The 57671-nt window shown below is 58.4% G+C and carries 52 protein-coding genes and 1 tRNA gene (1 of these 53 running past the window's edge); 14 read left to right on the top strand and 39 right to left on the bottom strand.

From position 1 onward, the window contains the following. Positions 1-48: 48 nt before the first annotated feature. From K5R88_RS26520 to treP, 3 genes are all read right to left on the bottom strand, one after another. Entirely contained in the window at positions 49-1272 is a 1224-nt protein-coding gene (locus tag K5R88_RS26520; protein ID WP_008025558.1) for a maltoporin, read from the bottom strand. Positions 1273-1376: 104 nt separating this feature from the next. Continuing rightward, positions 1377-3026, bottom strand: coding sequence for an alpha,alpha-phosphotrehalase (treC, locus tag K5R88_RS26515; RefSeq protein WP_226298668.1), 1650 nt, complete (start codon positions 3024-3026; stop codon positions 1377-1379). A 35-nt stretch (positions 3027-3061) separates the two neighbouring features. After that, positions 3062-4504 (bottom strand): PTS system trehalose-specific EIIBC component, encoded by a 1443-nt coding sequence (gene treP / locus K5R88_RS26510; RefSeq protein ID WP_008025554.1) that lies wholly within the window; start codon positions 4502-4504, stop codon positions 3062-3064. Positions 4505-4742: 238 nt separating this feature from the next. Here treP and treR point away from each other — a divergent pair, with 238 nt between their 5' ends. Continuing rightward, positions 4743-5447: a trehalose operon repressor gene (treR, locus tag K5R88_RS26505; protein WP_192420129.1), complete on the top strand. Its 705-nt coding sequence runs from the start codon at positions 4743-4745 to the stop codon at positions 5445-5447. A gap of 99 nt (positions 5448-5546) precedes the next feature. Beyond that, a complete protein-coding gene (locus tag K5R88_RS26500) occupies positions 5547-8600 on the top strand; it encodes a membrane-targeted effector domain-containing toxin (protein WP_226298667.1) in 3054 nt (1017 codons plus the stop codon). A gap of 70 nt (positions 8601-8670) precedes the next feature. Here K5R88_RS26500 and guaA read toward each other — a convergent pair whose 3' ends face one another. The 4 genes from guaA to K5R88_RS26480 form a co-directional block, all read right to left on the bottom strand. Next, positions 8671-10248 (bottom strand): glutamine-hydrolyzing GMP synthase, encoded by a 1578-nt coding sequence (gene guaA, locus K5R88_RS26495; RefSeq protein WP_008025547.1) that lies wholly within the window; start codon positions 10246-10248, stop codon positions 8671-8673. 84 nt (positions 10249-10332) lie between these two features. Then, a complete protein-coding gene (guaB, locus tag K5R88_RS26490; RefSeq protein ID WP_008042411.1) occupies positions 10333-11802 on the bottom strand; it encodes an IMP dehydrogenase in 1470 nt (489 codons plus the stop codon). 209 nt (positions 11803-12011) lie between these two features. After that, entirely contained in the window at positions 12012-12560 is a 549-nt protein-coding gene (locus K5R88_RS26485; RefSeq protein WP_207285688.1) for a sugar ABC transporter ATPase, read from the bottom strand. A 162-nt stretch (positions 12561-12722) separates the two neighbouring features. Continuing rightward, positions 12723-13490: a sulfite exporter TauE/SafE family protein gene (locus K5R88_RS26480; RefSeq protein WP_226298666.1), complete on the bottom strand. Its 768-nt coding sequence runs from the start codon at positions 13488-13490 to the stop codon at positions 12723-12725. Positions 13491-13590: 100 nt separating this feature from the next. On the opposite strand from K5R88_RS26480, the gene K5R88_RS26475 reads away from it, so the two are divergent. The 3 genes from K5R88_RS26475 (at position 13591) to K5R88_RS26465 (ending at position 16820) form a co-directional block, all read left to right on the top strand. Beyond that, a complete protein-coding gene (locus K5R88_RS26475; protein ID WP_226298665.1) occupies positions 13591-14538 on the top strand; it encodes a LysR family transcriptional regulator in 948 nt (315 codons plus the stop codon). 77 nt (positions 14539-14615) lie between these two features. Continuing rightward, positions 14616-15995 (top strand): exodeoxyribonuclease VII large subunit, encoded by a 1380-nt coding sequence (gene xseA, locus K5R88_RS26470; protein ID WP_226300285.1) that lies wholly within the window; start codon positions 14616-14618, stop codon positions 15993-15995. 3 nt (positions 15996-15998) lie between these two features. After that, on the top strand, positions 15999-16820 hold the full coding sequence (locus K5R88_RS26465) for a M23 family metallopeptidase (RefSeq protein WP_226298664.1): 822 nt from the start codon (positions 15999-16001) through the stop codon (positions 16818-16820). A 110-nt stretch (positions 16821-16930) separates the two neighbouring features. Here the strand turns inward: K5R88_RS26465 and K5R88_RS26460 are convergent, their stop codons facing one another. Further along, entirely contained in the window at positions 16931-17287 is a 357-nt protein-coding gene (locus tag K5R88_RS26460) for a hypothetical protein (protein WP_008025532.1), read from the bottom strand. Positions 17288-17675: 388 nt separating this feature from the next. On the opposite strand from K5R88_RS26460, the gene leuA reads away from it, so the two are divergent. Further along, positions 17676-19355 carry a 2-isopropylmalate synthase gene (leuA, locus tag K5R88_RS26455; protein ID WP_008025530.1) on the top strand — a complete coding sequence of 560 codons (1680 nt, stop codon included), beginning with the start codon at positions 17676-17678 and terminating at the stop codon, positions 19353-19355. A gap of 194 nt (positions 19356-19549) precedes the next feature. On the opposite strand, the gene K5R88_RS26450 is transcribed toward leuA, so the two are convergent. From K5R88_RS26450 to trmJ, 21 genes are all read right to left on the bottom strand, one after another. Continuing rightward, positions 19550-20341: an amidohydrolase gene (locus K5R88_RS26450; protein ID WP_008042420.1), complete on the bottom strand. Its 792-nt coding sequence runs from the start codon at positions 20339-20341 to the stop codon at positions 19550-19552. After that, positions 20329-21477 (bottom strand): pyridoxal phosphate-dependent aminotransferase, encoded by a 1149-nt coding sequence (locus tag K5R88_RS26445; protein WP_226298663.1) that lies wholly within the window; start codon positions 21475-21477, stop codon positions 20329-20331. The genes K5R88_RS26450 and K5R88_RS26445 overlap by 13 nt, the downstream gene beginning before the upstream one ends. Positions 21478-21717: 240 nt before the next feature. Next, a complete protein-coding gene (der, locus tag K5R88_RS26440) occupies positions 21718-23187 on the bottom strand; it encodes a ribosome biogenesis GTPase Der (RefSeq protein WP_008025521.1) in 1470 nt (489 codons plus the stop codon). Positions 23188-23326: 139 nt separating this feature from the next. Then, a complete protein-coding gene (gene bamB, locus K5R88_RS26435) occupies positions 23327-24478 on the bottom strand; it encodes an outer membrane protein assembly factor BamB (RefSeq protein WP_032828591.1) in 1152 nt (383 codons plus the stop codon). Continuing rightward, complete coding sequence (locus K5R88_RS26430) at positions 24471-25112, bottom strand: tetratricopeptide repeat protein (RefSeq protein ID WP_192228439.1); 642 nt, start codon at positions 25110-25112, stop codon at positions 24471-24473. Before K5R88_RS26430 ends, bamB begins: the two co-directional genes overlap by 8 nt. 42 nt (positions 25113-25154) lie before the next feature. After that, a complete protein-coding gene (gene hisS / locus K5R88_RS26425; protein ID WP_008042422.1) occupies positions 25155-26444 on the bottom strand; it encodes a histidine--tRNA ligase in 1290 nt (429 codons plus the stop codon). 23 nt (positions 26445-26467) lie between these two features. Further along, entirely contained in the window at positions 26468-27577 is a 1110-nt protein-coding gene (gene ispG, locus K5R88_RS26420; protein ID WP_007903603.1) for a flavodoxin-dependent (E)-4-hydroxy-3-methylbut-2-enyl-diphosphate synthase, read from the bottom strand. Positions 27578-27580: 3 nt separating this feature from the next. After that, complete coding sequence (locus K5R88_RS26415; protein ID WP_226298662.1) at positions 27581-28633, bottom strand: RodZ domain-containing protein; 1053 nt, start codon at positions 28631-28633, stop codon at positions 27581-27583. Then, positions 28633-29391, bottom strand: a complete 759-nt coding sequence (gene pilW / locus K5R88_RS26410) for a type IV pilus biogenesis/stability protein PilW (RefSeq protein WP_226298661.1) — start codon at positions 29389-29391, stop codon at positions 28633-28635. The genes K5R88_RS26415 and pilW overlap by 1 nt, the downstream gene beginning before the upstream one ends. 17 nt (positions 29392-29408) lie before the next feature. Continuing rightward, complete coding sequence (gene rlmN, locus K5R88_RS26405) at positions 29409-30551, bottom strand: 23S rRNA (adenine(2503)-C(2))-methyltransferase RlmN (protein WP_008025507.1); 1143 nt, start codon at positions 30549-30551, stop codon at positions 29409-29411. Between the two features lie 28 nt (positions 30552-30579). Further along, entirely contained in the window at positions 30580-31005 is a 426-nt protein-coding gene (gene ndk, locus K5R88_RS26400; RefSeq protein ID WP_007916882.1) for a nucleoside-diphosphate kinase, read from the bottom strand. A gap of 88 nt (positions 31006-31093) precedes the next feature. Continuing rightward, positions 31094-31294: a Fe-S cluster assembly protein IscX gene (gene iscX, locus K5R88_RS26395; RefSeq protein ID WP_008025505.1), complete on the bottom strand. Its 201-nt coding sequence runs from the start codon at positions 31292-31294 to the stop codon at positions 31094-31096. Positions 31295-31308: 14 nt separating this feature from the next. After that, entirely contained in the window at positions 31309-31650 is a 342-nt protein-coding gene (gene fdx / locus K5R88_RS26390; RefSeq protein WP_008025503.1) for an ISC system 2Fe-2S type ferredoxin, read from the bottom strand. Beyond that, positions 31650-33515, bottom strand: a complete 1866-nt coding sequence (gene hscA, locus K5R88_RS26385) for a Fe-S protein assembly chaperone HscA (protein WP_226298660.1) — start codon at positions 33513-33515, stop codon at positions 31650-31652. The genes fdx and hscA overlap by 1 nt, the downstream gene beginning before the upstream one ends. 51 nt (positions 33516-33566) lie before the next feature. Next, on the bottom strand, positions 33567-34088 hold the full coding sequence (hscB, locus tag K5R88_RS26380; RefSeq protein ID WP_008025499.1) for a co-chaperone HscB: 522 nt from the start codon (positions 34086-34088) through the stop codon (positions 33567-33569). Between the two features lie 8 nt (positions 34089-34096). Beyond that, complete coding sequence (gene iscA / locus K5R88_RS26375) at positions 34097-34420, bottom strand: iron-sulfur cluster assembly protein IscA (protein WP_003227904.1); 324 nt, start codon at positions 34418-34420, stop codon at positions 34097-34099. A gap of 34 nt (positions 34421-34454) precedes the next feature. Then, positions 34455-34841: a Fe-S cluster assembly scaffold IscU gene (iscU, locus tag K5R88_RS26370; RefSeq protein WP_003443374.1), complete on the bottom strand. Its 387-nt coding sequence runs from the start codon at positions 34839-34841 to the stop codon at positions 34455-34457. A gap of 86 nt (positions 34842-34927) precedes the next feature. After that, a complete protein-coding gene (locus K5R88_RS26365; RefSeq protein WP_008025496.1) occupies positions 34928-36142 on the bottom strand; it encodes an IscS subfamily cysteine desulfurase in 1215 nt (404 codons plus the stop codon). Positions 36143-36192: 50 nt separating this feature from the next. After that, positions 36193-36684: a Fe-S cluster assembly transcriptional regulator IscR gene (gene iscR / locus K5R88_RS26360; protein WP_008042436.1), complete on the bottom strand. Its 492-nt coding sequence runs from the start codon at positions 36682-36684 to the stop codon at positions 36193-36195. Positions 36685-36937: 253 nt separating this feature from the next. After that, positions 36938-37714 (bottom strand): serine O-acetyltransferase, encoded by a 777-nt coding sequence (gene cysE / locus K5R88_RS26355; protein ID WP_008025494.1) that lies wholly within the window; start codon positions 37712-37714, stop codon positions 36938-36940. A 2-nt stretch (positions 37715-37716) separates the two neighbouring features. Then, positions 37717-38487, bottom strand: a complete 771-nt coding sequence (gene trmJ / locus K5R88_RS26350) for a tRNA (cytosine(32)/uridine(32)-2'-O)-methyltransferase TrmJ (RefSeq protein ID WP_008045111.1) — start codon at positions 38485-38487, stop codon at positions 37717-37719. 306 nt (positions 38488-38793) lie between these two features. On the opposite strand from trmJ, the gene suhB reads away from it, so the two are divergent. Continuing rightward, the gene (gene suhB, locus K5R88_RS26345) at positions 38794-39612 is read left to right on the top strand and encodes a type III secretion system regulator SuhB (RefSeq protein WP_008014726.1); all 819 of its coding nucleotides are present in this window, start codon (positions 38794-38796) and stop codon (positions 39610-39612) included. A gap of 242 nt (positions 39613-39854) precedes the next feature. On the opposite strand, the gene K5R88_RS26340 is transcribed toward suhB, so the two are convergent. The 6 genes from K5R88_RS26340 to queA all read right to left on the bottom strand — a co-directional run bounded on the left by K5R88_RS26340 (position 39855) and on the right by queA (position 45956). Then, a complete protein-coding gene (locus tag K5R88_RS26340; protein ID WP_008025488.1) occupies positions 39855-40406 on the bottom strand; it encodes a glycine zipper 2TM domain-containing protein in 552 nt (183 codons plus the stop codon). A 132-nt stretch (positions 40407-40538) separates the two neighbouring features. Continuing rightward, complete coding sequence (gene secF, locus K5R88_RS26335; protein ID WP_008025485.1) at positions 40539-41453, bottom strand: protein translocase subunit SecF; 915 nt, start codon at positions 41451-41453, stop codon at positions 40539-40541. 9 nt (positions 41454-41462) lie between these two features. Next, on the bottom strand, positions 41463-43331 hold the full coding sequence (secD, locus tag K5R88_RS26330; protein WP_008025484.1) for a protein translocase subunit SecD: 1869 nt from the start codon (positions 43329-43331) through the stop codon (positions 41463-41465). Positions 43332-43394: 63 nt separating this feature from the next. Further along, on the bottom strand, positions 43395-43733 hold the full coding sequence (yajC, locus tag K5R88_RS26325; RefSeq protein WP_007916913.1) for a preprotein translocase subunit YajC: 339 nt from the start codon (positions 43731-43733) through the stop codon (positions 43395-43397). A gap of 43 nt (positions 43734-43776) precedes the next feature. After that, positions 43777-44892 carry a tRNA guanosine(34) transglycosylase Tgt gene (tgt, locus tag K5R88_RS26320; protein ID WP_162130724.1) on the bottom strand — a complete coding sequence of 372 codons (1116 nt, stop codon included), beginning with the start codon at positions 44890-44892 and terminating at the stop codon, positions 43777-43779. Between the two features lie 14 nt (positions 44893-44906). Further along, entirely contained in the window at positions 44907-45956 is a 1050-nt protein-coding gene (queA, locus tag K5R88_RS26315) for a tRNA preQ1(34) S-adenosylmethionine ribosyltransferase-isomerase QueA (RefSeq protein WP_192420785.1), read from the bottom strand. 107 nt (positions 45957-46063) lie between these two features. Between queA and K5R88_RS26310 the strand changes: the two genes are divergently transcribed. Both K5R88_RS26310 and K5R88_RS26305 read left to right on the top strand, forming a co-directional pair. Beyond that, a tRNA-Leu gene (locus tag K5R88_RS26310) sits at positions 46064-46148 on the top strand. 152 nt (positions 46149-46300) lie between these two features. Next, positions 46301-46630, top strand: coding sequence for a hypothetical protein (locus tag K5R88_RS26305; protein WP_226298659.1), 330 nt, complete (start codon positions 46301-46303; stop codon positions 46628-46630). A 188-nt stretch (positions 46631-46818) separates the two neighbouring features. Here the strand turns inward: K5R88_RS26305 and K5R88_RS26300 are convergent, their stop codons facing one another. Both K5R88_RS26300 and K5R88_RS26295 read right to left on the bottom strand, forming a co-directional pair. Beyond that, a complete protein-coding gene (locus K5R88_RS26300; protein WP_226298658.1) occupies positions 46819-47505 on the bottom strand; it encodes a hypothetical protein in 687 nt (228 codons plus the stop codon). Positions 47506-47995: 490 nt separating this feature from the next. Then, entirely contained in the window at positions 47996-49681 is a 1686-nt protein-coding gene (locus tag K5R88_RS26295) for a trypsin-like peptidase domain-containing protein (protein ID WP_226298657.1), read from the bottom strand. 638 nt (positions 49682-50319) lie between these two features. Between K5R88_RS26295 and K5R88_RS26290 the strand changes: the two genes are divergently transcribed. Together K5R88_RS26290 and K5R88_RS26285 are read left to right on the top strand one after the other, a co-directional pair. Then, on the top strand, positions 50320-50625 hold the full coding sequence (locus tag K5R88_RS26290; RefSeq protein WP_008036612.1) for a DUF3077 domain-containing protein: 306 nt from the start codon (positions 50320-50322) through the stop codon (positions 50623-50625). Positions 50626-50811: 186 nt separating this feature from the next. After that, complete coding sequence (locus K5R88_RS26285; RefSeq protein ID WP_223414554.1) at positions 50812-51180, top strand: hypothetical protein; 369 nt, start codon at positions 50812-50814, stop codon at positions 51178-51180. Between the two features lie 108 nt (positions 51181-51288). On the opposite strand, the gene K5R88_RS26280 is transcribed toward K5R88_RS26285, so the two are convergent. Beyond that, entirely contained in the window at positions 51289-51657 is a 369-nt protein-coding gene (locus K5R88_RS26280; RefSeq protein ID WP_008025469.1) for a PH domain-containing protein, read from the bottom strand. A 36-nt stretch (positions 51658-51693) separates the two neighbouring features. Beyond that, positions 51694-52443, bottom strand: a complete 750-nt coding sequence (locus K5R88_RS26275; protein WP_008036614.1) for a hypothetical protein — start codon at positions 52441-52443, stop codon at positions 51694-51696. Positions 52444-52867: 424 nt separating this feature from the next. Between K5R88_RS26275 and K5R88_RS26270 the strand changes: the two genes are divergently transcribed. The 3 genes in view from K5R88_RS26270 to fdhF are tightly spaced (each overlapping or abutting the next) and all read left to right on the top strand, a layout consistent with a single transcriptional unit that may run on beyond the window. Continuing rightward, entirely contained in the window at positions 52868-53344 is a 477-nt protein-coding gene (locus tag K5R88_RS26270) for a formate dehydrogenase subunit gamma (RefSeq protein ID WP_223414556.1), read from the top strand. Beyond that, positions 53344-54903, top strand: coding sequence for a formate dehydrogenase beta subunit (locus K5R88_RS26265; RefSeq protein ID WP_226298656.1), 1560 nt, complete (start codon positions 53344-53346; stop codon positions 54901-54903). The genes K5R88_RS26270 and K5R88_RS26265 overlap by 1 nt, the downstream gene beginning before the upstream one ends. Next, positions 54900-57671: the 5' portion of a formate dehydrogenase subunit alpha gene (fdhF, locus tag K5R88_RS26260; RefSeq protein ID WP_008036617.1), read on the top strand. The gene runs 105 nt beyond the window's last position; only the first 2772 of its 2877 coding nucleotides appear in the window; the start codon lies at positions 54900-54902; its stop codon lies off the right edge, out of view. Before K5R88_RS26265 ends, fdhF begins: the two co-directional genes overlap by 4 nt.

Raw genomic sequence — 57671 nt, 5'->3', positions numbered from 1 at the left:
TTCTGTTCTTTGAAATGCCGATGGAGCGCGACGCTCCGACAGCATCGCTTATTTCCACCAGTACTCGACCTGCAATCCGACGTTCGCACCGTGTCGCGCCGTGCCGAAGGCTCCGGTGTCGGACAACGCTGAACCCGCTGCCAGTTCATTGGCCGCACGCTTGGCCGCCTCGTTCCAGCTGGCATAGGTGTAATACAAGCGCACTTCGGGCCGCGCCCAGAATTCAGGCCCCTTGGGCGACCAGGTTGGGGCAAAGGTGAACTTGCTCAGCTTGCGCGTGCCACCTGTGGCTTCGACCTGATCGTGACCCAGTTCGGTCACCAGTTTGAACTGCTCGGTAATCGCGTAGGCCGGCCGAACGCCCAGGGAAATCCAGTTCTGGTCTGATCCGTCGGGGCGAATATCCTTCTGGTAAACCGCTTCGACCTGCCCGCCAAACCGGGGCGTCACCTGCCAGTCGAAGAACTCCACCACCCGGTAGCTTTTATTGCTGTCATCCAGTTTCACGTTACCGGTATAGCCCAACCCGGTGCCCGGCCCTTCACCGTACTGAAACGCGAGTTTGTTCTTGCCACCCAGAAATCCTTTTTGCACATGCTGGGTGGTAATCGCCCAGCCACGATGAGCGTCGCGGCTGTCGGGTTTGTCGATGTAGCTCAGGCCAAACTCCAGCTCACCGCCGGGGTTAGTGTTGAAACCGGCAACGTTGAAATCGTGACGATTGATGTAATCCTTCTGGTACAGGTTGTCCTTGCGCGAAAAGGCGTAGCTGTACTTCAGATCTCCGATCAGCACGTCCTCGATGCCGCCGCCGGTGGCGCTCTGGTTCCAGTAGTAGAAGTCGGAAATGTGGATGTCGTTCCGTTTGTAATAGCGGCGACCGGCCCACAGCGAACCGCCGTTGAGGCCAGGCATGTTCGACCATTGCGCGTACAGCTGCGGCAAGCGCACCGAGCCGTTGTCGCCATTGAACGTCAGGTCCTTGTCGTACTGGTTATACAGCGAGGCCATGCCATCGACACTTAGCACCGAACCGTCATCCAGCGTGTACAAGTCCTGACGAAGTTCCAGTTCCCCATATTGCTCGCACTCGTTACCGAGGCGGTATTTGGTCTGTGCTCCGGGCAGTTGGAAACACTGTTGTTTACCACTGTTGACCGACGTACCGACGCCGCTGCGCAGGTAACCGCCGAACTCCAGCGCATGGGCCGTCAGTGGCAACGCCAGGCAAATGCCAGCGGCTGCAAGGCCGCGATTTATTGTTGTTTTCAAGAAACACTCCATTATTTTTATTGTGTGCAGCAGCAAAATCGGCGCGCAAAACTCCCCCGCGCAGCGTTCTGCGTGTTTTTGAAACGGTGTTTTTTTGTGAGGGGTCAGTGGTCAGTCAAGTGCAAGACAAACGACTCATACGGTCGTAAAAACACCTGTCGATTTCGCGGCGGACAGTCCGCATAGTTGCTGATGACCAAGCGTTGAGTCATGAATTCAGCGATCACTGCATCCGGCAATTCAACTTCGCAAGGCGTCCCGTAAAAGTTGTTCAATACCAGCAACCGTTCGCCGCTTCCTTCCCGTACATAAGCCCAAACTTGCGCGTGCTCAGGCAACAGCTGACGGTAAACACCGTCGGATATCAGCACTTCGGTACGCCGCAAATTGATCAACTGGCGGTAGTGATGCAGCACTGAATCCGGGTCGTCGAGTTGAGTGGCGACGTTGATCTGCGCCGAGTTGGCCGGTACGCCGATCCAGGGTTGCGCCGTGCTGAAACCAGCGTTCGGTCCGGTATTCCAATGCATCGGCGTACGGCCGTTGTCGCGGGACTTCTGCATGATCGCCGCCATGTTGTCGGCATCGCTCGCACCCGCCTCGCGCTTGAGCCGGAAGATGTTCAGGGTCTCGACGTCTCGATATTGATCGATGTGATCGAAACCCGGATTGGTCATACCCAGCTCTTCGCCCTGATACACAAATGGCGTGCCCTGGAGAAAATGCAGCGCGGTGCCGAGCATCTTCGCCGACACCACACGGTGCTCGCCGTCATGACCAAACCGCGAGACCACCCGAGGTTGGTCGTGATTACACCAGAACAGCGCGTTCCAACCTCCGCCGGCCTGCATGCCGGTTTGCCAGTCGGAGAGGATGCGCTTGAGCTCGAGGAAGTCGAAATCGGCGCGAATCCACTTTTGCAGGTTCGGGTAATCGACTTTCAGGTGATGGAAGTTGAAGGTCATCGACAGCTCTTTGGAGCCCGGCCGCGAATAACGAATACAGTGTTCGAGACTGGTAGACGACATCTCGCCGACATTGATCAGGTCATGGCCTTCGAACACTTCGCGGTGCATTTGCTGCAAGTATTCGTGAACATTCGGCCCGTCGGTATAGAAGCGTCGGCCGTCGGTATTGTCCTCGGGAAAGTCCGCCGGTTTCGAGATCAGGTTGATCACATCCAGCCGGAACCCGCCCACACCTTTATCCCGCCAGAATCTCATCATCTTGAAAACTTCGGCGCGCACCTTCGGGTTGTCCCAGTTCAGGTCGGCCTGAGTGTGATCGAACAGGTGCAGGAAATACTGGCCGGTCTGAGCCTCGTACTCCCATGCCGAACCACCAAACTTGGACTCCCAGTTATTGGGCTGATCGCGCCAGATGTAGAAGTCACGATACGGATTGTCGAGACTGCTGCGCGCCTGCTGGAACCAGGTGTGCTCGATCGAGGTGTGGTTGACCACGATATCGAGCATCAATTTGATCCCGCGCTTGCCGGCCTCGGCGATCAGCAATTCACAGTCGGCCATGGTGCCGTAGCTCGGATCGATGGCGTAGTAATCGCTGATGTCGTAACCGTTGTCACGCTGGGGCGAACGCAGGAATGGCGTGATCCACAGGCAATCGACGCCCAGCCAGTGCAGGTAGTCGAGCTTGGCCACGACGCCGAGCAAATCACCCGTGGGATTGCCTGCGTGGCTGTAAAAACTCTTCGGGTAGATCTGGTAGATCACCGAACGTTGCCAGTCTTGCATGGCTGTATTCCTTCTTGAACTGCGATAGCGATCTATCAGGCGACCCGATACCCAGGCCGAACAATCTTCATGCTCAACCCACAGGTCAAAACAAACGGCACGACCATGGCGATGATCATCCCGATCACAAACATCGGGATGAACTGCGGAATGATCGAGATAAATCCGGGCAAACCGCCGACACCGATGGCCGAGGCCTGGACCTTGTTCATCGACAGGAAGATGCCCCCCAGCGCCGAGCCAATCAGTGCCGCGTAAAACGGAAACTTGTAGCGCAGGTTGACCCCGAACATCGCCGGTTCGGTGATGCCGAAATAGGCCGAAATCGCTGAGGTCGACGCCATGGACTTGTCCCGCGCATTACGGGTCATGTAGAACACCGCGAGCGCCGCGCTGCCTTGGGCGAGGTTGGACATGACGATCATCGGCCAGATGAAAGTACCGCCTTGGGTCGAGATCAGCTGCAAGTCGACCGCGAGAAACATGTGGTGCATGCCGGTGATCACCAAGGGGGCGTAAAGCAGGCCGAAGATCGCGCCGCCGACCATCGGCGCCAGATCAAACAGGGTGACCACACCTTCGGTGATGAGAATCCCCAGATGCCGGGTCACCGGGCCAATGACCGCCAGCGCCAGCACGCCGGTAACCACGATGGTGGTGATCGGCACCACCAGCAATTGCACCGCATTAGGCACTCTCGCCCGCAGCCATTTTTCGATGACGCTCATCACGTATGCCGCCAGCAGGATCGGCAGGATCTGCCCCTGATAACCGACCTTTTCGATCTGGAACAGACCGAGGATGTCGAAATACGGCAGGCTCTGGCCGTCGAGACCTGCGACTGCCTTGCCATAGTTCCAGGCATTGAGCAGATCGGGATGAACCAGCATCAGACCGAGCACAATGCCGAGGATTTCGCTGCCGCCAAACCGCTTGGCTGCTGACCAGCCCACTAGCGCAGGCAGGAACACGAACGAAGTGTTGGCCATCAGGTTGATCAGGCTCCAGAGCCCGTCAAGCTTGGGGTAAGCGTCCAGCAGGGTCTGGCCCTCGATGAACATGCCCTTGGCGCCGATCAGGTTGTTGATGCCCATCAGCAGGCCCGCGATGATCAACGCCGGCAGGATCGGCATGAACACGTCGGAAAACACCCGCACCAGACGCTGCATGGCGTTTATCTTGTCGGCGCTTTTCTGTTTAACGTCGGCGATTGTTGACGCGGCAAGACCGGTTTGATGGCGCAGCTCTGCGTAAACCTTCTCCACCTCGCCAGGACCGATGACCACCTGGAACAGGCCGCCGGTAAAGAATGAGCCTTTGACCAGGTCAATCTGGTTCAGCGTGGCGCTGTTGACCCGGCTCGGGTCCTTGAGGGCAAGGCGCAGGCGTGTGACGCAATGCGCGGCTTGCTCAAGGTTGTCGCTGCCACCGAGGCTTTGCAGCAGCTCGCTGACGATGTTCGGATAGTCGTGGCTCATGCTTGTTTTTCCGCTGTGGTTTTTTGTTATTGGCAGCACGCCGAAGCGAAAAGTACTCGTCTGTACGAGTTAAATCAACAACTCGTACAGACGAGTTTGAAATTGTTTACTTGTCACCCGACCGGCGGCGATTTTTCCCACCCTCTCAGACGATGAAAACCCAAACCCGCATGGACAAACCCCTACCCTGCCCTTAAGGTTCGAAACCTTGAGCACATTGCGGCACAGAGCCATCCCCATGAGTAAATACAACCAGATCTACAGCGATCTGCTTGCCAGCATCACGACCGAACGTCTGGAGCGCGGCGCCCGGTTGCCCTCCGAAACCGAACTGATGGACAGCTACCAGGCCAGTCGCGGCACCGTGCGCAAGGCCATCGAGCAATTACAGGAGCGCGGGTTCGCCCAGAAAGTCCACGGGAAAGGCACCTTTGTGTTGTCGACCGACCCGATCGAATTTCAGTTGGGCGGCATCGTCAGCTTTCAGGAAACCTATCCGCGACTGGGCAACAACGTCAGCACCGAAGTGGTCGAGTTCAGCCAGATCCCTCTCGAAGGTGCGCTGCTGGAACATATCAAGGCTGAAGAAGGCAGCCTGATCACGAGGATCAAACGCGTACGGCGGATCGATGGAAAACGAGTGATCCTCGACATCAACCATTTCGTCAGCGACGTGATCCCCGGACTATCGCGGGACATCGCCGAGCACTCGATCTACGCCTTCATCGAACAGACCCTGCAACTGCAAATTGCCTACGCCCAGCGAACCATCGAAGCCGTGCCCCGCAGCAAGGACGACCAGCAACACCTCGACCTCGACGGCCAGAGCCATGTGATCGTGGTCAGCAACCATACGTTTCTGCAGGACGGCCGGCAGTTCGAGTACACGGAATCACGGCACACCCTCGACAAGTTCTACTTTTCGGATGTGGCACGGCGCTGACCCTACAGGTTCTTGAATCGCGTTTGGGCATAACTATGTAGTGCACCTCCTGCATGGAAACGGGCAATCATCGCTGCCCATTTCTCAAGGAGCGAGAGCATGTCCACCGAACAAAACACCCCCGTATCAAGCAATGCCGCCGACCAGGAAACACTCAGACTCATCGCGCCGGTCGTGGTGACAGCCTGCCCCGGTTTGCAGGAAGAAGCCCATGCGGTCGCCAGTGAAATCCTGCAAAAACACGGCATCACCCACCTGGACCCGGATCAGGTCTGGTGGCATCGCTTCAACAATGTCTCGGCCAGCAGCACCAAGGCTTTTCTGGGTTGGGAGCACGCGCCCAAACCCAGTGAATCTTTAACCCTGACGCAACTGGTCATCCATCGATACCGCGTGACCGACCAGGACGACGCCCTCGAACTGGACAGCAATGGCGGTTTTTACACGGCGGATGCGAACGCCAGTATTTACAACGAAACCAATGAAGTGCGGATGTACCCCAGGCAGGTGCTCGCGGACCTGTGGGAGAAGAACCTCAGTCAACGCTACCTGGATAAGCTGAATGCGTTCTGGGCCAGCCATTTTGATGACTACCGCGCCCTGGCCAAATGTAACTACCTCAGCAAAGCCGTGGAGGCGCGGCAAAGCGGGCAACTCGAAGAGGAGGATTTCCAGACAGTCATCAGGGCCGTCATCGGTGGCGCGTCCTGGCCGATCACCTTGGCTACCCTGAAAGCGCAAACCGCTACGCCTGCGGATCTTCGTGTTTGCGCGCTGGATGTCGCAGGGCATGTCGCCACCGATATTCTGCGCATTGTTGAGCCCAACGGTCGGCAAATCACCTACGTTCCCGGCGCCGCAGAACCCTTCCACGTGCACCCGACATTGACGGACATGCATTGGTGGATGCTGTTGCAGATGAACGAAGAACACCCCCGAACCGAATTCATGACCCATTTCCCGCTGTCGGTTCGCAAGGAGGTCCACGACAATATCACCCCGCTGATGAACCAACTGGTCGGCACCTGGGGCAAGTACGACCACCATTTGATCAATCAAAAAGACATCACCATCAGCGGTGACGTGTTCACCTGGCAGAGCCGGGCCGTCCAGCACACGATGCTGGAAGAGGCTGACCTGACGCTGGTGAGCAATGGACAGATGCGTAAGCAGCTATGGCTGGGTTATCTCACCGCCGCACTGCACGTTTTCGGCCCGTTGGCGGTGCTTGGCTGGCCGATCGCATTGCCGGTGATCGGGGCCAGCATCGCGGCCATGGGTTTGAACACCGACAAAGCGGTGAATGGCAAAACAGCGGCAGAACGCAAGGCAGGCATCATCGGCACGGTGCTCGATGGCATCAATGTGCTGTTCAATCTCCCGCTGCTCAAAGAGGTCAGTGTGTTGGACGAAACCGGGGCTGCGGCTGAGGCGGCAGAAGCGGCCGAGATGGCGGACTTGAACAAGACGCTCGATCCAGAAGAAACCGTCGGCACGCAAGAACCGCAGGCGCCCGGCGAATCGGAGGAAGTCACCCTGCAACCTGGAGAGTTGCCGGGCGTGCCCGATGAAACCGCGCAAGCGTTTGATGTACCGGAGCACTGGCAAAGCAATGAAATCCTCGAAAGCTACCCGATGGCCACCAGCGGAAAATTCCAGGGTGTCTACACACTCGATTCACAACCCTCCAACGCCATCCTGATCAACGAGCAGGCTTACTTCGTGCGCTTCGAAGCAGACGCCAATGGTGGCGGAACATGGGCCATCATTGATCCGCAGAACCCGAATGCCTTTACGGGGTCGATTCCCGTACGCCTGAATGCCCAAGGTGAATGGGAGCTGGCGCCGAAAAGCGGGTTGATGGGTGGCGGCAAAGGCCCCAGCAAACTTGTTCCCGGCCCCTCCCGGCCCGCTGCCCCATTGCCGCCCAAAGTGAATGATCACGCACACTTGACCCGATACGATGCCCCTAACGGTCGCTCGTTGAACTTCCTGGCGCTGGGAAAACAGGAAACCCATATAAAAGTCGTCAACATGCCTGGTGGGCAAATCAGAGGGGTCTCCCCCTACGAAGAGTATGTCGCCGGACGCCGCACGGCACTGGCCAGGGATGCAATCGCATTCCAGAAACCCAAGGACTTTTTCGCCTCGCTGCCTCCCCGACCGGTCCAGCCCGTGATCACTCCATCCACGACGGTCACCGAACTCATCGAGAAGGTATTCGATGCATCACCGGGGCTGGTGGTCGGTGAAAGTCAGGATCGCATTGCCAGCATGCGCTTCCTGATCGAAAACATGCCGACGCTGGCCAGGAAAGGCGTCAAGACGATCTACATGCATCGTCTGCTCAACGACTTCAATCAAGTCGACCTGAACAACTTCGCCGAAACCGGAAATATGCATGGCATGCTGGAGATGTACCTGAAAAAGTTGCCAGGCGATCCTGCGGGACAGTTCACGCCGTTGGAGGTCGTCAAAACGGCCCAACAGAACGGCATTCAAATCCAGGCCACTGACTGCCTGGCGAGTTATCGTTATGAAGACTCGACCATGACCCTCAGAGCACAGCAATCCTTCAAGACCTACCTTACCCACACCATCATGCAGGCGACTCAAGCCCGCAACGGCGGCGGAAAATGGCTGGTACTCACCGACCAGGAGAGTACCAACACGTTCAGGGGAATGGCCGGCATCAGCGAAACGGAGGGTGGTATCGGTTTGCGCATAGAAGAAGTGCAACCCGATCAGAGACTGCACCTGGACATCGACCATGGTATCGAAGTAGGCCATGAGATTGCCGGGGGAACTGGCCCGATGCACGGTAATACCGACACCCTGTATGCCGACATCAGCCTGCAGATGCCGACGCCGTTCATTCAACGAACGCCCGAGCAGATCAATCAGCTGCTGTTCCGCCAAGGCATGTTCACCATTGAAAGGTCGGAAGACACCTTCTCGCTGATTCATCGCAGCCGCACTGGCCAGATTGTGCGAACGACAATCGAGCGAACGATGGATAGCGGCTTTCGGATCAACCGTCCGGCCTGGGCGGGTGTGCATCGGATCACCTACGCGAATCTGATCAGCCTTGCCCACGCACTCAACCGCATGGGCCTGACGCTGCAAGGGCGCCTGCCGGCTGTAACTGCCTGATACGCAAAGGCCCCGTGAATTCACATTCACGGGGCCTTTGAGGTGTTACAGGCGATCAGTCAGACCGGGATCATTCCCACTCGATGGTCGCTGGCGGCTTGCTCGACACGTCGTAAGTGACGCGGGAGATGCCTTCGATTTCATTGATGATGCGGCCGCTGACGGTTTCCAGCAGTTCATAAGGCAGGTGAGCCCAACGCGCAGTCATGAAGTCGATGGTTTCCACGGCACGCAGGGCCACGACCCAGGCGTAACGACGGCCATCGCCTACAACGCCAACCGATTTCACCGGCTGGAACACCACGAATGCCTGGCTGACTTTGTGGTACCAGTCGGCCTTGCGCAGTTCTTCGATGAAGATGTGGTCGGCGCGACGCAGCAGGTCGGCGTATTCCTTCTTCACTTCACCGAGGATCCGCACACCCAGGCCCGGGCCCGGGAACGGGTGACGGTAGACCATGTCGTACGGCAGGCCGAGTTCCAGGCCCAGACGACGGACTTCGTCCTTGAACAGCTCGCGCAGCGGTTCAACCAGCTTGAGGTTCATTTCTTCCGGCAGGCCGCCCACGTTGTGGTGCGACTTGATCACGTGCGCCTTGCCGCTTTTCGCGCCAGCCGACTCGATCACGTCCGGGTAGATGGTGCCTTGGGCGAGGTACTTGATGTTGTCCAGTTTGTTGGACTGAGCATCAAAGACGTCGATGAAGGTACGACCGATGATCTTGCGCTTCTTCTCTGGATCGCTTTCGCCAGCCAGGTTGTTCAGGAACTGGTCTTCAGCGTTGGCGCGGATCACCTTGACGCCCATGTTCTCGGCGAACATGGCCATCACTTGCTCGCCTTCGTGCAGACGCAGCAGGCCGTTGTCGACGAAGACGCAGGTCAGCTGGTCGCCGATGGCCTTGTGCAGCAGCGCGGCAACCACCGAGGAGTCAACGCCGCCGGACAGGCCGAGCAAGACGTTGTCGGTGCCAACCTGGGCGCGAACCTGGGCGATGGCGTCTTCAGCGATCTTCGACGGCGTCCACAGTGCTTCGCAGCCGCAGATCTCGAGGATGAAGCGCGACAGGATGCGGCCGCCCTGCTTGGTGTGGGTCACTTCCGGGTGGAACTGCACGCCGTAGTAACGCAGGTCATCGTTGAACATGCCGGCAATCGGGCAGCTCGGGGTGCTGGCCAGGATGTGGAAGTCCTGCGGCATTTTGGTGACCTTGTCACCGTGGCTCATCCACACGTCGAGGCCGAACAGGCCGTCGGCGTCGATGTGGTCTTCGATGCCGTCCAGCAGCTGGCTCTTGCCGACCACGTCGACACGGGCATAACCGAATTCACGCAGTTCGGAACCTTCGACCTTGCCACCCAGCTGTTCAGCCATGGTCTGCATGCCGTAGCAGATGCCGAAGACCGGCACGCCCAGGTCAAACACCGCTTGCGGGCAGCGAGGGCTGTTGGCTTCGTGCACGGACTCGGGACCGCCGGCGAGAATGACGCCTTTTGGAGCGAATTCGCGAATCGCTTCGTCGTCCATGTCGAACGGATGCAGTTCGCAGTACACGCCGATTTCACGCACGCGGCGGGCGATCAGCTGGGTGTACTGGGAACCGAAGTCGAGGATCAGGATGCGGTGGGCGTGAATGTCGAGGGCCATGAAGTCAGTCTCGTCTATGTAATTCAGAAACAACTCGGGGCTGAATCGAACAGCCCCGGGTTACTTAACGTTTTGCTTGAAGGCTCAACCTACGCGGTAGTTTGGCGCTTCTTTGGTGATCTGTACGTCATGAACGTGGGACTCGGCCATACCAGCGCCGGTGATCCGCACGAACTCAGGCTTGGTGCGCATTTCTTCGATGTCGGCACTGCCGGTGTAACCCATCGAGGAACGCAGGCCGCCCATCAGTTGATGGATGATCGCGCTCAGGGTGCCCTTGTACGGAACACGCCCTTCGATGCCTTCCGGAACCAGTTTCTCGGCGCCTGCCGAGGAGTCCTGGAAGTAACGATCGGAGGAACCTTGAGCCTGGGACATGGCGCCCAGCGAACCCATGCCACGGTAAGCCTTGTACGAACGCCCCTGGAACAGTTCGATCTCGCCTGGCGCTTCTTCGGTACCGGCGAACATCGAGCCCATCATCACGCAGGAAGCACCGGCTACGATGGCCTTGGACAGGTCACCGGAGAAACGGATGCCGCCGTCGGCGATCAACGGAACACCGGTGCCTTCAAGGGCGGCGGCGACGTTGGCGATGGCACTGATTTGCGGGACGCCGACACCGGCGACGATACGGGTGGTGCAGATCGAGCCAGGGCCGATACCGACCTTGACCGCATCGGCGCCAGCTTCGGCCAGGGCCTTGGCGGCAGCGCCGGTGGCGATGTTGCCGCCGATGACCTGCACTTCAGGGAAATTCTGTTTGACCCAGCGAACGCGGTCGATCACACCTTTGGAGTGACCGTGAGCGGTGTCGACCACCACCACGTCAACGCCGGCATTGACCAGCGCGGCAACGCGATCACCGGTGTCTTTACCGGTGCCGACCGCAGCGCCTACGCGCAGACGACCTTGATCGTCCTTGCTGGCCAGCGGGTAAGCCTTGGCTTTTTCGATGTCTTTGACGGTCATCATGCCTTTGAGGGCAAACTTGTCATCGACGATCAGGACTTTTTCCAGGCGGTGCTTGTGCAGCAACTCGCGGACTTCGTTCTTGTTGGCGCCTTCACGGACGGTGACCAGACGCTCTTTAGGCGTCATCACTTCACGTACGGTGGCTTCCAGACGGGTTTCGAAGCGCACGTCACGGGAAGTGACAATGCCGACCAGGTCGCCATCGTGCAGTACCGGAACGCCGGAGATATTGTGCATGCGGGTCAGTTCGAACAGATCACGGACCGTGGCGTCAGCCTCGATGGTGATCGGATCCTTGACGACGCCGGCTTCGAACTTCTTGACCTTGCGAACTTCGGCAGCTTGCTGCTCGATGGTCATGTTCTTGTGGATAATGCCGATGCCACCTTCCTGAGCCATGGCGATTGCCAGACGGGCTTCAGTAACGGTGTCCATGGCGGCAGAAACCAGAGGAATGTTCAGCTCGATGCCACGGGTAAGGCGGGTCTTGAGACTGACTTCGTTAGGAAGCACCTCGGAATAACCGGGCACTAGGAGAATGTCGTCGAATGTCAGAGCTTCTTGGCTGATACGCAGCATCGCGGGGGCTCCCGAGCGGGAAAATGGAAGCGCGCCATTATAGTCAGACACCCCCTCGGGTTCAATGTAAAACTCTGTCTATTATCGATGCGGTGATCGACGGGGGGTTGGAACGCAAATCCTGTAGGAGCGAGGCTCGCCCGCGAAGGTGTCATCACTGGCGCCAAAAGCTTCGCGGGCAAGCCTCGCTCCTACGGTTACGGCTTCACTTACAGTTCGACTTTCACCCAGCTCACGGGCTGATCCAGCCAATCGGCAAACTCATCGATAAAGCTCTGCTTGAACCCGGCCTCGGCCCAGTTGTTGAAAATGAACCCCAGGTTGGAAAACCCGCATTCCTGCAAGAACAGGAACCCGTTGATGTCATCTTCATGCCCGCATTCCGGACAGGTGAAGTTATCGGTACGCCCCGGCATCCAGTCTTCGAGGCTTTCGAACAGCGCCTCGCCGATTTCCTTGCGGCACTCGGCGCAACCCGCCTCCCCCAGAAAACCTTTGGCCGGCGTATAAATGCAGCGTTTGGTAATGATCTCCAGGCCATTGACCGGCTCGCCGAACGGCAGCGCATCCGGGTGCAGCACCACGGTGCGGGCACCATCGGCGATCGCGTGGCCCATGCGGTTGCCGGTGCGGCCGCAAGTGGTCAGCTCTTCCTTGATGATGTCCTTGCGCACCAGCCACCGCACGACCGCCCGGGCCCGGGGTTCATGTACCGGCAGCGTGGAGATTTTCGGGACGATGATGCTTTGGGAATTCATGGGTGCAAGCCTGCTGCGTCAAATGGATATTCTGCGGTGTGCCGTCCTACGCCTTCGCGGGCAAGCCTCGCTCCTACAGGTTCTGCACATGCCTTTGTAGGAGCGAGGCTTGCCCGCGAAGGCGTCCGAGCGGGCGGCAGCTTAATCCCTGACGAAATCCGGTCAAGTACTCAAATACCGCCCGATCAACGCAATCCCGCTGGCCAGCACCAACCAGGTCACCAGCCGCACAAACGCCTCGCGGGACAATCGCATGGTCAACCGCCGGCCGACCCACAACCCTAGCGCCATGGCCGGCAACAAACACAGCGCCAGTACCAACAAGGGTAGCTCGGCATACACACCCGCGACAGCAAACAGGCTCAGGCGCACCACGGTGCTGCAACTGATCAGCGCACTCTGGGTCGCTCGCGCCGCGTCTTTGGGCAACCGACTGTTCAAATAGATCGCATATAAAAAGCCGCCACTGCCAAACAACGCCCCGAACATCCCGCCCACCGTGCCCATCGGCACTGCCCAGGCGGCAGACAACTGTGTCGGTCGGGTTTTGACCCACAGGCTGTAAACCGCATAGACGCTGATAAACAGCCCCATCAACAGCAACAACACGTCGGATTTCAGGTTCAGCAGAAAGATAACCCCCAGCGTGCAACCCACCGCCATGCACGGCAACAGCCGCAGCAACTCAGGCCTGGCCACATCCCGTCGCGAGGGCAGCAGATTGCCGAACGCCGCGACAAAATCCAGCAGCACCAGCAACGGCACGATCTTCGACAGCGGCATGAACAAAATCAGAATCGGCCCCGCCACCAGTGCGGTGCCGAACCCGGCGATGCCAAACACGATGTACGCCAGGGCGATGGCCAGGCCGATCACCAACCAATCCGTCGCGCCGAATGGCCATTGGTGTAACAACTCCAGCACGTTCATCTGCACGCCTTTATCAAATACCTGTGATGACTTTAGCCAGCGCCGAGCCTTGCGACTAATATCTTCAAAGCCGACCTCTCATCTCAAAAAGGCATGACTCGTGCTTTCAACCCGTCAATTGCGTTACTTCGTGGAAATCGCCGAGTGCGGCAGCTTCAGTGCAGCCGCTGAGCGTTTGTTTGTTGCGCAGTCAGCCTTGAGCCGGCAGATCAAGGAAATGGAAACCCGCCTGCAAACCCCGCTGTTCGAACGCACGGCGCGCCAGCCGCGACTGACCGCCGCTGGGGAGGCGTTCTTGCCGCGCGCCAGAAACCTGCTGAACGAACTGACCAAGGCCAGTGAAATGGCCACCCAAGTGGGCAACGGGCAACTGGGCACCTTGCGCCTGAGTCACTCCAGCACCGTGCCCATGAGTGGTCGCCTGCTACGGGGTATCAGTGCTTATCTGGACCAGCAGGCCGGCGTATCCATGGAGATCGTCAAGCTGTCTTCCGAAGCGCAGCTTGAAGCGTTGGTCGACAATCGACTTGATGTCGGACTGCTGCGCCTGCCGGTGTTGCGCCAGCGTGAAGGCGTGCAGATTGTTCCTTTGTATAGCGAACGATTGCTGCTGGCCGTTCCACCCAATCATCGGCTGGTTGTGGATAAGTCCGCTCAGGGCATCGATCTGGCGCAGTTGAAGGATGAAGCCTTTATCTCCATCCCTCACCCGCAGCGCGGCGGTTTGAGTTATCTGTCCGCCGAGCTGTGCATGCGCCAGGGATTTTTCCCGAAGGCGGCGCGGGTGGTCTCGCGCAAAACCACGCAACTGCAATTGATCCAGGCCGGATTCGGCATCGCCCTGCTGCCGGAGTCGATGCAGGACATCGCGCCACCCGACATTCATTTTCTGCCCCTGGCCGACCCGGATTGCCACAGCACCGTCGCCCTCGCCTGCCGGCAGAATCCCACGGCGCTGATTCAACACTTCATAAATGTCTGCACAGACCATTGTGGGAGCGAGCCTGCTCGCGATAGCGGTTTAACATTCAATAGCACTGTCGACTGACACACTGCCATCGCGAGCAGGCTCGCTCCTATAGGGGATCGTGCATTCGGTTGGAGAATGCCTTTATCATGCGCCCCATGATTAAAGATCCCTTTGCAAGACTCGGCCTGGACCGTGAAGTCCTGACTGTCAGCCAGCTCAACGGCCGCGCGCGGGTGTTGCTCGAAGACGTGTTCAGCAATATCTGGGTCGAAGGCGAAATCTCCAACCTCGCACGCCCGGCGTCCGGCCACGTGTATTTCACCCTCAAGGACAGCGGCGCCCAAGTACGTTGCGCGCTGTTTCGGCAGAACGCGGCGCGGGTTCGTCAGGCGCTGAAGGACGGCCTGGCGGTCAAGGTGCGCGGCAAGGTTTCGCTGTTCGAAGGCCGTGGCGACTATCAGCTGATTCTCGACACCGTCGAGCCGGCCGGTGACGGTGCGCTGCGCCTGGCCTTCGATGCCTTGAAGGAAAAACTCAGCGCCGAAGGCCTGTTCAGCGCCGAGCGCAAAGTGCCGCTGCCGGCGCATCCGCAGCGCATCGGCATCATCAGTTCGCCGACCGGCGCGGTGATCCGCGACATCATCAGCGTGTTCCGCCGTCGCGCACCGCAGATCCAGCTGACGCTGATCCCCACTGCCGTGCAGGGCCGCGAAGCGACCGCGCAGATTGTCCGCGCGTTGAAACTGGCGGACGCCCGTGGTTTCGATGCATTGATCCTGGCCCGTGGTGGCGGCTCGCTGGAAGACCTCTGGTGCTTCAACGAAGAAGCCGTGGCCCGCGCCGTGGATGCTTGCGTGACGCCGATTGTCAGCGCCGTCGGCCATGAAACCGATGTATCCATCAGTGATTTTGTGGCCGACGTTCGCGCCCCGACGCCGTCCGCCGCCGCTGAACTGCTGGCGCCGGACTCCAGCGACCTGGTGCGTCAGGTCGAAAGCCTGCACCGCCGGCTGGTGATGCGCATGCGCGACCGTTTGATGCGTGATCGCCTGCGCCTGGAAGGCATCTCTCGTCGCTTGCGCCATCCCGGTGAACGTCTGCGCCAACAGGCGCAACGTCTGGATGATCTGGACATGCGCATGCGCCGCGCCTTCGAACGCAGCCTCAATACCCGTCGCGAACGGCTGATCCGCCTGGAAACCCGCCTCGCCGGGCAACATCCGGGGCGGCAACTGGCGATGTTGCGTCAGCGCCTCGACAGCCTCGCCGAACGCCTGCCCCGGGCCATGCGCGAAGGGCTCAAATCCCGTCGTCTGCAACTGCAAAGCCAGGTGCAGACCCTCCACGTGGTCAGCCCTTTAGCGACCCTCGGCCGTGGCTACAGCATTTTGCTGGACGAGCGCGGCAACGCGATCCGCAACGCCGCGCAAACCCACAACGGCCAGCGCCTGAAAGCCAAACTGGGTGAAGGCGAACTGCAAGTGCGGGTCGAAGACAATCACCTGACGCCTGTCACCCTTTCTTTACTGGATTGATCCATGCCGCGTTTTTTAGCTTCGCTGCTGTTGCTGTGCCTGACCTTCAACGCCCACGCTGACAGCTACATCACCCGCCTGTTGAACAAACCGGTTCCGGGGGGCGTGGCGGTGGTGGATCTGGGCAGCTCTGCCCAAGCGCCGAAAGCCAGTTATCAGGGCAAACCGGTGCTGGTGGTCAAGGAACAGGACAATTGGCTGGCGATTGTCGGTGTGCCGTTGACCGTCAAACCGGGCGCGCAGACCATCAGCAGCGGCGGCCGCAACCTGAGTTTCACCGTTGGCAACAAGAAGTATCCGGAACAGCGCATCACGTTGAAAAACACTCAACAGGTCAATCCTGACCCGGACAATCTCAAGCGCATCGAGCGCGAACTGGCCGAGCAGATTGCCGCTTACCGCACGTTCAGCCCGAATACGCCGAGCAACCTGCTGCTGGACAAACCGGTCAACGGCCCGCTGTCGAGCAAGTTCGGCGTGCGCCGTTTCTTCAATGGTGAAGAGCGCAATCCCCACTCAGGCCTGGATTTCGCCGTGGGCGCCGGCACGCCGATCAAGACCCCGGCAGCGGGCAAGGTGATTTTGATCGGTAACTACTTCTTTAACGGCAACACAGTGTTTGTCGACCATGGGCAGGGCTTTATCAGCATGTTCTGTCACATGTCGAAGATCGATGTGAAGGTGGGGCAGCAGCTGGCTCGCGGTGCCGTAGTGGGCAAAGTGGGCTCGACTGGACGGGCGACCGGGCCGCACATGCACTGGAATGTCAGCCTGAATGATGCGCGGGTGGATCCGGCGATTTTCATAGGCGCGTTTCAACCCTGAACAGTCGGTGAGACTACCGGCCTCTTCGCGGGCAAGCCTCGCTCCTACAGTAATCGCGTGATTTCCTGTGGGAGCGGGCTTGCCCGCGAAGGCGGTATCACTGACGCCGCCTATTCCGCGTCCAGGTCCTCTATCCCATGGACCTCTCGATCCGCCAGGCAGTGTTTGACCCACTCCTGCGTCTCGACTGAAAACCAGCTCAACTCCTCTGCCGTGATCAATTCCCGCGCGCACAACCCAAGCAAGTGCGAGCGGGCTTCATGACGCGAAAACCTGAAAACACCAAACGCCCAGTACAGTTCCTTTTGCCCGGCTTTCAGCAGCTCCTCGCTGGCATCTATTCGTTCGTAGGGCGCGTTGCTCTTATCCAGCAGCGTTTTTTCGACATCCGACAAAATCCGCTCGCACATCCGTTCATGTGCCACCGGTCGTAACACGCAATACTGCTTCCAGTCAGACTCGTTCATCGCCGACTCCTGAATGCCAGTCGAGGCTTTAAGAATAGCCCGACTGTCAGCGCCCGGCGCTCAAACCATCAATTGCGCATAGCTTGAAGCTCGCGCAAAAAACCAAACAATCACGGGGACTCACAGCAATAAAATCTCGATAAATACGCGCAAGCGAGTATTCCTCTCAATTTTTTTCGACTGCTTGCCATCCTTCACCCTCGCGGTTAGGGTTGAAGACATGAAAACCTCTCACACCCTCATTCAGCTTCGCCAGCACCGCAGCCTGTGCCTCGTCAGCGCACGACTGCCGGGCTGAATCGCGACGCCTCGTTTTACGCTTTTCCCCAAGAACTTTTGATCCACCGGCAGGCCGCCTTTTTTCGGCCCACACAATAAGGATTTCCCGATGAGCATGCTCAAAGACCCGTCTTCGAAATACCGCGCGTTCCCGACCATCGACATTCCGGACCGCACCTGGCCGTCGAAGACCATCACCGCCGCGCCGATCTGGTGCAGCTCCGACCTGCGCGACGGCAACCAGTCGCTGATCGAGCCGATGGACGCGGTCAAGAAGCTGCGTTTCTGGAAAACCCTCGTACAGGTTGGCGTGAAAGAAATCGAAGCGTCCTTCCCGGCCGCGTCGCAAACCGACTTCGACTTCGTGCGTACCCTGATCGAAGGCAACCACATCCCGGACGACACCACCATTCAGGTGCTGACCCAGGGCCGTGAAGACCTGATCGAGCGCACCTTCGAATCCCTGCGCGGGGCGAAGAAAGCCATCGTTCACCTGTACAACGCGACCTCCCCTTCCTTCCGCCGCATTGTCTTCAACCAGGACAAGGACGGGATCAAGGCCATCGCCGTGAACGCCGCCAAGCTGTTCGTCAAATACGCTGCCCAGCAGCCGGACACGCAGTGGACCTTCGAATACTCGCCGGAAACCTTCAGCGCCACCGAGCTGGAGTTCGCCAAGGAAGTCTGCGACGCGGTCATCGAAGTCTGGAACCCGACGCCTGAGCACAAGGTGATCCTCAACCTGCCGGCCACCGTCGAATGCGCGACCCCGAACATCTATGCCGACCAGATCGAATGGTTCGGCCGCCACATCAACCGTCGTGACAGCGTGATCATCAGCCTGCACACCCACAACGACCGTGGCACCGGCGTGGCCGCCACCGAGTTGGGCCTGATGGCGGGTGCGGATCGTGTCGAAGGCTGCCTGTTCGGCAACGGCGAGCGTACCGGCAACGTCGACCTGGTCACCGTGGCACTGAACCTCTACACCCAGGGCATCCACCCTGAGCTCGATTTCTCGGACATCGACGGCGTGCGCAAAGTCGTCGAAGAATGCAACCAGATCCAGGTGCACCCGCGTCACCCGTACGTCGGCGACCTGGTTCACACCGCGTTCTCCGGCTCCCACCAGGATGCGATCCGCAAGGGCTTCGCCCAGCAGAAACCGGACGCCCTGTGGGAAGTGCCGTACTTGCCGATCGACCCGGCCGACATCGGCCGCAGCTACGAGGCGGTGATCCGCGTCAACAGCCAGTCGGGCAAGGGCGGTATCGCTTACCTGCTGGAACAGGAATACGGCATCAGCTTGCCGCGCCGCATGCAGATCGAGTTCAGCCAGGTCGTGCAGCGTGAAACCGATCGCCTGGGCCTCGAAATGACCGCCCAGCAGATCCACGCGTTGCTGCACAGCGAGTACTTGCAGGCCAACACCCCGTACGCGCTGGTCAGCCATCGCCTGCAGGAAGAAAACGGTCACAGCGCCGTGGAAGTGGAAGTCTCCGGCAAGGGCCAGGGCGAAACCAACCTGCACTGGCGTGGCAAAGGCAACGGCGCGCTGGAAGCGCTGGTGGCCGGTCTGCCGATTCCGGTGGAGATCATGGACTACAACGAGCACGCCATAGGTGCGGGCACCAACGCCAAGGCCGCGGCCTACATCGAACTGCGTGTGGAAGGCCAACGTGCGGTGCACGGCGTGGGCATCGATGAAAACATCACCACCGCCAGCTTCAAGGCCCTGTTCAGCGCGCTGAACCGCTCGTTGAGCCAGCCGGAAGCGAAAGCGGCGTAAGCCTTCGCTGCAATGCAAAAGGCCCCAAGGTGCGAACCTTGGGGCCTTTTTGTTTGCCGGCAATATTTATGTTCTCTGTCCCGGCCCCATCGCCAGCAAGCTGGCTCCTACAGAGGACCGCGTCGGTCAGAACAACTCGGTCAACTGTAGGAGCCGGCTTGCCGGCGATGGGGCCCTGTCAGGCAGCAAAAATCTCAGGTGAACTCAAATGTGTCCGCATCCAGATTCGCCGGAAACCGCGTGCGATAAGCCGCCAGTTCCGCCGCATCCAGAACAACCTGAAACACCCCATCCGCCTCACCGGCACTGAGCAATGTCTCGCCCTGAAAATCCAGGACCTGACTGTCGCCGGTGTACGCAAAGCCTTTCCCGTCAGTGCCGATGCGATTCACCGCCGCCACGTAGCACAGGTTTTCGATTGCCCGCGCCGGCAGCAAACGGTTCCAGTGCTGGCGCCGCGCACCCGGCCAGTTGGCGGTGTACAGCAACAGATCTGTGTCCTGGGCATCGCGGCTCCACACCGGGAAACGCAGGTCGTAGCAAATCAGCGGTCGGACGCGCCAGCCTTTGAGCTCGAACTGCACCTGGCGCTCGCCCGGTGTGTAGTGATTGTGCTCGCCCGCCATACGGAACAAGTGGCGCTTGTCGTAATGCCAGACTTCGCCATCCGGCCGCGCCCACAACAGGCGATTGCGATGGCTGCCATCAGTGGCCTGAACGATGATGCTGCCGGTGATCACCGCATCGAGTTTTGCCGCCTGGGCGCGCAGCCATTTGCTGGTGGGACCGTTTTCCGCCTCGGCAAGCGTCTCGGACTCCATGGAAAAACCGGTGGTGAACATCTCCGGCAGGATGATCAGGTCCGCGCCGCGAGCCTGTTCCAGCAGTTGCTCGAAATGCTCCAGATTGGCCTGGCGGTCGTGCCAGGCCAGGGTTGTCTGGATCAGCGCGATGGTCAGATTCGGCAATGCACTCAGATCACGCATAGTTTTGCCGCTGCTTCACGCAGGGTCTCCTCGCGTTTGGCGAAGCACAGGCGCACCAGGCGCTGGCCTTCGGGTGGCGTCTGGTAGAACACCGAGATCGGGATGCTCGCCACGCCGTGTTCGCGGGTCATCCACAGCGCCATCTCGACATCGTTGAGGTCGGGACGGATCTGCGAGTAATCGACCAACTGGAAATAGGTGCCGGTGACGCGGGTGAAACTGAAACGCGATGGCGTCAGCAAGTCGCAGAACAGATCGCGCTTGGCCTGGTAGAAGCCCGGCAGTTCTTCTATGTGTTCCGGGTGTTCGGCCATGAAGTCGGCCAAGGCGTATTGCAAGGGGGTTACGCCGCAAAAATTGACGTACTGGTGCACCTTGCGCAGCTCTGCCGACAAGGCCGGTGGCGCGACCACGTAGCCGGTTTTCCAGCCGGTGACATGGTACGTCTTGCCGAAGGAGCTGACCACGAAGGCGCGCTGATACAGCTCTTCATGGGCCAGCACACTGACATGGGGCACACCGTCGTAGACCAGGTGCTCGTAGACCTCATCGCTGATCACATAGATGTCGCGGTCACGGATCAACGCCGCCAGTTGGTCCAGCTCGGCACGGTTGATCAGTGCGCCGCTGGGATTGTGCGGGGTATTGAGGATGATCATCCGCGTGCGCGGACTCAGCGCCTGGGCGAGCTTTTCGAAATCGATGCTGAAGTCGTCCAGCCCCAGTTGCACGTGAACGCAACGGCCACCGGCCAGCTGGACCGAGGGCTCGTAACTGTCATAGGCCGGATCAAACACGATGACTTCGTCACCGTTGTGGATAACGGCCTGAATGGCGCAAAAAATCGCCTCAGTCGCACCGGGAGTCACGGTCACTTCGCTGTCCGCATCGACGGTGACGCCATAGCTGCGGGCAATTTTCGCCACGATCTGCTGACGCAGTACCGGCAGGCCGGTCATCGGCGAGTACTGGTTATGGCCATTGGCAATGTGCCGACCCACCGCATCGCACAAGGCTTGCGGGGCATCGAAATCGGGAAAACCCTGTGACAGGTTGATCGCCCCGGTTTGCGCCGCGAGCTGAGACATCTGCGTGAAGATAGTGATGCCGACATTCGGCAGCTTACTGGTGATCATCGGTGATTCCCTGCTCTACACCCGGCTCTAACGGCGGCGCGGGAGAGCCCGAGGATAGCCAAACGGCGCCCATAAAAAAAGGGCGCCAGTGGCGCCCTTCTTCTCGAACCCGATCCCGTAGGAGCGAGCGGTGCGGCGACCCGACTTGCCCGCGAACGCAACACCGCGGTGTATCAGATACACCGCGTTATCGTTCTTCGCGGGCAAGCCTCGCTCCTACAGAGGCGAGCCAGCCTTGAATCAGCGCTTGTCGCGGCGCTTTTTGTCGGCTTTCTTGTGGTGCGACATCAAGCGACGCTTCTTGTTGACCTGACGATCAGTGAGCGAGTTCTTGTTGCCTTCGTACGGGTTCTCGCCGCCCTTGAACTCGATGCGGATCGGCGTACCGACCAGCTTCAAGACACGACGGTAAGTGTTTTCCAGGTAACGCACGTAAGACTTCGGCACCTTCTCGATCTGGTTACCGTGAATCACGATGATCGGCGGGTTGGCACCACCCAAGTGCGCATAACGCAGCTTGATCCGGCGGTTGTTGACCATCGGTGGCGCGTGCTCGCCAACCGCATCTTCCAGGATCTGGGTCAGGCGGTTGGTCGGCCAGCGGGTGACCGCGGACTTGAACGAGTTCTGTACGGAAGCGTAGAGGTTGCCCACGCCCGTGCCGTGCAGTGCCGAGATGAAGTGAATGTCGGCGTAGTCAACGAAGAACAGTCGACGTTGCAGCTCGACCTTCACGAAGTCACGCTCGCTCGGCGTCATGCCGTCCCACTTGTTGATCGCGATAACCAGCGCACGACCCGACTCAATGGCGAAGCCCAGCAGGTTGAGGTCGTGGTCCACCACGCCTTCGCGGGCGTCCATCACGAAGATCACCACGTTGGCGTCTTTGATCGCTTGCAGGGTTTTGACCACGGAGAATTTTTCGACTTCTTCGTGGATCTTACCGCGCTTGCGCACACCGGCGGTGTCGATCAGCGTGTACTTCTCGTCGTTACGCTCGAACGGGATGTAGATACTGTCGCGGGTAGTGCCGGGTTGGTCATACACGATAACCCGGTCTTCACCGAGCATGCGGTTGACCAGGGTCGACTTGCCGACGTTCGGGCGGCCGATGATGGCGATCTTGATCCCGTCTTTTTCGCTTGGGCCAGGAATGCGCTTGGCTTCCTCGCCTTCGGCAACGTCCTCTTCCTCGCCTTCTTCCAGCTCTTCTTCGTCTTTCGGGAAGTCGCTCAGGGCGATTTCCAGCATCTGGGTGATGCCACGACCATGAGCACCGGCGATCGGGATCGCGTGGCCCATGCCCAACGGGGCGAATTCGGCGCGGGCCATTTCAGGGTCGATGTTGTCGACCTTGTTGGCAACCACGTACGAACGCTTGTTACGTTTGCGCAAATGCTCGGCGATCATCTGGTCGGCGGCGGTGAAACCGGCCTTGGCATCTACCAGGAACAGAACGACATCGGCTTCTTCAATGGCCAGCAGCGACTGCTCGGCCATTTTTTCGTCCATACCGTGCTCGTCACCGGAGATACCGCCGGTGTCGACCAGAATGTAGGAACGCCCTTGCCACTTGGCCTCACCGTATTGGCGATCACGGGTCAGACCGGACAAGTCGCCGACGATGGCGTCGCGAGTCCTGGTCAGGCGGTTGAACAAGGTGGACTTGCCGACGTTCGGTCGGCCCACCAGGGCGATTACGGGAACCATGCGGCTCTCCACTTCGTTATTTCAGAAAATACAAAAGCCGCTGCGAGGCAGCGGCTGGTGCTCGGGGCAGCGTTTGAGAACGCTGCGAGCCCCGCAGAACGGGGCCGCTTGGGGGTTAACCCCAAGCATAGTCAAAACATTACTTGATGGTCAGGGCTTCCAGTTTGCCGCTGTTGCCATAAAGATAAATCGTGTCACCCACCACCAGCGGACGCGCACGCAGGCCGTCGCTGTCGATGCGTTCGCGGCCGACAAAACGACCGTCCACCTGGCTCAGCAGGTGCACATAGCCTTCCATGTCACCGACTGCAACATAGCTGGAGAACACTTCTGGAGCCGACAGTTGACGGCGAGCCAGGGAGTCGTTGCTCCACAAAGCTGTGGTGGAACGCTCGTCAACGCCTTCAACGGTGCCCGAAGCCAGGCTCACGTACACAGTGCCGAAGCCCTGCGCAACGCCGGCATAGCTGGAAGCATCACGCTGCCAGAGCTGACGACCGCTTTCCAGGTCCAGTGCCGCAACGCGACCCTGATAGCTGGCGACGTACAAGGTACCGCCGGACAGCAGCAGGCCACCGTCGATATCGACAACGCGCTCCAGTTCCGAACGACCTTGTGGGATCGCAACCCGCTGTTCCCACACCGGCACGCCGTTGGAGATATCGAGCGCAACCACTTTACCGGTCGACAGGCCAGCCACCGCGAGGCGGTTGGTCACGATCGGCGCACTGGTGCCACGCAGGGTCAGGACTGCAGGCGTGCTGTCATACAACCAGCGCTGGTTGCCGGTGGAGGCATCCAGACCGATCAGACGATCATCCTGAGTCTGAACGACCACCACGTCACCGTTGTTGGCCGGTGGCGCGAGAACTTCGCTGGACACGCGAGCGCGCCATTTCTCTTCACCGTTGGTGGCGTCCATCGCAACGATTTCGCCCTTGGTCGTACCGATCACGAGCAGGCCATAACCTACGCCAACGGCGCCGGAAACAGGCAGTTCGAGGTCTTTCTTCCATTTGACGTCGCCATTGCTGCGATCCATCGCCATCACCACGCCAGTGACGTCGGCGGCATAGATGGTATCGCCATCGATCGCCGGAACCAGCATGTTGTAGGTTTCGCCCTGACCGTCACCGATCGAACGACTCCACTGCTTTTGCAGGACCACTTCTTCTTTGAAGTCGACCAGCTCGGCAGGCGGCAATTCTTTTTTGCTGTTGCTGCTGCAACCCGCGGCCAAAACGGCCAGAGCCAGCAATGCTGCATGTTTCCAACGGATCACGTCACGCATCCCCTTTGGCCAGATCGTCCAACTTGATTTGTAGGCCACCGACTGCCGCTTCATCCGACAGTGCCGCCTTGGCTTTTTGATACGCAGCGTGCGCTTCGTCGGTGCGACCCAACTGCACCAGCAGGTCGCCCTTGAGTTCTTCGCGGGTGGCGAGGAATGCTTTATCGGCATCGCCTTCGAGCAGTTTCAGGGCTTCATCGACCTTGTTCTGCGCGGCCAGTACCTGCGCCAGGCGCTGACGGGCGATTTCGCCCAGTGCCGGGTTGGCCGGTTTGGCAACGATGGCTTTCAGCTCGGTGGCAGCGTCGTCCAGCTTGCCGCTGTCGACCGCGACTTTCGCCACGAACAGGCTGCCGTATTGCGCGTAGGCGCTGCCGCCAAATTCGCTGTTGAGCTTGCCGGCCAGGTCCGAAACACGGGCGGCATCAGGCTTGCCGTTGGGCGTCAGCGTGGTTTCGAGCAATTGCTGATAGAGCATCGAGGCGCCTTGCGACTGATTGCTCTGATACTTTTGAAAGGCCTGCCAGCCGAACACGATGACCAGCGCCAACAGGCCGCCAGTGACCAGGGGCTTGCCGTTGCGTGTCCACCAGTCCTTCAAATCCGCCAGCTGTTCGTCTTCGGTACTCGACACCCCAATACTCCTTAATCGCTAAATCGGCTGTTTATGACAGCTTCAACCCTGCACGACGCAGGTGGCCAGGTGTGCAGCAAGCGCATCCCAGGCAATGCTTTGTTGTTCGCCCTGGCCACGCAGGGGTTTGAAACCTACCACTTGCTGGGCCATTTCGTCGTCACCGAGGATCAGCGCGTACAGCGCACCGCTCTTGTCGGCCTTCTTGAATTGACTTTTGAAGCTGCCGGCGCCGGCATTGATCTGCAGACGCAGGTTGGGCAACTGATCGCGCACCTTCTCGCTCAACGTCAGGGCCGCCAGCTCGGCAGCCTCGCCGAATGCGCAGAGATAGACGTCGACCTGACGGGAGATCTCTTCCGGGATCTGCTCCAGGGTTTCAAGCAGCAGCACCAGGCGCTCGATGCCCATGGCGAAACCAACGCCCGGGGTCGGCTTGCCGCCCATCTGTTCCACCAGACCGTCGTAGCGGCCGCCGGCACACACGGTGCCTTGAGCGCCCAACTTGTCGGTGACCCACTCGAAAACCGTCTTGCTGTAGTAATCCAGCCCGCGTACCAGCTTCGGGTTGATCACGTAAGGAATACCGGCGGCGTCCAGGCGAGCCTTGAGGCCCTCGAAGTGCACGCGGGATTCGTCGTCGAGGTAGTCGGCCATTTTCGGCGCGTCGACCAGGATCGCTTGAGTGTCGGCGTTCTTGGTGTCCAGAACGCGCAACGGGTTGGTCTTCAGACGGCGCTGGCTGTCTTCGTCGAGCTTGTCCAGGTGAGCGGACAGGAACTCGACCAGCGCTTCGCGATAACGACCACGGGATTCGCTGGTGCCCAGGCTGTTGAGTTCGAGCTTGACCGCATCACGGATGCCCAGCTCGCCCCACAGGCGCCAGGTCAGCACGATCAGCTCGGCGTCGATGTCCGGACCGTCGAGGTTGAACACTTCGACACCGATCTGGTGGAACTGGCGATAACGGCCTTTCTGCGGACGTTCGTGGCGGAACATCGGGCCGATGTACCAGAGTTTCTGCACCTGGCCGCCGCCAGTGATGCCGTGCTCGAGCACCGCACGCACGCAGGCCGCCGTGCCTTCAGGGCGCAGGGTCAGCGAATCACCGTTACGGTCTTCGAAGGTGTACATCTCTTTTTCGACGATGTCGGTCACTTCACCGATCGAGCGCTTGAACAGCTCGGTGAACTCGACGATCGGCATGCGGATCTGCTTGTAACCGTAGTTATCCAGCAGACGCGAAACGGTGCCCTCGAAATGACGCCACAGGGGAGTCTGTTCGGGCAGGATGTCGTTCATGCCACGAATGGCTTGCAGAGACTTGCTCACTTTAAATCCTTAAATTCGTTCGATCAGCCGCGAGCGATTACAGCTGCGTCAGCTTCGACCTTCTCGGCCGCTTTCTGGCGGATCAAGCGTTCAAGCTCATCCACCAGATTGTCATTCGTCAGTTTCTGCGACGGCTTGCCGTCGATGTAAATCAGGTTTGGCGTGCCGCCGGTCAAGCCGATATGGGCTTCCTTGGCTTCGCCTGGCCCGTTGACCACGCAACCGATGACCGCGACATCCAGCGGCACCAGCAGATCTTCAAGGCGCCCTTCCAGCTCGTTCATGGTCTTGACCACATCGAAGTTCTGCCGCGAGCAGCTCGGGCAGGCGATGAAGTTGATGCCACGGGAACGCAGGTGCAGGGATTTGAGAATGTCGTAGCCGACTTTCACTTCCTCGACCGGGTCGGCCGCCAACGAGATGCGGATAGTATCGCCAATCCCTTCGGCGAGCAGCATACCGAGGCCCACGGCGGATTTCACTGTGCCTGAACGCAAACCACCGGCTTCGGTGATGCCCAAGTGCAGCGGCTGGACAATTTCCTTGGCCAGCAAGCGGTAAGCGGCGACGGCCATGAACACGTCGGAGGCTTTCACGCTGACCTTGAAGTCCTGGAAGTTCAGGCGTTCAAGGTGCTCGACGTGACGCAAGGCGGATTCGACCAGCGCGGCCGGGGTCGGCTCGCCGTATTTCTTTTGCAGGTCTTTTTCCAGGGAACCTGCGTTGACGCCGATGCGGATCGGAATCCCGCGATCACGGGCGGCATCGACCACCGCACGCACGCGGTCTTCACGACCGATGTTGCCCGGGTTGATCCGCAGGCAATCAACGCCCAGTTCGGCTACGCGCAAAGCGATCTTGTAGTCGAAGTGGATGTCGGCCACCAACGGTACTTTGACCAGTTGCTTGATCTTGCCGAAGGCTTCGGCGGCGTCCATGTCCGGCACGGAAACCCGCACGATATCAACGCCAGCGGCTTCCAGACGATTGATCTGGGCAACGGTGGCGGCAACGTCATTGGTGTCGCTGTTGGTCATGCTCTGCACAGCGATGGGCGCATCGCCGCCAACAGGCACGTTACCGACCCAGATTTTCCGGGATTCGCGACGCTTGATTGGAGATTCGCCGTGCATGACTTATTGACCCAACTTCAGGCGAGCAGTCTCGCCACTGGTGAATGGAGCGACATCAACCACCTGACCGTTGTAGCTGACCTGCGCGCCACGGGCGAAGCCCAGACGCACGGCAAACGGCGGCTTACCACTGAGGGAAACGGTTTCGCCTTTGCGCTTGAGACCACTGAGCAGCACTTTGCCAGTGCCGTCGGTGACTTGTGTCCAGCAATCAGCGGTGAATTGCAGTTGAACCTGGCCTTGGCCAGCAACCGGAGCAGCCGGAGCAGGAATGGTCGGCGTTACCGAGGCGGTTGCAGGCGGGGTCGACACAACCGGAGCCGTCGGGGCCGCAGGCACGACAACTGGCGCGGTGCTGTGCGCCGGGGCAACGGGGGCCGGAGCAACCGGCGCGGTGTTATGTGTCGGTGCAACTGGCGCCGGTGCGGCCGGAGCGACCACAGGCGTAGTCGGCTCAGCTTCAGCCGGCGCTTCAGTCGAAGTCTCGGCTTGCGGCAATGCGAGTGCGGTCGAGCCTTCAGCCTGACCTTCCGCGACAGCCTGGTCTTCCGGCTCGTCCAGCGGGTGGATCTGGGTGGTGCCGTCGGCGCCTTCGACTTCAACGTGCTCCGGGCTCAGGCTGATCAGGTCCTTGGTGCGCAGTGAGGTTTGATCCTGCCACCAGATGAAACCGCCGCCGATCACCGCGATCAGCAACAGCAGGCTGACGATTCGCAAAATAGTGTGGGAAACCCGAACCGGCTCTTCGATGCGCCCCAGGCTGTGGACGTTGGCGCCCTGGGAGTCGGTACCGGTGGATTGGTCGAATTGCTGAACCAGAACGGTCTGGTCCATGCCGAGCAATTTGGCGTAGGCGCGAATATAACCGCGGGCAAAGGTATGCCCCGGCAGCTTGTCGAATGCGCCGGCTTCCAGATTACTCAGGGAATTAACGGTGAGGTTGAGCTTGAGGGCCACTTCGGCCAGCGACCAGCCATTGCTTTCGCGGGCCTGGCGCAAAGTCTCACCGGGGTTAACGCGATTCGCTGCTACAACTTCGGGATGCGCCGCTTTCATCATTGCTCCGACAGGTATTGCTGATATTCCGGCGTACCGGGATAGAGTCGTTTTAGTTGCAGGCCATAACTGGCTGCCTTGTCGCGATCTTCGAACACTTTTGCCAGCCGAACGCCGAGCAATAGACTACGTGCATTTTGCTCGGTGAGCAGGCTAAAACGGTCGTAATAGTCACGCGCGGGCACATAATGCCTGTCTTCGTAAGACAACTCAGCCATTTCCAGCAATGCACGGGGTTGCTGACGGTTCAAACGCAAAGCTTTTTCCAGCTGCTGCTGGGCCAGATCACGCTGACCAAGCCTGGAAGCGGTCATGCCCAGGTTCTCGAACACTCGCGAACGCTCAGGATACAGGGTATCGGCAGCGGCTTGCTCGAAGCGCTCGTAAGCCTCTTTGTAACGTTTCTGTTCGAAAAGAAAACTGCCGTAATTATTCAGGATACGGGCATCGTTGGGGCGGGAAGATAGCGCCTTGCGAAAGTGCTCATCCGCCAGCTCCGGCTCCATCTCGGCCTGAAACACCAGACCCAATGCGGCATTGGCGTCAGGATCCGAACCGTCCAGCTCCAAGGCCTTTTTCAGCGGGATCTTGGCGCGTTCGGTCATGCCTTGCTGCAAATAGCCCAAGCCCAGTTGCACGTAGGCAACTCGCGCTTCATCGCGGCCCTTGCTGGTCTTCATCGGATTGAAATCGCCCGACAGGACGCAGCCAGTACAAAGACTGGCCAACAGCAAAAGCAGCGCAAAGCGCAGGGACATAGAGATCCTCTCTTGAATTATTTCGCAGCGTTCGAAGCCATATCGTTGTCGGCGCTCAACTCGCGCACGGCGATATAACGTTCACTGCGACGGGTGCGATCCAGCACCTGCCCTACCAATTGGCCACACGCGGCATCGATGTCTTCACCGCGAGTGGTGCGCACGGTGACATTGAAACCTGCATGGTGAAGCTGATCCTGGAAACGACGAATCGCATTGTTGCTCGGACGCTCGTAACCGGAATGCGGGAACGGGTTGAACGGAATCAGGTTGATCTTGCACGGGATGTTCTTGAGCAGCTCGATCATCTCAACGGCATGTTCAACCTTGTCGTTGATGTCCTTGAGCAAGGTGTACTCGATGGTCAGCACGCGTTTTTCGCCCAGGGACGACATGTAGCGCTGGCACGACTCGAGCAGCATCTTAAGCGGATATTTCTTGTTGATCGGCACCAATTGGTTACGCAATGCGTCATTCGGTGCGTGCAGGGACAACGCCAGGGAGACGTCGATGTGCTTGGACAGCTCATCGATCATCGGCACCACGCCGGAGGTCGACAGGGTCACACGGCGCTTGGAAATGCCATAACCCAGGTCGTCCATCATCAGATGCATGGCCGCAACGACGTTGTCGAAGTTCAGCAGCGGCTCGCCCATGCCCATCATCACCACGTTGGTGATGGCACGGTCGGCGGTCGCCGGGATGCTGCCGAACGATTTATTGGCAATCCACACCTGGCCGATGACTTCGGCGGCGGTGAGGTTGCTGTTGAAACCTTGCTTGCCGGTGGAGCAGAAACTGCAATCCAGGGCACAGCCTGCCTGGGACGAAACGCACAGAGTGCCGCGTTTGCCCTGGGGAATGTAAACGGTCTCGACGCAGCTGCCGGACGCCACGCGCACCACCCATTTACGGGTGCCGTCGGTGGAAATGTCCTCGCTGACGACTTCAGGACCGCGAACTTCGGCAATGGCCTTGAGCTTGTCGCGCAGGGCCTTGCTGACGTTCGTCATGGCGTCGAAATCATCGACGCCAAGGTGGTGAATCCATTTCATTACCTGACCGGCACGGAAACGCTTCTCCCCGATTGAGTCGAAGAATTTTTCCATTTCCTGTTGAGTCAGACCCAGCAGGTTGGTTTTTACAGTCGATGTAGTCATGGATTCACCTTCACTCTTAAGCCAATGCTTAGCGAGTGGTTACTTCAGTAGCTGCGAAGAAGTACGAGATTTCGCGAGCAGCAGCGGCTTCGGAGTCCGAACCGTGTACAGCGTTGGCGTCGATGGAATCAGCGAAGTCAGCACGGATGGTGCCGGCAGCAGCTTCTTTAGGGTTGGTAGCGCCCATCAGCTCACGGTTCAGAGCGATAGCGTTTTCGCCTTCCAGAACCTGAACAACAACAGGACCGGAGATCATGAAAGCAACCAGGTCGCCGAAGAAACCACGAGCGCTGTGCTCAGCGTAGAAGCCTTCAGCTTCGGCTTTGGACAGTTGCTTCAGTTTCGAAGCTACAACGCGCAGGCCTGCTTTTTCGAAACGAGTGGTGATCTCGCCGATGACGTTTTTAGCAACAGCGTCAGGCTTGATGATGGAGAAAGTACGTTGAACAGCCATGGTGTAACTCCAGAAACGGTAATTTGTGAAAAATTAAACCCGCGAATTATACGCGGGTTCTTGGGTATTGCCTAACCTGCAGCGTGGCTCAGTCGCGTTCTTCGATCCAGTGGGCCTGAATGGCCTCGAGGATCTTTTCGCCACAATGCTCAGGCAGGTCGTCGAACTCGGGCAATTCCATCACCCACTTGCGCAGATCGACGAAGTTGACCGACAAAGGGTCAACATCGGGCTTGCTTTCAGCCAGCTGGATTGCGATTTCCAGCACATCAGTCCACTTGAGACTCATGACAGTTCCTTGAATCAGTGCGGCGCTTCGGCGGCGTGGTTGAGCGAATACTTCGGAATCTCGATGGTCAGGTCTTCAGTCCCGACGATCGCCTGGCAGGCCAGACGCGATTGAGCTTCCAGACCCCAGGCACGATCGAGGAAATCTTCTTCCAGTTCATCCGCTTCTTCCAGCGAATCAAACCCTTCTCGAACGATGCAGTGACAAGTGGTACAGGCGCAAACGCCGCCACAGGCACTTTCCATCTCGATGTGGTGCTCATGGGCCAGTTCGAGAATCGATGTACCGGGCTCAGCCTCGACCACCATGCCTTCCGGGCAAAACTTCTCGTGTGGCAGAAAAATGACCTGCGGCATCAGTTATCCTCGATTTCATTCAGATTGCGCCCCGCCAGCGCGGCTTTCACCGTCGAGTCCAGGCGGCGGGCAGCAAAGGCGTCGGTGACTTGCGACAGACGCTTGGTCTGCTGCTCGATGGCGTAACCATCTGTACCTTTCATCAGTTCGGTCAGTTCCTGCATCTGCAATTCGATGACCATGCGCTCCTCGGCGTCGAGCAAACGCTCGCCGTCGGCTTCGAGAGCGGCTTGCACCGCTTCGATCAGACGCTGGGCATCGACCTGCTGCTCACGCAGCACACGGGCGACCTTGTCGTCGTTGGCGTGCTGGAACGAATCCTTGAGCATCTTGGCGATTTCGCCGTCGGTCAGGCCGTAGGACGGCTTGACCTGAATGCTTGCTTCAACACCCGAACCCAACTCACGGGCCGAGACGCTGAGCAGACCGTCGGCATCGACCTGGAAGGTCACGCGGATCTTAGCTGCACCGGCGACCATCGCCGGAATACCGCGCAACTCGAAGCGTGCCAGGGAACGGCAGTCGCTGATCAGCTCGCGCTCCCCCTGCAACACGTGGATCGCCATGGCCGACTGGCCATCTTTGTACGTGGTGAAATCCTGGGCACGAGCGACGGGAATGGTGGTGTTGCGCGGAATCACCTTCTCCATCAGGCCGCCCATGGTTTCCAGCCCCAGGGACAACGGAATCACGTCGAGCAACAGCAGTTCGCCGCCATCGCGCTTGTTGCCGGCCAGCGTATCGGCCTGGATCGCGGCACCGATGGCCACCACTTGATCCGGGTCGATTTCAGTCAGCGGTTGGCGACCGAAGGCTTCGGCGACGGCTTCACGAACGCGAGGCACACGGGTCGAACCGCCGACCATGACCACCGCGTGCACGTCTTCCAGCTCGACGCCGGAATCACGCACCGCGCGACGGCAGGCTTTCAGGCTGCGAGCAACCATCGGCTCGATCAGCGCATTGAACGCTTCGCGAGTCAGCTCGGCTTTCCAGTCGCCATAAGCGACTTCAACGGCCGCAACATTGGTCAGCGCTTCTTTGGCCGCGCAGGCAGTTTGCAGCAGGTTACGTTGCGCACCCGGATCGAGATCGGCGGACAAACCGGCGCTCTCGATGATCCAGCCGGCAATCGCATGATCGAAGTCATCGCCGCCCAGGGCGCTGTCGCCACCGGTGGCCAGCACTTCGAACACACCGCCGGTCAGGCGCAGAATCGAAATATCGAAGGTGCCGCCGCCCAGGTCATAAATCGCGACCAGGCCTTCAGCATGTTGATCCAGACCGTAAGCCACGGCAGCGGCGGTCGGCTCATTGAGCAAACGCAGCACGTTGAGGCCGGCCAGTTTGGCCGCGTCCTTGGTGGCTTGACGCTGAGCATCGTCGAAATAGGCCGGAACGGTGATCACCGCACCCACCAGTTCGCCACCCAATGTCGCTTCAGCGCGCTGACGCAATACCTTGAGGATATCGGCGGAGACTTCGACCGGGCTTTTCGGCCCCTGAATGGTTTCGATGAACGGCATGTGCGACTCGCCGCCGACAAAGCGGTACGGCAGTTGCTCGCCCAATTGCTTGACGTCGGACAGACCACGACCCATCAAGCGCTTGACCGACAGCACGGTGTTCAACGGATCGGTAGCGGCAGCCAGCTTGGCCGACTCGCCCACTTCGACGCGATCGGCGTGGTAACGCACGGCGGACGGCAGGATGACCTGCCCGTCAGCGTCGGCCAGAGGCTCGGAAAGACCACTGCGCAATGCAGCGACCAGCGAATTGGTAGTGCCCAAGTCGATCCCCACAGCCAGACGACGCTGGTGCGGTTGAGGACTTTGGCCGGGTTCGGCGATCTGCAGTAGGGCCATCGTGATCAGGACTTATCTGTATATCAGGCGTGCGACCGGAGCGGCACTGGGTTAATCGTCGAGGCGCTCTTCTAACTGGCGCACTTCGTAGGTGAGCTTGTCGAGGAACTGCATGCGCCGCATCAGGCGTTCGGCCTGTTCACGTTGCGCTGCATCATTCCAACAGGCTGCGAAACTGTCGTTCAGTTTTTCCTGAGCAACTTTCAAACGACGCTTGAAGACGGCAACGCCATTCAGGTCGGCGCTGTCCTGCAGGTCTTCGAGCTCTTCGCGCAACTCCATCTGTTGCAGAAGAAACTCCGGATCATGCACCGTGACCTCCAGCGGCAGCTCGCCACCATTCAGGGCGAGCAGGTATCGCGCGCGCTTCGGGGGACTTTTGAGCGTCTGGTAGGCCTCGTTGAGGCTCGCGGATTGCTCTAGCGCCAGCCGTTGCTCGCGCTCGGAAGCGTCCGCAAAACGGTCCGGATGAACACTGCGCGCCAACTCACGGTAGCGCGTAGCCAGCTGGTCGAGGTCCAGATTGAAACTCGGTTGCAGCTCAAATAAAGCGAAATGACAAGGAGTACCCACAAGAAGCCTCAGATGTTGAAGCTTTCGCCGCAGCCACATTCACCGCGTACGTTGGGGTTGTTGAACTTGAAGCCTTCGTTCAACCCTTCCTTGACGAAATCGAGCTCGGTGCCGTCCAGGTAGGCCAGGCTTTTCGGGTCGATGATCACTTTCTCGCCGTGACTTTCGAACACCTGATCCTCGGCAACCACCTCGTCGACAAACTCCAGCACGTAGGCAAGGCCGGAGCAGCCCGTGGTGCGAACACCCAGACGAATCCCTTCACCTTTGCCGCGCCCGTCGAGGGAGCGTCGCACGTGTCGAGCAGCCGCTTCTGTCATGCTGATAGCCATCGGTGACTCCTTACTCGTCGCAAAATCTTGAAAATCAGATCAAGCCTTTCTTCTGCTTGTAGTCGCGAACGGCCGCTTTGATAGCGTCTTCAGCGAGTACGGAGCAGTGAATTTTCACCGGCGGCAGAGCCAGTTCTTCGGCCAGTTGAGTGTTTTTGATGGTCTCTGCTTCATCCAGAGTCTTGCCTTTCATCCACTCGGTCGCCAGGGAGCTGGAGGCGATAGCCGAACCGCAACCGTAGGTCTTGAACTTGGCGTCTTCGATGATGCCTTGCTCGTTGACCTTGATTTGCAGACGCATCACGTCGCCGCACGCCGGAGCGCCGACCATGCCGGTGCCGACATCCGGGTCTTCCGCGTCCATCTTGCCGACGTTACGCGGGTTTTCGTAGTGGTCGATGACCTTTTCGCTGTAAGCCATGATTCTTAATCCTCACTCATCAGAGAGTCGCTCTTGAAGCCCTGCCTACCTTAAGTTTACAGGGCCTGGTTTGCGGCGACTTGAAATCAGTGTGCCGCCCACTCGATTTTCGAAATGTCGACACCGTCTTTGTACATGTCCCACAGCGGCGACAGAGCGCGCAGCTTGGTAACGGCCTCGCAGACTTTCTGCGCGGCGTAGTCGATTTCTTCTTCGGTGGTGAAACGGCCGAAGGTGAAACGGATCGAGCTGTGCGCCAGTTCGTCGTTGCGGCCCAGGGCGCGCAGTACGTACGAAGGCTCCAGCGAAGCCGAGGTGCAAGCCGAACCGGACGAAACCGCCAGATCCTTGAGCGCCATGATCAGCGACTCGCCTTCAACGTAGTTGAAGCTCAGGTTCAGGTTGTGCGGAACGCGGGCGGTCATGCTGCCGTTGACGTACAGCTCTTCCAGGTCTTCGACCTGTTTGAAGAAACGGTCGCTCAAGGCTTTGATGCGCACGTTCTCGGCAGCCATGTCTTCCTTGGCTACGCGGAAAGCTTCACCCATGCCGACGATCTGGTGGGTCGCCAGGGTGCCGGAACGCATGCCGCGCTCGTGACCGCCGCCGTGCATGGTCGCTTCGATGCGCACACGCGGCTTGCGGCTGACGTACAGCGCGCCGATGCCTTTAGGGCCGTAGGTTTTGTGGGCGGAGAACGACATCATGTCGACTTTCAGCTTCTGCAGGTCGATCTCGACCTTGCCGGTGGACTGAGCGGCGTCGACGTGGAACAGGATCCCTTTGGAGCGGGTCAGTTCGCCGATGGCTGCGATGTCGTTGATGGTGCCGATTTCGTTGTTCACGTGCATGACCGAAACCAGGATGGTGTCGTCACGCAGTTCAGCTTCGATCATTTCCGGCGTAACCAGACCGTCAGTGCGAGGCTCGATGTAGGTTACTTCGAAGCCTTCACGCTCCAGTTGGCGCATGGTGTCGAGGACAGCCTTGTGCTCAATCTTGGTGGTGATCAGGTGTTTGCCCTTGGTCGCATAGAAATGCGCCGCACCCTTGATTGCCAGGTTGTCGGACTCGGTGGCACCGGAGGTCCAGACGATTTCACGCGGATCGGCGTTGACCAGGTCTGCGACCTGACGACGGGCGTTTTCGACGGACTCTTCAGCTTTCCAGCCGAACACGTGGGAACGGGACGCCGGGTTACCGAAGTTTCCGTCGACCAGCAGGCATTCACTCATCTTTTGCGCAACACGCGGATCAACCGGGGTGGTCGCAGAGTAATCAAGGTAAATCGGCAATTTCATGGACTATCTCCTAAATCAGGCTGGCTGGCGTGCCGCTAGCTCTTTGGCTGTCATTCGACGGCGGACGCTTCAATCTTGTCCAGGCGTGGCGTCTTGCTGTTGCAACGACGCTGGTCCTGACGCTGGGCTACTTCTTGTACCTCACGGCGAGTAACAAGATCAGCCAAGCTGATACCGCTCAGAAATTCGTGGATCTGCAGGCTCAGGTCGCACCACAGGTGGTGGGTCAGACAGGTGTCGCCTTGATGGCAATCGCCCTGCCCCTGGCACTTGGTGGCATCGACCGATTCGTTTACCGCATCGATCACCTGGGCGACCTGGATGCCCTGCATGTCGCGGGACAGCTGGTAACCGCCGCCCGGACCACGGACGCTGGACACCAGATTGCTGCGGCGCAATTTGGCGAAAAGCTGTTCGAGGTAGGACAGGGAGATGCCTTGGCGCTCGGAGATATCGGCCAGGGACACGGGCCCGTGCTGCGCATGCAACGCCAGATCAAGCATGGCGGTCACGGCGTATCGGCCTTTTGTAGTCAGTCGCATGGACAATTACCACGGAGTTCGGAATGGGGCGAGTATGCAATTCCCGAGTATTTAAGTCAACTATAAGACCTAGTACTTTAGTCAGGTTTACCCGCAAAAGAGCGGCCGCATCATAACAAAGGCTGGGCGGTTACAGCCAGCAATTGCGCGTTATCGTTCTTCGCGGGCAAGTCGGATCGCCGCCCGCTCGCTCCTACAGGATTAACGAAACCCTTGTAGGAGCGAGGCTTGCCCGCGAAGGGGTCGACTCGGTCTAGCTGGCCTGGCTCTGATCCTTGTCCTTCACACACGCAAAGTCTTCTTCGCGCAGCTCAGGCAGATCTTTCGCACAGTAATTACTGCCCAGATCCTTCAACGCCCCGCACATCCCCTCCAGACGACCATCAACAGCCTGCAGGTGATCGAGCAATTGGTTAATGGCACGCGCCACCGGGTCCGGCATGTCTTCGCCAACACCGTAGGCATCGAAACCGATCTTCTCGGCCATGGCCTTGCGCTTGGCGTCCTGCTCTTCATCGGATTTGACGATGATCCGCCCTGGAATGCCGACCACTGTTGCACCAGGAGGCACAGCCTTGGTCACCACGGCATTGGAACCGACCTTGGCGCCGGCACCCACAGTGAACGGGCCGAGCACCTTGGCACCAGCCCCCACCACCACACCGTCTTCCAGTGTCGGGTGACGCTTGCCTTTATTCCAGCTGGTGCCGCCCAGCGTCACACCCTGATAAAGGGTGACGTCGTTGCCAATTTCAGCGGTTTCACCGATGACAATACCCATGCCATGGTCAATGAAGAACCGACGACCGACCTTGGCGCCCGGATGGATCTCGATCCCGGTCAACCAGCGACCGAAGTTCGACACCAGCCGCGCCAGCCATTTCAGCTCGGCGCGCCACAAGGCTGCCGACAACCGGTGGATCCAGATGGCGTGCATGCCCGGGTAGCAAGTCAGGACTTCAAAAGCGTTACGCGCCGCCGGGTCACGATGGAAAACACTCTGGATATCTTCACGCAAACGCTCGAACATCATTAATCCTTCCGCTTTAGAAGCTCACCACGGGCCGCTTTCTGGGTTTCCGTGAGGATGCCACGCAATATATTCATTTCCGCCCGGCTGACCGAGCTTCGTCCGTACAACCGACGCAGGCGCGCCATCAAGTGCCGTGGCTTTTCAGGATCGAGGAATTCGATGGCCACCAGGGTTTGCTCCAGGTGCTCATAGAACCGCTCCAGCTCATCCATGGTCGCCAGCTCAGCGCTTTTGACCGATGCCACTTCTTCCTTCTCGACCTTGCTCGGCTGGCCTTGGGCCGCCAGCCAGGACATGCGCACTTCATAGCTCAACACCTGCACCGCCGCCCCAAGGTTCAGCGAACTGAACTCAGGGTCTGATGGGATGTGCACGTGATAATGACATCGCTGCAGCTCTTCATTGGTCAGGCCGGAATCTTCACGACCAAATACCAAGGCGATTTCGGCGCCCTGCCCGGCCTCCTCGACCACTTTCGTCCCGCATTCGCGGGGATCGAGCAGCGGCCAGGGAATACGCCGGTCACGGGCGCTGGTGCCGAGCACCAGATTGCAGCCGACCAAGGCATCTTCCAAAGTGGCGACGACTTGCGCGTTTTCAAGGATGTCCCCGGCGCCGGATGCGCGGGCATCGGCTTCGTGGTGCGGGAACAACCGTGGTTCGACCAGCACCAGCCGCGACAGGCCCATGTTCTTCATGGCACGCGCAGCCCCGCCGATATTGCCGGGGTGGCTGGTATTGACCAGGACGACACGAATGTTATGCAGCAAGGGAGGCGCTCTCGAACACTTTAATGGGGAGCAGAATCTTACAGCTCAACAGGGTGCCCCGCCTCAAAAATAACGATTCACTTTTGACGGCGCTCAATGTCGGCATGCTGCGTTGCCGCTTCTCCCCATAGCGCGCTATGAGTCGGCGCGGCGCCTTGCCTGCCAACATTGATCACTCGTCAAAAGTGACCGTATTTCTGAGGCGGGGGCACACCGTTCAGCTATGAAAGCGAACACTGACCTTCTCCTGTAGAAACTTTCTGATAGAATGCCCGGCTTTCTTTAACAACCTTAGGTGACACATCCATGCAGCCCATGCTGAATATCGCGCTGCGCGCCGCCCGCAGCGCCAGTGAATTGATCTTCCGCTCCATCGAGCGCCTGGATACCATCAAGGTCGACGAAAAAGACGCCAAGGATTACGTATCCGAGGTGGATCGCGCCGCTGAACAGAAAATCATCGACGCGCTGCGCAAGGCTTACCCGAACCACTCGATCATGGGTGAAGAAACCGGCATGCACGCCGGCACCGGGATCGAAGGCGAAGAATACCTGTGGATCATCGATCCGCTGGACGGCACCACCAACTTCCTGCGCGGCATTCCTCACTTCGCTGTCAGCATCGCCTGCAAATACCGCGGTCGCCTGGAACACGCTGTTGTTCTGGACCCGGTTCGCCAGGAAGAATTCACCGCCAGCCGTGGTCGCGGCGCTCAACTGAACGGTCGTCGCCTGCGCGTCAGCGGCCGCACCAGCCTGGACGGCGCCCTGCTGGGTACCGGCTTCCCGTTCCGTGACGACCAGATGGACAACCTCGACAACTACCTGGGCATGTTCCGCGCCCTGGTTGGCCAGACCGCCGGCATCCGCCGCGCTGGCTCGGCGAGCCTGGACCTGGCCTACGTGGCTGCCGGCCGTTTCGACGCTTTCTGGGAGTCGGGCCTGTCCGAGTGGGACATGGCTGCAGGCGCCCTGCTGATCCAGGAAGCTGGCGGCTTGGTGAGCGACTTCACCGGCGGTCACGATTTCCTTGAGAAAGGCCACATCGTTGCCGGTAACACCAAGTGCTTCAAGGCAGTGCTGACGGCGATCCAGCCGCACCTGCCGGCCTCGCTGAAGCGCTAAGCTGCCAGCGACAGAAAAAGCACCCTGCGGGGTGCTTTTTTTATGCCTGGAATTTGCCCCTGACAACACCACCCCCTGTAGGAGCCGGCTTGCTGGCGATAGCGGTGCAACAGTCGACATCAATGTTGAATGACCGACCGCTATCGCCAGCAAGCCGGCTCCTACAGGGGGATGCGTGAATTTTGGGTACAAAAAAAGCACCCCGAAGGGTGCTTCTTTTTCAGCGGCTGACAATCAGCTCATCAATGCGCCTGTTCATTCTGCGTCAGGATCAACTTGCCTTCCTTATCCACCGGAATCTGGTTACCCGGATCACGATCCATCCGCACCTTGCCTTCCTTGCCGTCCAGCGAATAACGAACGTCGTAACCCACAACCTTGTCGCTGATGTCATTCACCGTGTTACAGCGGGTTTGCGTCGTGGTGTAGGTGTCACGCTCCTGCATGCCCTCCTGAACCTTGTTGCCGGCGTAACCACCACCGACCGCGCCCGCAACCGTGGCAATTTTCTTGCCGGTGCCGCCGCCGATCTGGTTACCCAGCAGACCACCTGCCAGCGCACCCACCACCGTACCGGCAATCTGGTGTTGATCTTTCACCGGCGCTTGCCGGGTGACCGCTACATCCTTGCACACTTCACGTGGAGTCTTGATTTGCGTCTTGACCGGCTCAACGGCGAGCACTTGCGCATACTCGGGGCCGTTATTTTTTACCAGGCTGTAGGTGGCCACAGCACCCCCGGCAGTCACACCGACAGCACCCAGTACAGCACCAACCAGCATCGACTTGTTCACATGAACCTCCTGACCATCACATGCGGGATAAACCCGTGCTTCTCCCAGCCTTGGAGCATAAAAAAAGGCGCGAGTTCAACTCGCGCCTTTTTGGACTACATCCCTGGGGAACTGCTCTGGACTAGAGAGTCCTCAAGGACGGTCGTCGACTTCCTTCTCGGTATTCACCGTCGGGATCAGGTCTTCGGAACTCAGGTTCAGCCAGATCAACACCACGTTGGCGATGTAGATCGACGAATAAGTACCGGCCAGAACACCCACCAGCAGTGCCAGGGAGAAGCCGTAGAGGTTGTCACCACCGAAGAACAGCAGTGCCGCAATCGCCAACAAGGTGGAAACCGACGTCGCGATGGTCCGCAGCAGGGTTTGCGTGGTCGAGATATTGATGTTCTCGATCAGGCTGGCCTTGCGCAGTACGCGGAAGTTCTCACGAACCCGGTCGAATACCACGATGGTGTCGTTGAGCGAGTAACCGATAATCGCCAGTACCGCCGCCAGCACCGTCAGGTCGAAGGTGATCTGAAAGAACGACAGGATACCGATGGTCACGATCACGTCGTGAATCAAGGAAACGATCGCACCGACGGCGAATTTCCACTGAAAGCGGAACGCCAGGTAGATCAGGATGCCGCCCAGCGCCATCAGCATGCCGAGGCCGCCCTGGTCGCGCAGCTCTTCACCCACCTGCGGGCCGACGAACTCGACGCGCTTGACCGTCGCCGGGTTATCGCCGCCGACCTTCTGCAACGCCGCTGCCACCTGGTGACCCAACTGCGGGTCTTCGCCAGGCATGCGCACCAGCAGATCGGTGGTCGCGCCGAAGTTCTGCACGATGGCTTCGTGATAACCGGACGAAACCAGCTGCTCACGCACCTTGGTGACGTCGGCCGGACGCTCGTAGGTCAGCTCGATGAGCGTACCGCCGGTGAAGTCCAGCCCCCAGTTCATGCCCTTGTGGAAGACACTGAAAATGGCCAGCGCAGTAAGGAACAATGTGACGCCGAACGCGAAGTTGCGAACGCCCATGAAGTTGATTGTACGTAACATGGCAGCCCCTTAAATCCACAACTTCTTGAAGTCACGACCGCCGAAGATCAAGTTGACCATCGCGCGGGTGACCATGATGGCCGTGAACATCGAAGTCAAAACCCCGAGGGACATGGTCACTGCGAAGCCTTTGACCGGACCTGTACCCATGGCAAACAGGATCCCGCCCACCAGCAAGGTGGTCAGGTTGGCGTCGAGAATCGCCGTGAATGCGCGACCGAAACCTTCGTTGATTGCCCGTTGTACGGTCATGCCCGCCGCGATCTCTTCACGAATCCGCGAAAAGATCAGTACGTTGGCGTCGACCGCCATACCCATGGTCAATACGATACCGGCGATACCCGGCAGGGTCAGCGTTGCACCCAGCAGCGACATCAGGGCCAGCAGCAGCACCATGTTCACACCCAGCGCAACGGTGGCGATGATGCCGAAGAAGCGATAGATGGCGATGATGAACAGCGAGACAAACAGCATGCCCCACAGCGATGCATCGATACCTTTGGTGATGTTGTCCGCACCCAGGCTCGGGCCAATGGTGCGTTCTTCAGCGAAGTACATCGGCGCCGCCAGACCACCGGCACGCAACAGCAGCGCCAGTTCGGACGATTCGCCCTGGCCGTTCAGGCCGGTGATACGGAACTGAGCACCCAGCGGCGACTGAATGGTCGCCAGGCTGATGATCTTCTTCTCTTCCTTGAACGACTGCACCGCCACGTCTTTTTCGACGCCATCAACCACTTGCTTGGTGTAAGTGGTAACCGGACGCTGCTCGATGAAGATCACCGCCATGCTGCGACCGACGTTCGAACGGGTCGCACGGCTCATCAGCTCGCCACCGTGGCCATCCAGACGGATGTTCACTTCTGGCGTGCCGTGCTCGCCGAAGCCAGCCTTGGCGTCAGTTACCTGGTCACCGGTGATGATCAGGCCACGCTCGATCAGCGCAGGAGGACGATTGCCTTCACGGAACTCAAAGGATTCGGAAGTGGCTTTCGAAGCGCCAGGCTCAGCCGCCAGACGGAACTCAAGGTTGGCCGTCTTGCCGAGGATACGCTTGGCTTCTGCGGTGTCTTGTACGCCCGGCAGCTCAACCACGATGCGGTTGGCGCCCTGACGCTGAACGATCGGTTCGGCAACACCCAGCTCGTTGACGCGGTTACGTACCGTGGTCAAGTTCTGCTTGATGGAGTATTCGCGGATTTCCGCCAGCTTGGCCGGGGTCATCGCCAGACGCAGCACCGCCTGACCATTGAGGTCTGCCGGAACAATGTCGAAATCGTTGAAGTTCTTGCGGATCAGTGCACGGGCCTGTTCGCGGGAAGCTTCATCAGAGAAGCCCAGCTGAATGGCACCGCCCAGTTGCGGCAGGCTGCGATAGCGCAGTTTCTCTTTACGCAACAGGCTCTTTACATCGCCTTCGTACACTTTCAAGCGTGCGTCGAGGGCTTTGTCCATGTCCACTTCGAGCAGGAAGTGCACACCACCGGACAAGTCCAGACCCAGCTTCATCGGGTGCGCGGCCAGGCTGCGCAGCCATTGCGGGGTGGTTTGTGCCAGGTTCAGAGCAACGACGTAGTCATCACCCAACGCCTTGCGCACGACGTCCTTGGCAGGCAACTGGTCTTCAGCCTTGACCAGACGAATCAGACCGCCCTTGCCGTTGGTCGCCAGCGTGGCCGCCTTGACGTTGATCCCGGATTCCTTGAGCGCAGCGCTCACTCGATCCAGATCAGCCTGATTGACCTGCAGCGCAGTGCTTGCACCGCTGACCTGAATGGCCGGGTCATCAGGATATAGATTGGGAGCGGAATAAATCAGACCGATCGCCAGCACCGCCAGGATCAGAATGTATTTCCACAGAGGGTATTTGTTCAGCATCACGCCGCCCGCTTATGACGCGGGGCGCCTTGCGCGCCCCGTCGATTGAGTAGAAGTTGAAACTTAGATCGCTTTCAGCGTGCCTTTTGGCAGCGTGGCGGCAATGGCGCCTTTCTGGAATTTCATTTCGACGGTGTCGGAAACTTCCAGAACCACGAAATCGTCAGCCACTTTAGTGATCTTGCCGGCGATGCCGCCGGTGGTCACAACTTCGTCGCCTTTTTGCAGGCTGCTCAGCAGGTTCTTCTGCTCTTTGGCGCGCTTGGCCTGTGGACGCCAGATCATCAGGTAGAAGATGACCAGGAAACCGACCAGGAAAATCCACTCAAAACCGCCACCCATTGGGCCGGCAGCGGCCGGTGCAGCGGCGTCAGCCATGGCATTCGAGATAAAAAAGCTCATTTAGCACTCCAGTTGCAAATGTTGAATCTTGGGGTCAGAAAACTCAGTCCAAAGGCGGAACAGGTAACCCGCGTTTGGCGTAGAAGGCATCGACAAAGGCGGCCAATGTACCCTGTTGAATAGCCTCGCGCAAACCAGCCATAAGCACTTGATAATGACGCAAGTTATGGATGGTATTGAGCATGCTTCCCAGCATTTCGCCGCACTTGTCCAGGTGATGCAGATAAGCGCGGGAGAAGTTCTGGCAGGTATAGCAATCGCAGGTCGGATCGAGCGGCGAATCATCATGGCGATGGAACGCGTTACGGATCTTCAGCACGCCGGTATCAATGAACAGATGCCCATTGCGGGCATTACGGGTTGGCATCACGCAATCGAACATGTCCACACCGCGGCGCACACCCTCAACCAGATCTTCCGGTTTGCCAACGCCCATAAGGTAACGAGGTTTGTCAGCCGGCATCTGACCCGGCAGGTAATCCAGCACCTTGATCATCTCGTGCTTCGGCTCGCCCACCGACAGACCGCCAATGGCCAGGCCATCAAAGCCGATCTTGTCGAGGCCTTCCAGCGAACGCATGCGCAGATCCTGGTGCATGCCGCCCTGAACGATACCGAACAGCGCCGCCGTGTTGTCGCCATGGGCTTCTTTCGAACGCTTGGCCCAACGCAACGACAGCTCCATGGAAATCCGCGCGACGTCTTCATCAGCCGGGTACGGCGTGCATTCGTCGAAAATCATCACGATGTCCGAACCCAGGTCACGCTGGACCTGCATCGACTCTTCCGGGCCCATGAACACCTTGGCCCCGTCGACCGGAGAGGCGAAGGTCACGCCCTCCTCCTTGATCTTGCGCATCGCGCCCAGGCTGAACACCTGAAAACCGCCGGAGTCTGTAAGAATCGGGCCTTTCCACTGCATGAAATCGTGCAGGTCGCCGTGCTTCTTGATCACTTCGGTGCCAGGACGCAGCCACAAGTGGAACGTGTTGCCCAGAATGATTTCCGCGCCGGTCGCGGTGATGTCCCGCGGCAGCATGCCCTTCACGGTACCGTAAGTACCGACCGGCATGAACGCCGGGGTCTCGACGGTACCGCGCGGGAAGGTCAAACGACCGCGACGAGCCTTGCCGTCAGTAGCAAGCAACTCAAACGACATACGACTTTGGCGACTCATTCTTTGTCCTCAGGGCCACGTGGTGCGGGATTACGGGTGATAAACATCGCATCACCGTAGCTGAAAAAGCGGTATTCATGCTCAACGGCGGCTTTATAAGCGGCCATGGCTTCGGGATAACCGGCGAACGCCGAAACCAGCATCAACAGCGTGGATTCGGGCAAATGGAAGTTGGTGACCAGGGCATCGACCACATGAAACGGCCGGCCCGGGTAGATAAAGATGTCGGTGTCGCCACTGAACGGCTTGAGCACGCCATCGCGCGCGGCACTCTCCAGCGAACGCACGCTGGTGGTCCCCACCGCCACCACGCGCCCACCGCGAGCGCGGCACGCCGCAACGGCATCGACCACGTCCTGGCCGACTTCCAGCCATTCGCTGTGCATGTGATGGTCTTCGATCTTCTCGACCCGCACCGGCTGGAACGTGCCCGCGCCAACGTGCAAGGTCACGAACGCCGTCTCGACGCCCTTGGCCGCAATCGCGTCCATCAGCGGCTGATCGAAATGCAGCCCCGCCGTCGGCGCCGCTACCGCGCCCAGGCGCTCGGCGTACACCGTCTGATAACGCTCGCGGTCCGAGCCTTCATCCGGGCGGTCTATATAAGGAGGCAACGGCATGTGCCCGACGCGGTCGAGCAGCGGCAACACCTCTTCGGCAAAGCCCAGCTCGAACAACGCATCGTGGCGTGCCAGCATCTCGGCTTCGCCACCGCCATCGATCAGGATCTTCGAACCCGGCTTCGGCGACTTGCTGGAGCGCACATGGGCCAGCACGCGATGACTGTCCAGCACCCGCTCCACCAGAATTTCCAGCTTGCCGCCGGAAGCCTTCTGGCCAAACAGCCGCGCCGGAATCACCCGGGTATTGTTGAACACCATCAAATCGCCCGGGCGCAAATGCTCAAGCAAATCAGTGAACTGACGGTGTGCCAGGGCGCCGCTGACCCCATCAAGGGTCAACAGGCGACTGTTGCGACGCTCGGCCAAAGGGTGGCGAGCAATCAGCGAATCAGGGAGTTCGAAAGTAAAGTCAGCAACGCGCATGATGGGGTTCGTCTAGCAGGGCCCGGAAGTCTAGCCGAAATAGTGAAAATTCTCTATGTACCTGATTGACCGACGGTAATCTCATCTCTATACTTCGCCGCCATTGAGCCCTGATGGCGGAATTGGTAGACGCGGCGGATTCAAAATCCGTTTTCGAAAGGAGTGGGAGTTCGAGTCTCCCTCGGGGCACCAAAATTAAGAAAGGTCTTGCATTGCAAGGCCTTTTTTTTCGCCTGTAGAAAAGCACCTGGCACCCCGCTGACGTCTGGGAACCGGCTTGCTGGCGATGCTTTTGACCTTCTCGCTTGTTTCGGCGGGTACGACAATTCTCAAGGATTCATCCCATGGAACTGCTGCTGGAAACTGTTGCTCTGTTCTGTCTCAAGCTGGCTTATGAGACGGAGGGGTCGAGTCCGATTTTGCGGGATGATCCGATCATGAGTGATTATGAGCGGGAGGTATTTGGGTTGTTGGTGCGCCGGGGTGATATCGAGGGTATTCAGTTTAGAGTGGCGCACTGTGTAGGTTTGGCCTTGGACGCCTTAGGCGGTATGGATAAACCATTGGGGCGCGAGTTGCGGAGGTTGGCGGGGGAGTTTGCCAGTGTTCAGACGGCGGAGCAGCTTGATGTACCGCTCATTGCGCTGAAGGATTATCTAAAAGACATTCAATGAATTGTAGGGACTACCTAAAAATCTGACACTCTCGGAACGTCCGATAGACGCTGACCGCCAGGGCCCGCCCAATAATAATTCTGCCCCCTTCTCCCTGTTCCCCTTTTCCCTGATATCGAGATGATAGCGTAAGCATTACGGCAGCATCCCTGTTCTTCGAGAATCAGATATTGCTCCAAGCCGCGCAGCTAATCTGCTCTCTTGATCGCGACCCAAGGGTGCCCATTCAACGTCATATACATGAAGTTTTCTTTCCTACGCTTTCCGTCTGCACCGTCATAAGAAATTGAGACATTCCCTGACGTTTCCCGCAACGCGATGAATTTTACCGGTATTGAAACTGAGCGATTGAGGTCAATCATTGCGAATTTTCCTTCACTGACTCCACCAATAGGTGGGTCAATGGCTATTTCAACTGCGTGCGCAACGGACCTTGCGACTCCGATCTCAATACTTGTTTCCGCATAGAACCCTACGCCGTGATTGGAGCTGACCGAGGGCCCGCCGCCAAAAACGAAATTCGCCCGAAAGGTGCGCTCCGTTTCCTCCAACTGCAGTTGCAGCGCCTGCTGCTGTGCTTTGATCTGCTGAGTGGCAGCCGCCGCCATAATCGACTGCTGCTCCACAGAGTTTCTGAGCTCTTCGGCCTGCAACTTTAGCGCCTCAGTGCCCTGTCGCAGTTCATCGCCTTGTTGCAGAAAGCCTAGAATAAGCCAGAAAAACGCGACCGGGCCAAAAGCGCCTGCAAGAAAATCGCCCACCTCATTCAAAGGCATGATCATTAGTGTGCAGGCGCGACCCGACACCACCGCAGCCAGCCCAAACAAGTAAACGGCCGTAACGACCCCACCGATCAACCCCAAACGTTTACGCATGTACCCTCTAACCGACGCTTACTTGAATAAGAAAGAATAAAAGAAAGGTGACAGATTTGTTTTCATTTCTGAATAATAAATCTGCCCCAGTTTTCCGATGCTTGATATTAGCGATTTTTCTGCCTATGCCGATGATAAGAGCCACCACGGTTGGGCTGCGTAGAATTTGACAGTGATGAGTAAGGCGGTGGAAAAATCTGCCCCTTTTCTTTCCGCTCTTCAAAAGAGCCGAGACCCGACTATATATAAACGAAAATCAAATATTACCGACAGTTTTCAGTAAGACACTAAAAGAGGGGACTCGAACGCCTAAAGCTATAGAGAATCAAAACTTTCGGAACATTTCGTTGCCGAGCATTTTTTCTCACAAGCGCGAAAAATGTAAGATATTATTAAATAACAGGACTTACTTACTTTCAACTTTAAACTGCATCCACCCAGCCACGCTCCTAAAAGTGAAGCAGCCTGACACTTTTGTAAAAAGCTTAACTCATACAACCTGACGAGCCTTAAGAATTTTAAGTAATTCAGAAACTCTAATAAAACTATTTTGCCCTTCCGCATTTCCTGCCGCACCGCGCGCAGCTATACCGACAACGTGATTTGCCGAGTCCAATACCGGGCCACCACTATTACCAGGATACAAAAGCTTATCGACTTCCGAATGCATGACCCCTGGTTTATCCAGTGGATATTTATTCGATATTTTGGTCCTTATAACCCCAACCGAAGTAGAACCTTCTTTAAAGTTAGGAAACCCAAGAACCACAACGCGATCACCTATATTTGGCTCTTCAGCCTCTTCCAAGTTAAAAGACTCGTAATTTTCGAGTCCATCTTGTATTTTGAGAATAGCTATGTCCACATGATCATTTCGATATATAACCTTTGCCTCATAGCGTTCATCGGGACTGTCGACCCGAAAGACTTCGCACTCATTTACTGTAATCTTCTTCTCAGCAAGTACATGCGCGCAAGTGATTAGGAGTTGGCCTTTCATCATAAATGCGGACCCCTGCGAAACTACGCACCCTCCTGGAACATCGATACACACATCAACAACCCAGCACCTGTCCAATACATACTTACCGATTCTGAAATTTAAATCTTTTTCCAGTTTTTCAGAAACGGGTTTTGGAACCTTATATTGTATTGGCAACATGTTAAATCGATCAGCCAAACGCTTATAAACTTCGGACTCCAAACCAACTACCTGCTTGATAAAAAGCAACCTCCCTTGTATATGAGCCTCCAATGGAGTGGTACTATCCGGCTGTTTTACCTTTCGTACAGCATTGGCCTCCTCTGCACCGAGTTTTTCTAGAGCATGAATTAGTGCAGAAGTCTTACGAATATAACGCCTATCCACGTTAGGCTTACGATTAACTATAAGTCCTGTAACCACCTGTCTTTCGGTATAAGCCTGCAGCCTTACCTTCTTTTCATTTACTCTAAAACCATGCCGAGATATTAATCTTGAGAGCTCCTCTCCAGCCAAACTATTGTAATGATTTGAATTATCAGATGAACCCGTAGTCACCACCAACTCTGAAGGAAGATAGGATATCTGACAATAAAAAGAAAAACTTATGTCATCGGCGTAGCGGGTATACGCAGCATGATTCTTAACGGCAAGCGAATACAAGTCTCGATCCAAACTAGCACAAAGCATATTTGACAGGACAGGAGAACTAGGGGCACCTTGGGGCAAAACCCCACCCACAGTAGTTAAATGAGCGATAACTGTAGCAGTCTCCGGCATGAGGGAGTACGGCTTAGCGATCAAAAGCCCTCTTACGCGTGCAAATGTAATTGAAGTGAAAAAGTCTTTCAGGTCTATATTAAAGACAAACTTCTTCCCACAATGCGCTGCTGCGTTGTGCGTTATTGAGGTACCTTCAACGAATGCTTTGACACTTTTCCGGGGCCTATACATACGCGTCAATCTTTTCGCCAGGCGTAACTGCAAAGTCTTTAGCTTGTCACCCGGCGCAAGTATCGTGCGAACCCCACCACTTTTTTTGGGGATCTTAAATTCACGATAGTGCTGCTGCATACCACTGCGATAATAAAAATACTTCAACTTGGCATAATCAGTTCCAAGCATCGTGGCGAGCTGGTCAGGCGTCGTCGTGGGACCAAGATGATCTGAGGAAAGAAAAAAACCTCCATTCATATTTCACCTTATTCCTTTAAGATAACATCATGAGTGATTCACATCGCGATGTTGCTTATAGCGTTTCTGAGCTGGGTCGCATTTGAACAACCCGATTTAATACTTGAATGGAGGCGTTGTGACACTACACCAGCGTTCATGCAGGCGCAAGCATTGGCGTAGTGGTACTGGATTTTCTCCAGAATTGTATCGAACTAAGGAAAGTAATTTTTTTGCCATTTCGAACGCCAGCGTTTTCAGCGAGGGGAGCTCGTTTTCTGACCGCTCGGAGGTTGCGGTAATGGGGGCTGCGTTACCTCCCACCGTCGCTGCCAATTCAGCGACCGGGTGTGAGAACCCGAAACAATCAAGGCGCAAAGCGCCCCAAAACCAATCGCGGCGTTTTTTTTCGTCTGCGATATGGCTTTATGGCGGCTGTGCGTGGGAGACCTTCGGGTCTACCGGTTGCCTTGATTGCCGGTTTCTCACCCCGCGCACGGCTGTCACCCAAGCCCGTGAGAAGGCTCGTGGCAGCTCCTCAAATCAAGGACGTTGACCATGACCAAGATAAATCCGTACAAAATTTGGCTTTCCCCTCTACGCAATTCCCAATCGCATAACGCCCTCCCCCATTGCCTCTCCATCCTCGGAGGCGCCCAATGACCAACCAACCCGAACTAAAAACCATCGGCCTAACCCCCGCCATCTACTGCGGCGATCAACCACTCTTCCACGTCACCCGCGACGTCCCCCTCGGCGATGCGTTATCTATGGCTTCCGATTTCCTGTTCCTCGCCAAAACACTCACCGAAGATGCTGCCTACGCCAAAGACACCGACCGCCACGCCTGGGCTGCGCATTATTTGACGTCGATGAGTAAGGCGTTGGTGGATGATGCGGTGAAGGTGTTGACGCGGGATCGGGATTCTTTGTCGGGGTCCAAGCGGGCGGGGGCGAAGGCTTAAGGGTTGTAGCCGTCAGTCGATAAGGTAGGAAGTCTGTGGGGGCGGGTTGCTTGCGATGGTGGCAGTCGTTCGGTGGTGATGTTGGCTGGTTTGGTGCTATCGCCAGCAAGCTGGCTCCTACAGGGGGTTGGGGTTGTTTGTAGGGTGATGTTGGCCCTGATTTTTTTGAACCAAGGAGTGGAGTGAATGATGTTGTTCGACTGGCTGGCTATTAACGGTACATTCTTTGGGATGTGGGTTTGGGTGGTGCGCTGTCGTGGCACACTGAATGTGTGGTTGGCGAATCTGGCGGGGGTTGTGAGCGGCCTTATTGTCGCGATAGTGGTGGAGCTATTGACCCAAGCTGCCCGCGGGACTCCGTCGCCGGAAGAGCCATTTATGTTGTATTCGATTATGGCTGGGCTAGGCACGTTGGTTGGGACGTGGATGTGGCTTATTGCGAGGCTTGAGCAGCCCGAGAATCTGTTTCTGCGCCATTTGTTTGCCGGGACGGTGAGTGTTTTTGTTGGCGCGGTTGTACTTGGGCAGGCTTGGTCGTATTTGGTTTCTGGGTGAGTGCTTTTGGGGTTGGTGGTGGCTGGTTTGGCGCTATCGCCAGCAAGCCGGCTCCTACAGGGGTTGTGGGTTAGCCCCGGGGTTTTCGGGGCTTTTGAGGATTCAGATTTAGAGGAGGTGTTGGGAGATCAGTTTTGAGATTTCTACCATTGATGTCCGGCCGGTGAATTCGAATTTCACTTTGCCCAGCGACGAGAAGTAGATCTCCAGTTCCGAATCCAGGTCGAACGTACCGGAGGTTTCTACCGAGTAGGCGACGATGTTTTTGTAGGGCAGTGAGGTGAAGTCTTTTTTGCTGCCGGTGATGCCCTGTACGTTGACGGCGATGATGCGTTTGTTGGTGAAGACGACGCCGTCGCGCATGGATTTGTACGAGTCGATGACGTGCTCGCCTTCCAGCAGCAGTGCACTGACACGTTCTGCGTATTCTTCGTTTTGCTTGAGTTTGAAGAAGCCTTTGTTGTTGAAGTCGATCATCTGCCCATCCTCCGTTCGAAGAAAAATCCCTGCGAATTACTTCAGCGCTTTTACGACTCGAATGTTGACGGGGAATCCATCCTGTCCAGGCAGTTTCTTCCATCCCACGTACTGAAAAATCGCTTCTTCATCAATGTACTCGCCCCACTCCGCGACTTTGCCGCCCAACACTGCGACGTTCCGGTTAATGGCGCAGGTGCCATCGTCAGGACCGACGGTGTAGATCACATAAGGTTTGACGTATTTCGCGGCGCGGAAATGTTCGCCGCAACCAGAATCGACTCTGATCATCAAGGTCTTCAGATTTGCTTCACCATCCAGCTCGGCGTGCTGGTCGAGTTCCCCGATTTCGCCGACGTCGGTGAAGCCCAGAGAGCGAGCGCGCTTGTATGCCGGGGAGGCCAGGTGTTTGATCTGGGCTTGCGCGAGATACTCGTCCACGTCTTTGCTGAGTTCAATTTCGCCCTTGTGCGCGATCTCTTCCGCTATGGGAACGCCGCTCTCACAACGAGCGTATTCGGGGGAGCCAAGGCTTGACGGGGATAGGTAGTAGCGATGGAACTCAAGGGTGCTCAGATGCATCTTGATAGCGGGATTAGCTTCTTTGGGCGTCTGGCGCCCGGCCTGCACCTCGGCCACCACCTGCAGAAATTTCTGGCAATCGGAGAGGTAGCCGTCCCAGGCGTATGTCGGGGTTTCACTCGACAGGCCGGCGAGCGCCGGGGTCATCACGACGGCGAAAGTGATTGCGCAGAACAGGCGCGAGACTCGAGTGACAGTGGCCATGTGTAGTCCGTTACAAAGTTGATGAAAGTGGCGCAACGCTACTGTTTTGCCGCCTTGCCGTCCACTGGCAGCAAAGGGGACAGACTCTATTTACTGCTAGCCCCTGTTTATTGAATTGAATCCCGAGTGCCAGGTGCATCTGACGCCTTCGGCTGCCTCTCGTCTAGACTTAATGGGTGGTCGTAGACAGAACCGAGCACGTCGCTTTGGTGCGGATTAATAAAGGGCCGCGTGGCAATCTGACTTTTATGCCCTTATTGAGGTGCGGCGAAGACCGTGCCGGGCACAACAAGATGCCCATTCAGGGTGCCCTGGCCACCGGCCTGAAATTGCCACGATACCGTGACGTGGTGTGAGTGCCGCAGCCGACACTTTCGGACGACCGACAACCTTCTGGTTTGTCCGTGACCGTGAGGATTGCTGAATGCCTGATGAGAGTTTGCACTTGCCTTTGGTCAACAGCCTGCTGGAGCGCCACAAAGGCTCCCCCGGTGCTCTGTTGCCCATTCTTCATGATATTCAGGAACGCATCGGTTACATCCCCGATGTGGCCGTCCCCGAGATTGCTCATGCCCTCAACCTGAGTCAGGCCGAGGTTCGCGGGGTGATCAGTTTTTACCATGACTTCCGTACCTCGCCGCCGGCCCGCCATATTCTGCGTCTGTGCCGCGCCGAGTCCTGCAAGAGCCGTGGCGCCGAGGAGCTGGCCGCGCAGTTGCGCGACCGCCTGCAACTGGACGATCACGGCAGCAGCGCCGACGGCAACATCAGTTTGCGCCCCGTTTATTGCCTCGGCGCCTGCGCCTGTTCGCCGGCTCTGGAGCTGGATGGCCGGGTGCATGCGCGGCTCAGTGCTGAGCGTCTCGATGCCTTGCTCGACACTTGCCGGGAGGACGCGTGATGCCGATTCTTTATCTGCCCTGTGATTCCCTTGCCCGTGCTGTTGGGGCCGATGAGGTCTCCACAGCGTTGATCACTCAGGCCAAGGAACGCAATCTGCCGCTGGAGTTGCAGCGCACCAGTTCCCGCGGTTTGTATTGGCTGGAACCGCTGCTGGAAGTGGACAGTCCGCAAGGCCGGATCGGCTTCGGTCCGCTGACCGCAGACGAAGTGCCGTCAGTGCTCGATGCCTTGAAAGGCGACCCATCCGCTCACCCACTGGCCTTGGGCCTGGTGGAAGAGCTGCCTTATCTCAAATCTCAACAACGCCTGCTGTTCGCCCGCGCCGGTATTACCCGGCCGCTGTCGCTGGACGATTACCGGGCGCACGGCGGTTTTGAGGGCTTAACAAGGTCCGTCGCAATTGGCGGCGAAGAGACCGCAACAGCGGTGTTCGATTCAGGCCTGCGTGGCCGTGGCGGCGCGGCCTTCCCCGCCGGAATCAAATGGCGCACGGTGCGCGGCACTCAGGCGGCGCAGAAGTACATTGTGTGCAACGCCGACGAAGGCGATTCCGGCACTTTCGCTGACCGCATGTTGATGGAAGGCGACCCTTTCCTGCTGATCGAGGGCATGGCCATTGCCGGCATTACCGTCGGCGCCACCTTCGGCTACATCTATGTTCGTTCGGAATATCCGGATGCCGTGGCCACTCTGCGTGCAGCGTTGAACATTGCTCGTGAAGCGGGTTACCTCGGCGCCAATGTCGGCGGCAGCGGTCTGGCCTTCGACATGGAAGTGCGGGTCGGTGCCGGCGCTTATATCTGCGGTGAAGAAACGGCGCTGCTGGATTCGCTCGAAGGCAAGCGCGGGATCGTCCGCGCCAAGCCGCCAATTCCTGCGTTGCAGGGCCTGTTCGGCCAGCCGACGTTGGTGCACAACGTGCTGACCCTGGCCTCGGTGCCGCTGATTCTGGCCAAGGGTGCGCAGTTCTATCGCGATTACGGCATGGGGCGCTCGTTGGGCACGATGCCTTTCCAACTGGCGGGCAATATTCGCCACGGCGGCCTGGTGGAACGGGCCTTTGGCCTGACCCTGCGGGAACTGGTGGAAGGCTACGGCGGCGGCACCGCCAGTGGCCGACCGCTGAAAGCCGCGCAGGTGGGCGGCCCGCTCGGCACTTGGGTACCTCCGTCGCAATTCGATACACCGCTGGATTACGAGGCGTTCGCCGGCATCGGCGCGATGGTCGGTCACGGCGGTGTGGTCGTGGCTGACGACACCTTGGACATGGCCCAAATGGCCCGTTTCGCCATGCAGTTCTGCGCCGAAGAATCCTGTGGCAAATGCACGCCTTGCCGCATCGGCTCGACCCGGGGCGTTGAGGTTATCGACCGGATGCTGGCCGCGCCGGACCAGAGCGATCGCGATGCGCAAGCGATCATCCTCAAGGACCTGTGCGACACGATGCAATACGGTTCGCTGTGCGCCTTGGGCGGCATGGCCCCCTTCCCGGTCACCAGCGCCCTCAAGTATTTCCCCGCCGACTTCGGTCTGCAGCCTTCGGAGGCCGAGCAATGATTACTCTCTTCGACCCGAAAACCGATATCGACCTTGGCACTCCCGCTCGCGAAAGCCAGGTGCAAGTCACCCTGAACATCGACGGTCGCAGCATCAGCGTGCCCGAAGGCACCTCGGTGATGCGCGCCGCCGCGCTGATGGGCACCACCATTCCAAAACTCTGTGCCACCGACAGCCTGGAAGCCTTCGGTTCTTGTCGCATGTGCCTGGTGGAAATCGACGGGATGCGCGGCTATCCGGCGTCTTGCACCACGCCAGTCACGGAAGGCATGACCGTGCACACGCAGACGCCGAAGCTCGCGACCCTGCGCCGCAACGTCATGGAGTTGTACATCTCCGATCACCCGCTGGACTGCCTGACCTGCTCGGCCAACGGCAACTGCGAGCTGCAAACCGTCGCCGGCCAAGTCGGTCTGCGGGAAGTGCGTTACGGCTATGAAGGCGAGAACCATCTGGAGGACGTGAAAGACACCTCCAACCCTTATTTCGACTACGACCCAAGCAAGTGCATCGTCTGCAACCGCTGCGTGCGCGCCTGTGAAGAAACCCAGGGCACCTTTGCCCTGACCATCACCGGGCGCGGTTTTGAATCCCGGGTTGCAGCGGCTGGTGGCGAGAACTTCCTCGATTCGGAATGCGTATCCTGCGGCGCCTGTGTGCAGGCCTGCCCTACCGCGACGCTGATGGAAAAAAGCGTGGTCGAACTCGGCCAGCCGGAACGCAGCGTGATCACCACCTGCGCTTATTGCGGCGTGGGCTGCTCGTTCCGCGCCGAGATGAAAGGCGACCAACTGGTGCGCATGGTTCCGGACAAGAACGGTCAGGCCAACCACGGCCACTCTTGCGTCAAAGGGCGCTTTGCCTGGGGCTACGCGACCCACCCGGATCGCATCACCAAACCGATGATTCGCAAGAACATCAGCGACCCGTGGCAGGAAGTCAGCTGGGATGAAGCGGTGACCTACGCCGCCAGCGAATTCCGTCGTTTGCAGCAGAAATATGGCCGCGATTCCATTGGTGGCATCACCTCCAGCCGTTGCACCAACGAAGAAACCTATCTGGTGCAAAAACTGGTGCGCGCCGCGTTCGGCAACAACAACGTCGACACTTGTGCGCGGGTTTGCCACTCGCCGACCGGTTATGGCCTGAAACAAACCTTGGGCGAGTCCGCCGGCACCCAGAGTTTCGACTCGGTGATGCAGGCCGACGTGATCCTGGTGATGGGTGCCAACCCGAGCGACGCCCACCCGGTGTTCGCTTCGCAACTCAAACGCCGTCTGCGTGAAGGTGCGCGGTTGATCGTTATCGACCCACGTCGCATCGATCTGGTGGATTCGGTGCACGCCCGCGCCGAATATCACTTGGCCCTGCGCCCCGGCACCAACGTCGCCATGCTCAACGCGTTGGCCCACACGATCATCACCGAAGGCTTGCAAGACCAGCCCTTTATCGACGCTCGTTGCGAGGGCAATGACTTCGCCCGCTGGAGCGAGTTTGTCAGCCGTGCGGAGAATTCGCCGGAAGCCCTTGCCCCTGTCTGCGGGGTCGACGCTGCCGATATTCGTGCCGCCGCTCGCCTGTATGCCACTGGCGGCAACGCCGCAATCTATTACGGTCTGGGCGTCACCGAACACAGTCAGGGCAGCACCGCCGTGATGGGCATCGCCAACCTGGCCATGGCGACCGGCAACATCGGCCGCGAAGGCGTCGGCGTGAACCCGTTGCGTGGGCAAAACAACGTGCAAGGTTCCTGCGACATGGGTTCCTTCCCCCACGAGTTGCCCGGCTACCGGCACATCTCCAACGAAACGGTCCGCACGCAATTCGAACAGGCGTGGAATGTCACCTTGCAACCCGATCCGGGGCTGCGGATTCCGAATATGTTCGAGTCTGCGCTGGCCGGCAGCTTCAAGGGCCTGTATTGCCAGGGAGAAGACATTGCCCAGAGCGATCCGAATACCCAGCACGTCACTGCAGCCTTGTCGGCCATGGAATGCGTGGTGGTGCAGGACATCTTCCTCAACGAAACCGCCAAGTTCGCCCATGTGTTCTTGCCGGGCGCTTCGTTCCTGGAAAAAGACGGCACCTTCACCAACGCCGAGCGCCGTATCTCGCGGGTCCGCAAGGTCATGGACCCTCTGGGCGGCAAGGCCGACTGGGAAGGCACCGTGGCGCTGGCCAACGCCTTGGGTTACCCGATGAACTACAAACACCCATCGGAAATCATGGATGAAATCGCCAGCCTGACGCCGACGTTCACCAATGTCAGCTACGCCGAACTGGACCGCCACGGCAGCCTGCAATGGCCGTGCAACGCCGCCGCACCGGACGGCACGCCGACCATGCACATCGATCAATTCGTGCGTGGCAAAGGGCGGTTCATGCTCACCGGTTATGTGCCTACCGAGGAGAAGGTCAACAACCGCTATCCGCTGCTGCTGACCACCGGACGCATCCTCAGCCAGTACAACGTCGGCGCTCAAACCCGGCGTACCGAGAACGTCGCCTGGCACGACGAGGACCGTCTGGAAATCCACCCGACCGATGCCGAAAGCCGTGGCATCAATGAAGGTGACTGGGTGGGTATCGGCAGCCGCGCCGGGCAAACCGTGCTGCGTGCGCGGGTCACCGAACGGGTCGCGCCGGGCGTGGTGTACACCACGTTCCACTTCCCGGAATCGGGGGCCAACGTGATCACCACCGACAACTCCGACTGGGCCACCAACTGTCCGGAGTACAAAGTCACCGCCGTGGAAGTCAGCCGCGTC

It is taken from the genome of Pseudomonas sp. MM213, from assembly GCF_020423045.1.
GTDB lineage: Bacteria > Pseudomonadota > Gammaproteobacteria > Pseudomonadales > Pseudomonadaceae > Aquipseudomonas > Aquipseudomonas migulae.
Note: the sequence above shows the minus strand (reverse complement) of the source record. Positions and strands in the feature narration are given on the sequence as shown.

Coding starts and splice junctions, on each gene's coding strand:
- queA (WP_192420785.1), bottom strand. CDS start 45,956: ATGCGCGTTGCTGACTTTACTTTCGAACTCCCTGATTCGCTGATTGCT.
- K5R88_RS26480 (WP_226298666.1), bottom strand. CDS start 13,490: ATGAACGTGCTGGAGTTGTTACACCAATGGCCATTCGGCGCGACGGAT.
- treP (WP_008025554.1), bottom strand. CDS start 4,504: ATGAGCCACGACTATCCGAACATCGTCAGCGAGCTGCTGCAAAGCCTC.
- K5R88_RS26460 (WP_008025532.1), bottom strand. CDS start 17,287: ATGAACGAGTCTGACTGGAAGCAGTATTGCGTGTTACGACCGGTGGCA.
- yajC (WP_007916913.1), bottom strand. CDS start 43,733: ATGAGCTTTTTTATCTCGAATGCCATGGCTGACGCCGCTGCACCGGCC.
- xseA (WP_226300285.1), top strand. CDS start 14,616: ATGATTAAAGATCCCTTTGCAAGACTCGGCCTGGACCGTGAAGTCCTG.
- K5R88_RS26500 (WP_226298667.1), top strand. CDS start 5,547: ATGTCCACCGAACAAAACACCCCCGTATCAAGCAATGCCGCCGACCAG.
- treR (WP_192420129.1), top strand. CDS start 4,743: ATGAGTAAATACAACCAGATCTACAGCGATCTGCTTGCCAGCATCACG.
- cysE (WP_008025494.1), bottom strand. CDS start 37,714: ATGTTCGAGCGTTTGCGTGAAGATATCCAGAGTGTTTTCCATCGTGAC.
- ndk (WP_007916882.1), bottom strand. CDS start 31,005: ATGGCTGTTCAACGTACTTTCTCCATCATCAAGCCTGACGCTGTTGCT.
- K5R88_RS26305 (WP_226298659.1), top strand. CDS start 46,301: ATGGAACTGCTGCTGGAAACTGTTGCTCTGTTCTGTCTCAAGCTGGCT.
- K5R88_RS26265 (WP_226298656.1), top strand. CDS start 53,344: ATGCCGATTCTTTATCTGCCCTGTGATTCCCTTGCCCGTGCTGTTGGG.
- K5R88_RS26270 (WP_223414556.1), top strand. CDS start 52,868: ATGCCTGATGAGAGTTTGCACTTGCCTTTGGTCAACAGCCTGCTGGAG.
- secF (WP_008025485.1), bottom strand. CDS start 41,453: ATGTTACGTACAATCAACTTCATGGGCGTTCGCAACTTCGCGTTCGGC.
- K5R88_RS26485 (WP_207285688.1), bottom strand. CDS start 12,560: ATGAATTCCCAAAGCATCATCGTCCCGAAAATCTCCACGCTGCCGGTA.
- bamB (WP_032828591.1), bottom strand. CDS start 24,478: ATGCGTGACGTGATCCGTTGGAAACATGCAGCATTGCTGGCTCTGGCC.
- der (WP_008025521.1), bottom strand. CDS start 23,187: ATGGTTCCCGTAATCGCCCTGGTGGGCCGACCGAACGTCGGCAAGTCC.
- K5R88_RS26415 (WP_226298662.1), bottom strand. CDS start 28,633: ATGAAAGCGGCGCATCCCGAAGTTGTAGCAGCGAATCGCGTTAACCCC.
- leuA (WP_008025530.1), top strand. CDS start 17,676: ATGAGCATGCTCAAAGACCCGTCTTCGAAATACCGCGCGTTCCCGACC.
- guaB (WP_008042411.1), bottom strand. CDS start 11,802: ATGCTGCGTATCAGCCAAGAAGCTCTGACATTCGACGACATTCTCCTA.
- iscA (WP_003227904.1), bottom strand. CDS start 34,420: ATGGCTATCAGCATGACAGAAGCGGCTGCTCGACACGTGCGACGCTCC.
- pilW (WP_226298661.1), bottom strand. CDS start 29,391: ATGTCCCTGCGCTTTGCGCTGCTTTTGCTGTTGGCCAGTCTTTGTACT.
- K5R88_RS26465 (WP_226298664.1), top strand. CDS start 15,999: ATGCCGCGTTTTTTAGCTTCGCTGCTGTTGCTGTGCCTGACCTTCAAC.
- iscU (WP_003443374.1), bottom strand. CDS start 34,841: ATGGCTTACAGCGAAAAGGTCATCGACCACTACGAAAACCCGCGTAAC.
- K5R88_RS26290 (WP_008036612.1), top strand. CDS start 50,320: ATGACCAACCAACCCGAACTAAAAACCATCGGCCTAACCCCCGCCATC.
- ispG (WP_007903603.1), bottom strand. CDS start 27,577: ATGCACGGCGAATCTCCAATCAAGCGTCGCGAATCCCGGAAAATCTGG.
- K5R88_RS26300 (WP_226298658.1), bottom strand. CDS start 47,505: ATGCGTAAACGTTTGGGGTTGATCGGTGGGGTCGTTACGGCCGTTTAC.
- guaA (WP_008025547.1), bottom strand. CDS start 10,248: ATGGCCCTCGACATTCACGCCCACCGCATCCTGATCCTCGACTTCGGT.
- K5R88_RS26275 (WP_008036614.1), bottom strand. CDS start 52,443: ATGGCCACTGTCACTCGAGTCTCGCGCCTGTTCTGCGCAATCACTTTC.
- secD (WP_008025484.1), bottom strand. CDS start 43,331: ATGCTGAACAAATACCCTCTGTGGAAATACATTCTGATCCTGGCGGTG.
- hscA (WP_226298660.1), bottom strand. CDS start 33,515: ATGGCCCTACTGCAGATCGCCGAACCCGGCCAAAGTCCTCAACCGCAC.
- treC (WP_226298668.1), bottom strand. CDS start 3,026: ATGCAAGACTGGCAACGTTCGGTGATCTACCAGATCTACCCGAAGAGT.
- tgt (WP_162130724.1), bottom strand. CDS start 44,892: ATGTCGTTTGAGTTGCTTGCTACTGACGGCAAGGCTCGTCGCGGTCGT.
- K5R88_RS26450 (WP_008042420.1), bottom strand. CDS start 20,341: ATGCGTGATCTGAGTGCATTGCCGAATCTGACCATCGCGCTGATCCAG.
- K5R88_RS26285 (WP_223414554.1), top strand. CDS start 50,812: ATGATGTTGTTCGACTGGCTGGCTATTAACGGTACATTCTTTGGGATG.
- iscR (WP_008042436.1), bottom strand. CDS start 36,684: ATGCGACTGACTACAAAAGGCCGATACGCCGTGACCGCCATGCTTGAT.
- K5R88_RS26280 (WP_008025469.1), bottom strand. CDS start 51,657: ATGATCGACTTCAACAACAAAGGCTTCTTCAAACTCAAGCAAAACGAA.
- K5R88_RS26365 (WP_008025496.1), bottom strand. CDS start 36,142: ATGAAATTGCCGATTTACCTTGATTACTCTGCGACCACCCCGGTTGAT.
- K5R88_RS26445 (WP_226298663.1), bottom strand. CDS start 21,477: ATGATCACCAGTAAGCTGCCGAATGTCGGCATCACTATCTTCACGCAG.
- iscX (WP_008025505.1), bottom strand. CDS start 31,294: ATGAGTCTCAAGTGGACTGATGTGCTGGAAATCGCAATCCAGCTGGCT.
- rlmN (WP_008025507.1), bottom strand. CDS start 30,551: ATGACTACATCGACTGTAAAAACCAACCTGCTGGGTCTGACTCAACAG.
- K5R88_RS26295 (WP_226298657.1), bottom strand. CDS start 49,681: ATGAATGGAGGTTTTTTTCTTTCCTCAGATCATCTTGGTCCCACGACG.
- suhB (WP_008014726.1), top strand. CDS start 38,794: ATGCAGCCCATGCTGAATATCGCGCTGCGCGCCGCCCGCAGCGCCAGT.
- fdx (WP_008025503.1), bottom strand. CDS start 31,650: ATGCCGCAGGTCATTTTTCTGCCACACGAGAAGTTTTGCCCGGAAGGC.